This is a genomic window from Acinetobacter sp. M5A5_2a (assembly GCF_053345265.1).
Map to the genome: position 1 here is coordinate 115344 of NZ_JBKEZV010000002.1, position 57671 is coordinate 173014.

A 57671-nucleotide genomic window follows, 5' to 3' on the forward strand; every position below is an offset into this window, starting at 1 on the left:
TTTATTCTCCACATTAAATCCATATTAATCCTATTCCACCCCTCTATTCTAAAAAACCAAAAACACCACCTTATTAAATAACAAGACTAAACATAGGCTTAATCAAATATTTATAATAAATAAATATTAATAAAAATCCGATAAATGGTGAATTTACAAAACAACATTTGTTTCCATGATTGAAAATAAAAATTCATTTTTAAAAAAAATATATAGAATCCATCCTTTTTAATTTCCTACAGACCATAAAAAAGGCCCCAAATGGGACCTTTAGACTACGCTGGTGAAAGCATACAACGCTTAGCTCTGTACACCATCTTTCTTGTGATAAAAAATGAAGTAGCTCGCATAACATAAAAGAATAAAAACAATACAACAGATAAAGCCGACTTGCATCGAAGGATCAACCACCATACTAATGCAAGTAACAGCACAGAACAGACCACCCACAATTGGAGTCAAAGGAAATAAAGGAGCAGCAAAACGTAAATCTTTTGCAATTTTCCCAGACTTATACCACTGTCTACGAAAATTAAATTGAGATACGCAAATTGCAATCCACACAACCACCATGGTAAACGCTGCAACACCCAATAAATTTTTAAAGATCGTCTCAGGGGCAAACTGCTCTGAAAGCAACCCAGGTATTGCACCAAACATCGTCACAGTAATGGCAACAATCGGTGTTCCTGAAGGAGTAAGCTTTGAAAATATTTTTGGTAATTGGTTTTTTACTGAAAGTGACCACATCATACGTGAAGCAGCAAATAAACCAGAATTAGCAGCTGAGAGTAAAGCCGTAATGATTACAAAGCGGATAATATCTTCCGCATAAGGAATACCAATGTAATTAAACACAGTGACAAAAGGGCTATTACTTACTTCGTTTGCATTCAAACCTGCAAGCTCGAATGGCAATAGCGAAGTAATCACAACAATGGTACCAACAAAGAAAATTAGTAGACGCCAAATGGCTGCATTAATCGCTTTTGGGACTGTCTTCGCAGGATTTTCAGTCTCACCAGCCGCCACACCAATTAACTCTGTACCCGAAAATGCAAAATTAACGATCAGCATAGTTGCAAAAATTGGAAATAAACCGTGAGGGAACCAACCATGTGCTGTCAAATTACTAAATAATGGCGCTGTCTCATGCCCGTGGTAAGGGATAAAACCAAAAATTGCCAACAGCCCTAAACCAATAAAACAGATAATCGTAATCACTTTGACAAGTGCTAACCAAAATTCAGACTCGGCAAACAATCGAGTTGAACTCACATTCAGAATAAAAACTAGGGCACCAAAACACAGAGTCCAAGCCCAAACCGAAGTAGTTGGAAACCACTCCTGAACCAGTAAAGCCGCAGCGGTAAACTCAGTCCCCAAAGTGGCAGTCCAAGTTAACCAGTACAGCCAAGTAATCATATATCCTGTGCCTGGACCGATATAACGGCGGGCATATTCTCCAAAAGAACCCGATTCAGGTACATGAACTGCAAGCTCACCGAGGCAAAGCATTACGGTGTAGGCGATTAAACCACCCAAAAAATAAGAAATAATTGCGCCAATTGGGCCTGCTTGAGAAATTACGTCACCAGAACCTAAAAAAAGACCTGTACCTATGGCACCGCCAAGGGAGATCATCACCAAATGTCGAGTACTCATTGCTCGTTTCAAAGGTGCAGAACTTCCATGTTGCGATGCATCATTATTCCGATAATTTAATGATTGCATATAAAAAACTGTAACTACAATTTAGTAAAAAATCATTTTAGGATAAAAAAATAAATATGCAATTATCTTTGAATAGTGAACTTATTTTAAACAACTCCTCACCACATAAATAACATATAAATAAAAAACAAACACTTATTAAAATTTAAAGTTATAGTTGTATTTTAATTAGCCTCCAATCATTTATTTATTTTATACATATGCAAATATCATTTACTTTAAAGCATGATATTTTTTCACCTAATTTATAATGCTTGTATTTAATACGCCAGACATCCACAAAACAGACACATCATTTATTTAAATAATGACTTTGAATTTAATATATAAATAAATTAATGAAAAAATATTTTTTAAGCAAAAAATAAAGCCCAAATCTTTAGACTTGAGCTTTATTTAACCACTAGAAAGGTTTAATAGGCGATTGAGATCAGTTGTTCAGTAGGCTTGATTGAACCTTCTATAAATTCACACATCCCATGTTCATCACAAGATAAATTTAATTGTTTATAGCTAATTGCAAAAAAGTCGGAATATTTTTTGATTACAAACGGACTCATGTCAGATGTTAAAGGCTCTTTGCTCTTGAACAATTTAATGACTTTGCGATCATTCATCCCTAACAAATAAGTTTCATTATTTAATTCAATGTGCACTACACCAGTGTGTTCAGCCACAATTGGAATCAAATATGACTTATTTGCCAACAGAACATCTAGAGCATAACTCTCAAACTTTGAATTAATGAGGTTGAATACCAAAATTGAATTAAAGCTATTCTGTAATCCCTCTTTATAACTCACCTCTTGCTGAGTTTGTTGCACTTTAATACCCAGTTTTTGGAAGTCTAAGTCAGTTGCCTGCTTTGCTTTCATAAGGCTACGGGTAATAGCCTGTTTAAGTGGATTATCAAAATAACGTTCATCTAGCTGAAAATCATTTTGGCGTAATATCTTTAACAACATGTCGTCATGATGCGAAAGAACATGTGCAAGTACATTACGGAAATAAAATTTACTTTGCTTTTTAACCTTGCGAACCTGTTGATAGAAATAAATTTCGTCAAATTCATGCTCAATAAAATCATGCAATAGGCTTGAACTTGCTAATACTGACAATGCTTCATGACCAGTAAATGGCAAATGAATCGTATGTAAGCTTGGCAATAGCTCTTTTATTTTTAGGTAATGTTCGCGGTCAATCGAAAAATAAGGGTCATAAACAATGACATATTCACGCGCTGCATCCACATCTTGCAGCTGGATCTGCATGTCTTTGTTTGCTGCCGCATCAAAAAACTCAGCATAGCGTCGATCTTCAACATGGTCAGGATCAATTGAATATTGAGGCACAAATGCAATCACTCGGTTCATATTCAATAAATTAGAATATTTGATTGCTGCATAGCCGCCCATCGAACCGCCATAACCCACAATATTTTTAAAACCCTGAAGAACAGGCGAAATTGTTTTCGCCAGCTCAATCATGCTCGCTTGAGGAAACCATGATTTTTGTTTTGGCATTATCCCAATAACATTGTATTGGTATTTAATTAGGGACTTTTCAGCATTGATAGATAAGCCACTCGCTCGGGTAATCAAATCGCCAAAAGAGAGAACCAATGTATTAGAATCGCCTGGTAAAAAAATGGCTCTAATGTGTTCGTCTTCAAAAATAATTTGCTTATCCATGCTCACACCGAAAGAAAATTTGCTCCCACATACAACGTCAAAAATGAAACAAAATAGGTGTTTTGCCAATTTATGATTGCGGAGTATCTTATTTTATAGATGCCAGTCAGATTAAAAAGCGCAAAATATGACACAATCCTTACATCCTGCCGCTCAAAAAGGCTTCAGCTCAGCTGCTGAACTGTATCAGCAAGTTAGGCCTAATTATCCCGAAGAAATAGTGAGTTGGCTGCAAAATTGCCTCCAAATACAGGAAAACTCTACTGTTATCGATCTTGGATCGGGTACTGGCAAATTCTTACCCTACTTAAAACAAACACATGCAGATATTATTGCAGTTGAGCCAATTGGCGAGATGTTACAGCAGCTTCAACACGTTTATCCTGATATCAAAACATTACAGGCTTTTAGTCATTCAATTCCTGTAGCCGATCATAAAATTGATGCCATTATTTGTGCGCAATCTTTTCATTGGTTTGACAACATAGATACCCTAACAGAAATGTATAGGATATTAAAACCACAAGGACATTTAGGGCTGGTTTGGAATCAACGCGATGAGCGTACGGATTGGGTCAAAGCTTTAGCTGATTTTCTACTTCCACTTGAAGGAGATACACCCCGTTATCATAGTGAAAAGTGGAAAATCGTATTTGAACAACAAGATTTGTTTGTATTTGATAGCCTACAAACGTTTACACAGTCACAACGAGGTAGCGTCGAACAAGTGGTGAGCAAACGATTACTCTCAACAAGTTTTATTGCCGCAATGACTGAAAAAGATCAATTACAACTCAAAGCACAGTTTGAAAAAATTGTTTATGATTTTACGGGATTAGGTCCTCAAGATCAGATTGATTTTCCATATGTTACGTATGCATATCACTTTCAGAAAAGTACGTTACCCGTTAAATAATTAGTGAATAGGTTTGGTTGAAAGTTATGAAGAAGAAAACACCTCAGGTCATATTAATGTCTTTGCTTTGCTCTAGCCTATTTCTTACTGCTTGTAAAAAAGCGGATGAGCCAGCTAAGACGGAGCAACCTTCTGCCACCTCATCTACCGATCAGGTTTTAGAAAAACTGAATGAAAGACCTATTAAGACTTTTCCAGCAACTGCTGAGGATGCACACGATATTGCGCTACTAGAGGATTATGACCGCCGCTTTACAGAAATGAGTGACGAGATGGAAAGCGAATTAGCAAAAATGCATGAAGCTGGAACCCTCACTACAGAGTTTGAGCAACAACGTACTCTTGATAATGTGCGCTCTTCTCTGACCATGTTAAAAGATTTGGATTTAAAAACTGAACAAGGCCGTTATGTACAAGGCCTACTCTACCAATATTGGGAAAACCAAGAAAAACACTTGAGTGATAAGCAAGCCAATAAAGATGAGCAGATCAACGATCTTGCCGACTATTTACAAGCACAAAATCAATTAAAATATTGGAAAGCATCGCAACAGAAATAAGTGCAACATTCCTTAATAAAAAGCCTTCATATTTATGAAGGCTTTTTAAAATTATATATTTTGCTTTTCAACCCAATGAATAGATTGCACACGAAATAGTTCACAAGCACCATCACCTGTATCAGTTGGTGTAAGCGATGATTTCCATACTAGATCTTTATCTTTAATTTCGACAAGATCACCTTTGAGATAGACCAGATCTCCACGTTTTACCTGTTTAATCTGTTGGGCGATTTGCGGGTTCGCAGGAATGATGTGCATGTTAGACACCATTTGCATCGCCTGATCTGCTGGAACAGGTAATTTAGGAATTTTCCAGTTTAGATAACGGTCATATTGTTTAACTGAAATATGGCGTGCAATTTCAGGCTGTGCAAACAGTCCCCAGCTTACCGCATAGTCAATAGGTGAAAACTTAGCTTGTTCATCATTTTGATAAACTTTTGAACCCAAGATCCTGAAATTCCCTTGAAAAGGCTGTAATACAGAAATGGATTGGTCTTTTTCTATGGGACTCAGACCATTGGCAATATTATATTCACTTGAGGTCGATGCAAATGCTGAACTCATGCCAATAGCAGCCAGTAAGCCCATCATCAAACGTTGTTTTTTCATCGCTTTATACCTCGAATATTGCTAGATCAAATTAAATAGATCTTCAATTTATAGTAGTCGCAAGCCATGAAAAAAATATCGGAATTTAGTAACAATACAGATTAATTTCGTCTATTTTTGTGCACTCAAAATTAAAATTTAATCTTCAAAATCTACTCTTAAAGTTTCAAAACGGACGTTGCCTTGTTGCACAGCTTGTGCAATTGCTTGTTGGCCTTTGGTTAGCCTTGCCCCACCGCTTTTTACATCAAGTAAAATAATATTAATGTCTTCTGCCGTTCCATCACCATCTCGAAAATCGGTGTATCCATCAAAAATAATATAATCCACCGGATCGCCCATGAATTTTGCATCGCTTGGTAGATACTGAAATTCTGGCAAAATTGGAGCGAATTGTTCTGCCATTTTGCCTTTCAACACCGCACGACTTGTATTCACGCTTCGCTTTTGTGCTTGAGTCAGAGCTTGTTGGTGCTCCAATTCAAGTTCAGCAATATATTGCTCATATTCAGCCTTAATTCGGCCATTGCGAGTATTTGATAAAATAATAGTAGTGATAATAATACCAATACCCGCTCCAATTAGCATGGCAAGCCATACAGACATAAACTTTCCTTAACAAGCACAAATCAACATTGCAGATCTAATCATATCTAAAATAACGAAACAGCTTAAACTTTTGTCAAATGCGGTCATCTACTTCTCATAAAAAGATGCTAAGGTATAAAACATAAATAAAATGTGCTGCTGAAAATAATTGGATTTATGAAAACGATACTTATTGCAAATCAGAAGGGCGGATGCGGAAAAACCATGACGGCCATTACGTTGGCAACAGCATTGGCACAAAAAGGATATAAAGTAGCATTAGCAGATTCCGATAACCAAAAATCGGCTTTACAGTGGTTAAAACAACGCCCTGATACCGTCGCAACGATTCAGAGCCTCGACTGGCGTCATGAAAAATCAATTGGTGATGCGCCTAAACATCTGGACTATTTAATTATTGATGCACCTGGTGCACTTTCAGGTGAACACGCTGAACAACTCATCAGCGAAGCTCATGCCATTATTACTCCACTTCAGCCTTCATTTTTTGATATAGACAGTACTCGTCGCTTTTTAAAGCATTTACAAGATATTAAACGCATTCGTAAAGGCAAAGTACAGATTTTACTTCTTGCTAATCGTGTAAAACCGAACAGTGCAAGTTCAAAAGATATTCAACAGTTTTTTGAAAAAATTGAACAAGAACCTGTTGCATGGATTTCTGAACGCAGTGCTTATGGTAGCCTAGCTATGCAAGGTTTAAGTGTTTTTGATAAACCACAAAAAAACTTTATTAGTATTCAAGATCAATGGCAACCCGTTCTAAACAAGTTAGTTGAAGACAAAGCTGAGTGGTTTTAAGTGAATTTTAGCCTCTAAAAAGAGTTGTATAAGGTTCTTTACATTACAGCCTTAAAATTTGCCTCAGGTTATTTTTCAGTTAATATGACTTTATTCTACGTAGAAAATTAGAGAAATATTGTTCGTGCATCCATACGCTCCTACTTTACAGCGCGTTTTACTGTTTGGGCTGTTTTTTATTTTGATTTTTTTAGGATTTAATATCCTGAAATACTTTATTGTTCCTGTTCTTTGGGCTGCCATCATTGCTTATATGACTTGGCCTATTTATTTAAGAATTCAGCGTTTTTTTGGAGAAACCCGTAATACTTTAAATGCAACACTAATGATTAGTCTGGTCATTTTGGTTGTTGGCATACCTTTTACATGCGCTATTTTTATTTTGCAGCATGAAGGCCGCAACTTATATTTTGATTTACAACGTCAGGTTTTTTCGGGTCATTTAAGCGTTCCTGATTTTATTCGCGATCTGCCTTTTGTTGGAAAAGAAATTTCTCGCACACTCAATGAGTTAAATAACGATCCTAATAGTACCATTCAAAATATTGCAGCTTGGGTACAAAGCCATTTAAGCTATGGTCGTGTGCTGCTCGGTGAAATTAGTAAAAATATTGTCAAACTTGGCTTTGCCGTATTTAGCCTCTTTTTCTTCTACCGTGATGGGCAACTGATTTTGTCTCAGGTGAGCAAAGCTTTAGAAATGGTGATAGGCCTTCGTGTTCACCATTATCTTGATACGATTTCTGAAACAACTCGTGCCGTAGTCTACGGTGTTGGTTTAACTGCAATTGCTCAAGCCGTTTTAGCTGGATTAAGTTATTTCGTAGCGGGTGTACCAAACCCAATGGTACTCACCATTGCTACTTTCTTATTGGCTCTAATCCCATTTGGTACTCCAATCTCCTATTTAGGCGTCGGCTTATGGTTGTTCTCTCAGGGACAAACCATGGAAGCAATTGGTGTAATTGTATGGGGTGTGGTGATTGTTAGTAGCTCAGATAATGTGATTCGCCCGCTTGTTATTTCCGGTGCCACTAAAATTCCATTCCTATTAATTATGTTTGGTGTGTTAGGTGGTATTGCGAGTTTCGGTTTGGTGGGATTATTTATTGGACCTGTAATTTTAGCTATTTTACTGGCGATTTGGCGTGAATGGTTACATGAAACTATTGAACCTGAACCTATGCCCAAAACGACCATGATTTATGATTCTGATAATGAATCTTCAAATCATAAAGAGTGACATACTTATTTAATTTAAAAATGTTTCAAGATACAAAGTGACTATTTAAATTAACTTGTAGGCTAAGCCTTCCTTTGTTTGAATCTAATAATCAGACATATATATTTATAAGGGCATCCAACCATGCAAACTTTTAATAAAATTGGCGCAGTCTTTGCGCTTACAGCTTTTTTTGCAGTCGGCTGTAGTTCAGTCACAAAAACTGTATCCGACACGGCTCACTCATTAACCACAATGCATACGAAGAAAGTGGTTGATGTAAATGAAGTTACCGCAAATGGTATTGGTAAAAAAATAGGTACCATTAGCTTTCAAGATAGCGACAAAGGTTTAATTATTACCCCTGCTTTAGCTGACTTACCTAGCGGTACTCGTGGTTTCCATATTCACGAAAATGCCTCTTGTGCTCCTGCTGAGAAAGATGGAAAACCTGGTGCTGCTTTAGCTGCTGGTAGTCACTACAATCCTAACCAAGCTCCTCATCACGGTACGCCAACGACTGGCCATTTAGGCGATCTACCTGCTTTAGTGGTCGATAATACTGGTGTTGCAACCACGGCTGTGATCGCACCTCGATTGAAATTTGCAGATATTCAAGGCCGAGCGATCATGATTCATGCGGGTGGAGATAATTATTCAGACTCACCTCTGCCTCTCGGCGGTGGCGGAGCACGAATTGCATGTGGCGTGATTAAATAATTTATCTGTTTATTAAATTGTGGGTATCTAAAAAGATATCCACAATTTTGTTAATTTATTGACCACTATAACTTGGTTTAAGCCTAATAAAATCTTAAAAAGTGACTGACTTTTGTAGATAAAAAGAATAATATTTTTGAAGTAATAAAAATTTAAAGTTACATACTGCTTTCTCACGTATTCTTTAATTTAGAACAAAAGCCGTGAATTATTTGACCCAGATATTTAATAGTTTTAAGACAAACTCGATTTTAATTTATTGCCTGCAAATTTTGATTGTACTCACAGGCACAACTTTAGGTTTGCTTTCACTAGGCCATAACGAGCTGATTGTTCCTGTGACTTTAGGGGCAATTGCAGCAGCGTTAACCGACTTTGATGACCGTTTAAGTATTCGATTACGTAACTTAGTCTATGTCTGCCTGCTATTTTTTACAGTCAGTAGCATTCTTGGATTTCTCGCTCCCTACAAAATTTTCTTTATTCTCTATCTCTCAATTTCTAGCGCTTTTTTCATTTTATTAGGTGCCTTAGGGCAACGTTATGCCACAATTTCGTTTGGCACTATTTTACTTTCCATTTATAGCATGTTTGGTTTAGGAGAATATGCTCATTGGTATCAGCAGCCCACCTACTTTGTCTATGGAGCTTTGTGGTACGGTTTCACCTCTATTTTATTTTTTATTATTAAACCTACACTTCCCTTACAAGATAAACTCTCACAAATTTTTAAAGAAATTTCTGGATTACTTCAAGCCAAAGCACGTTTGTTTGATCCAGACAATAAAGAGAATGTAGAACAACTCTTATATGAGCTGTCCTTACAAAATACGCAAGTGGCTCAAAGTCTGAATCAAATACGCAGTTCCCTACTCACTCGCCTGAAGGCTTCACGGGTGAGTAATAAAAGTATTTATTGGCTAAATCTGTACTTTTTTGCGCGAGACATTCACGAGCAAGCAACCTCTAATTATTTACATTACGAACATATTCAACAGAACTTTAGCCGTAGTGATCTTATTTTCCGTTTCCAAAAAAATCTGCGCCTACAAGCACAAGCTTGTCAGGACTTAGCCCAATGTATTTTATATAATCGGCCATCTCAGCCTTCGCAAGAAAGCCAGACAGGATTAAATCACCTAGAGAGTTCTTTAAAGGACTGGATACAACAACATCCACAAAATTTTGAAGTTAAAAATTTAAAACTCATTTTTGATAATTTAAAAGGAATGCATGAACAGTTTGAACAACTGCAATATGCACAGCCCTTCCCTGAAAATAATACCCAAACAAGGCAAGAGCACTTAAATTTACTTGATGATGATATTCAAGGGTTTTCAGATCTGATCTTGAAACTTCGGCAACAGCTTACCCCTCAATCTGCATTGTTTAGACATGCGATACGAATTGCAGTCGTTTTCGCTGCGGGCTATGCCATTTCCTTATTACCTTTCGCTCAGCATGGCTACTGGATTTTACTTACCAGTTTATTTGTTTGTCAGATTACCTATTTTGCCACTAAAAGCCGCCTTAAGCTCCGAACAATTGGGACATTAATCGGTGTCTTATTAGGAATACCAATCTTATATTTTGTACCGAGTATTGAAGGCCAGCTCATCATTACGATTATTTGTGGAGTATGCTTTTTTTACTTACGGCAAAAGAAATATGCCTTGGCCACCCTTATGGCTACCCTCATGGTGCTATTAATTTTTAATTTAAAGGGTGCAGGCTACAGCATTATTTTACCTCGCCTGATAGATACGCTATTAGGCTGTTTTATCGCATGGCTCGCAGTAAGTTTTATATGGCCTGATTGGAATTTTCGCAATATTCCTAACAATATTAAGAAAAGCAGCAAAGCGACACTCGACTATTTCAATGTAATTGTTGAGCAATACCAATATGGCAAAAATCAAGATATAGAGTACCGTCGAATTCGTCGTGCTGCCCATAATGCTCAAATTGAGCTATCGAACATGATCTCAAGCTTAAGTGCCGAGCCCAATCCTAATCCAGAGCTCATTCACTATGCTTTCCGTTATTTGGTTTATAGCCACAGTCAACTCAGCTATGTGGCAGCGTTAGGTAGTCAACGACAAAAAATTGATGAAGAACAAGTTTTACAATTATTACTGCGTTGCCAGCAAATTCTTAGTCAAAGCGTACTTGGGCAGTCACTACCCGACAACACACATATTGAGCAAACATTACAAGAAATTCGAGGCCTAACCACTCATGAACAACTTTCCGAGAAATATACATTAGTCTTGAAACAAATCAGTTTATTATTAGAAACATTACCAGAATTGCTAATGCTTAAAGACAAACTTTTAGAGCAAGAAATTAAATAGCTATAACACTTTATTGAGGATAAAAATGTACTTTCCAAAGATATATAAATTTCTTTCTGCCACTTTTTTATTGCTGAGTAGCACATCATATGCATTTGAAATAAATGATTTAAAAAAGATCATAGAGTGTCAATCAGATCAAGAAACTTATACCAATTTTGCTTCTGAATATGATGAAAATTTATCAGCACTTGGTTTTAAAAAAGTTGATGATCCAGGACAGCCTTTCATCTATTTATATAAAACAGCTCAGCCCATTCAATTATTTGGTATTAAAACTCATGAAATTGCTTTAGCGGGTCAAGGCATAGTAGCCGTTTTCCGAAATGCAAATGTTAATCAACTTTCGAAAAAATTTGATATACTTCAACATCCAGACTTTAAAACATTACCTTTTTTTAGAGGTGTTCGCACCGTCAAGACAGAACCAGCAACAGCAGATTCTTTTACTATTTATCATAATCTCAACTTATCAGAAATGACCGGAAAAAGTCCGATGACATTATTAGGTTGTACCTATGAAACAGACCGCGAAGAAATGGAAAAAATGTTAAAAGAATAGTTAAAAAAATACCGGAATATAAATTCCGGTATTTTTAATTTAATCATTTCCTTGGAGCTTTCTTTCTTGCATTTCTTGCTTTAAAACATTTCGTGGTTGGGTAAACCAGAGCGCAATAAATGTAAAGGCAGATAATGCAAAGGCCCACAAATGAAATTGAGTATAGAGATAACGTACCAGCTCAATCATGGCAAAGAAACTCATCATAAGCAGCATCGAAACTGCTGCCGCAACAGTTCCTTTTGATACTTCAGATGACATCAGTGCAAAGCGGTACAAAACTGAGAAACTAATTCCTTCACCAAAGCAAATTAATGTCATGCCTGTGAGTAAACAAGGAATTAAATAGGTTTGCCACACTACACCTAATATTAAAATGAGTGTACCAATCAGCATGATAGGTAAACCGATCATGACCGTTTTACCTAAAGACAGGCGATCAATAATTTTAATTAAAACAATATTCCCGATAATTAGACCCAGAAATACCGGAAATTGAGCTAAACCATATTGCACACTCGTTAGCTTCAATTCATCTACCAAAATAATTGGAGATAAGGCAATCCAGAGCATTAAAGGCATACCCACCAAAGGCAAAGCAAGGCTTAAACCTAAAAAGCGGTGATTACTAAATACCTTTTTAAAATCATCGAAAAGATAGCTAAAAGGTTGCTTGGTAACACTGACCTGCTGATTTGGCATTTGTTTTTTTAAACCTACCCAACTGAGTAATGCCAATATAGCGATGGCTACAAAGCCCCAGTGCCAAGACACATAATCAATTAAGAAAGCACCGAGTACGGGTCCCAACAAAGGTGCAAGCAATGAAATATTTGCCATGAGTGCCATGACTTTAATTGCATCACGTTCAGCGAAACTCTCTTGAATAGCAGCATAACCCACTGCTGAAATTACACTTAAACCAATACCTTGTAAAAAGCGTAATGCCAGAAAGTGTTCCATTTGTCGGGTTAGTAAAATTAAAAAACAGCATAAGGCGAAAAATAAGACACCAGCCAAAAGTACTTTTTTACGCCCAAGACGATCTGACAAAGGCCCAAGTAACCATGCAACCGAGGCACCACCTAATAAGTAAAATGACATTGAAGACGGTGCCCAAGTTGCGCTTACACCAAAATCTTCAGTGATTGCCAACATTGCTGGCTGAATCAGGTCATTACCAATATAAACTGCAAATTCAAATAGCACTAAGGCCAAAGGAAACATCAACGTTGTACGGTTCAACGTTGTCGTTTGAATATTTTTCATGAGTTGTACACTTCAAAATAGCGGCCATATGTCTCTACAACTACATATAAAATAGGATGTAGTCATGATGATGACAGTATGGTCAATCAATCTTTAATTAAGTTTTTATATGCCGTGAGAGTGCATGTTTAGAATGTGAAACACCGTATTCACAGGGTGTCTAAGAATAGAAAAATTATATGGCGCGAGATTTGATAATTTTTACCAGTTGGCATAATTACCGAGCGCAACAATAGCATTTTTTGAATTGTTCAGCAATCGGACAATTATAAAGAAGTTTAAATGTTATTTTTACCCACAGCCATACTTTTTTTATTGTGAATAACCTTAAAGTTATCCACATCTATAATAAAAATTAATCATTAAGGACAAGGATTAACTTGGAAATCTGGGGTTTCCTGCCCTTTCGTACATTGATAGCTTTGCTTTTTATTCACAATTTTCCAGACTTGCTGGTCTCGCTTTAATAAATATTCCGTACGAACTTTTGTTATCGCATCTTCGCTAGGATCTGTCTGTAAAATAGTAACTTGAGCATTAGAGGGATCATCGGCAGCATTCATTTGCTGTGAAATGTCTAAATTACTTGCATCATTTAGAAGATCTGGTTGATCAAGTAATACTGCTTGAATCGGGCTATCAGCAAGTTGAGCAGAAGAATTTTTAGCAGGAGCACAAGCTGTTAGCACTGCCAAGCTAAAAACAATTAGCAAACTCATTTTTTTCATATGTAATCTCTTAGCTCTACTCAAACTTAATGCTAAAGCTCATAAACAGTTTTTTCCGTAGTACTTTGTAAAATAAGATTAAAGTTATTGATATTATTCATCTAAATTTATTTCACAATTCGAGTTCCTATTTAATTATTGATTTTTAATCAAGAATATTTTTCCAATTCATGCATTTTTCTATAAGAGTAAATTCCGTAGAGTAGATTTCAAATTTAGGAATTTAATTAGAGTAACTCCCATGAGTAAGATTTTAGTCATTAACGGCGCCAAACAATTTGCACATTCAAATGGTGAATTAAATGACACATTAACCACACTGGCAACCTCACATCTCACCGAACTCGGACATGAAGTTCAAGTGACACGTGCCGATAGCGATTACGATGCAGAAAATGAAGTTGAAAAATTCTTATGGGCTGACGTTGTGATCTATCAAATGCCAGGTTGGTGGATGGGTGCTCCTTGGACTGTAAAAAAATATATTGATGACGTATTTACTGTGGGTCACGGTTCACTCTATGCAAACGATGGTCGTAGCCGCTCGGATGCCGCAAAAAAATACGGTTCAGGCGGTTTAATTCATGACAAAAAATATATGTTGTCATTAACATGGAATGCCCCGATGGAAGCATTTGATGATGCAGATCAGTTTTTCCATGGCGTAGGTGTTGATGGTGTTTATTTACCTTTTCATAAAGCGAATCAGTTTTTAGGAATGAGCACACTTCCTACTTTTATTGTCAATGATGTGATTAAAATGCCTGACGTTGATAGTTATGTTGAAGAATATAAAACCCACTTAAATTCTGTATTTGCAGCAGCCTAATAAGGAAAAATACATGCTTACTATTATTGCGGAAATTCGTACTAAATCGGGTGGACAGCATCGCCAAAACGTATTGGATGCATTTCAAAAAATCATTCCAACTGTTTTAGCAGAAGATGGTTGCCATGGCTACGAGCCTTTGATTGATCACATATCAAATGCCAGTTTTCAAACTAAAGAACCTGACACGATTGTTATGTTAGAAAAATGGGCAAGCGTTGCCCATCTTGAAGCACATTTAGCTACACCTCATATGCAAGCCCATCATGCAGCAGTTAAAGATGATGTAATTGATGTCAAAATTAAAATTTTAGAAAGTGGCGTATAATTTACCCCATAAAAAAAGACGATATATTTATCGTCTTTTTTTTGCTTAAGAACAAAGCTGTGTCTGGAAACCTCTAGAGCCTTTCCCTCTAGCGCATTGATAACTCTTTTGCTTATTTTGCAATTGCCACTTTTCATCAACCAATTTAAATGCATACTCTGTTCGAATTGCAGAGACTGAGTCGTCCATTAAACCTGTTTGAATGACAGTAATACGAGAAACAGTTGGTGATTCCACACGGTTAAACACTTGCTGAACTGAGGTATTATTGTGCTCTTTTACAATCTCAGGTTGAGATTTAAGTACTTGTTGCATTGGGGTTTCTGAACCCACAAAAGGTATGAATTTACTAGTTGTCGCACACCCAGTGAAAAGTCCAGCACAGAGAGCTGAAATTAAAAATAAACGTTGCATTTTTATCACCAAAAACAAAAGCCATAGCTTTATGATGCTATGCCTTGCTCGGTTACTCTGTAGAAACTATGTAGTTCTAAAGATGACTAATCACTTAAAGATCAAATAATTTATCCTGTTCACCCAACCTTAGCGATTATGATTTGATAAGATTAATTTCTATTCCATCCAACAAATAGGATCATCCATGCAACTGACTTATGCAGGGCAAGTTTTCTTGGTAGTCGTTGCAATTTTAATGGTCTGGTCATTTGTGCTTACCAAATTTTGGGTCAAGCGTTTAGCAAAAAATCGTAAAAGTAGTAAGTTTGAATTTGCATATTTATTTGCAGTTGTTTTTAGTATTAGCGCTTTATTTTTCCCTTTTACTTATTGGGTTTCGCAAGCAATATACGGTTTAGCAACCAAGCCAAGTTACGATGCAACTGTAGTGAACTATACCTCTGAATGGGTCGATACTGAACGTACAGACTCCAATGGACGTAAATATAAAACTAAAACCCTCATGCACACGGCTCAGGTTCAGTTCAAAGATGATCAAAACAAAACTCTAACTTTAGATAATTCAGTTCGCTCTGGTGATGTGCCTATAGTTGGTGAACATATTACAGTTGTTTATGAAACTGGTGATCACACCGCGCAAGAAAAGAGTTGGCGCACTATTCTACTATTTACAGCAGCCTCATTTATGCTGTTTATTTTAGGTTATGTGTTGCTCATGATTATTGCCTACAGCCTCAATCGGAACATGGAACCCTACAAAACATTTGCTAGTACTTTAATTTTTAGAGTGACGCTTCCGTTAGGTACAACGGCGATGTTTGCAATGTTGTCTTATTCTATTTTTGCCTATTTTTTCTTAGGTAATCCGCGTAATTTACCAGTGTGGGCTATTGGGCTTTGTAGCTTCTTTGCTCTTTGTCTTTTACCACTGATTTACCATATTTTGACGGGTTGGAAAGCATATAAAAAATGATAGATTAAAAAAAAAGCGCATCTTTCGATACGCTTTTCACAAAGATTCTTTTATTTAATCAAGTATTAAAGATCAAATAATTTACCTGGGTTCATCAAACCATTCGGATCAAATACTTTCTTCAAAGCTTTCATATATTCAATTTCTTCAGGCGAACGTGAATATTCCAAATACGGTTTTTTCGTCATGCCTACGCCATGCTCAGCAGAGATTGAACCATCGTATTTTTTCACGGTATCGAACACATATTTATTAACAACCTGACACTTCGCAAAGAACTCATCTTTGGTTAAGTTTTCAGGTTTTAAAATATTCAAGTGCAAGTTACCGTCACCAATATGACCGAACCAGCAAATTTCAAAGTCAGGATAGTTCTCTTGAACAATTGCATCAATCTCATGAATAAATGCAGGTACGTGAGTAATTAATACTGAAATATCATTTTTATATGGAGTGAACGGCGCGATTGATTCAGAAATATCTTCGCGTAAACGCCACAAGCTTTCTACTTGATCAAGGCTCTGGCTCATTACACCATCAAGTACCCAACCCTGCTCCATACAATGCTCGAAAATTTCCATTGCTTTATCGAGAATCGGCTCATATGGTGCTTCAAACTCAAGCAATACATAGAACGGACATTGAGTTTCAAATGGACGTTGTACATGTCCATGATCTAAAACTTTTTGCATTGCAAGTTCACCAAAGAACTCAAATGCAGTTAAGTCGATATCTTTTTGGAAAGCATGTAAGACAGGCATTACTGCATCAAAATCAGGAACACCTAAAACTAAAACTTGTAAGTTTTGTGGTTGACGCTCAAGTTTAATTTCCGCTTCAGTCACTAAACCTAATGTACCTTCACCACCAATAAATAAGTGCTGCAATGCATAACCAGTTGCATTTTTAACCATGCCTTTGTTTAAACGTAAAATATCACCTTTACCAGTGACAACGGTTAAACCAAGCACCCAATTACGTGTCATGCCGTATTTAATGACTTTGATACCACCAGCGTTGGTTCCGATATTACCGCCAATCTGGCTAGAACCCGCTGACGCAAAGTCCACCGGATAATACATACCCTGTTCTTCAGCATAATTCTGCAATTGTTCAGTCACAACACCAGCTTGCACTCGAACCATACGATCTGCTGGAAAGAACTCAAGAATTTGGTTCATTTTGTCCATGCTAATGACAATTTCACCATTCGTTGCAACAGCACCAGCAGAGAGACCAGTACGGCCGCCTGAAGGGGTAATTGCGATATTAAACTGGTTCGCAAGCTTCACAACAGCTTGAACTTGCTCAGTGGTGGATGGAAAAACGATGACCGATGGGTTCGGATTAAAATGCTTAGTATGATCTTTACCCCAGTTTTCGAGACTATCAGCATCGGTTTTAATACGGTTTTCACCGACGATTGCCGTTAATTGGGTAAGTAACTCAGGTGTTAAAGCGACTGGAGCATTCATCGTTTGCAGACCTAGCAAGAAGTAAACTGTGGTGGGACTATGGCGTAATATTTCTCAGCGTTTTCACCTGAGCAAAGCCATAAGCTATATTCTACATGTAACCGCACAAGCGATAAAGTTCAGAATAGAGATACTGTCACTACAAAACATGTTTAACCTTCATAAATGACTTTTTATGAACCTTCAAAGCATCAATATTTTTTAAGTTAAAATGACAACCACATTTTGAAACTATCAACAAGCCATAAATAGAAGTGATTAGATATAGATAAAATTGCCATAAGACGATGGCGCAAACGAAATATCTATAGCACCGCCCATTATGTTATTATACCGCCACCAAATTTGGCCTTTGTAGCGGAGCCGTAATGAGCCAACATCTTTCACTACCTAAAGATAAAATCCGTTTCCTTTTGTTAGAAGGCGTTCACCAAAACGCAGTCGATACTTTAAACGCTGCGGGTTACACCAATATTGACTATCGTAAAACTGCTCTTGAAGGCGAAGCGCTAAAAGAAGCGGTTAAAGATGCTCACTTTATTGGTATTCGTTCGCGTACCCAATTGACTGAAGAAGTTTTCGAAGCTGCAAATAAATTGATCGCAGTGGGCTGTTTCTGTATCGGAACAAACCAAGTTGATCTTAAAGCAGCAATGGCACGTGGTATTCCTGTATTTAACGCACCGTATTCAAATACGCGTTCGGTTGCAGAACTTGTACTTGCTCAAACGATTCTTCTTCTTCGCCGTGTTCCTGAAAAGTCAGCGGCTTGTCATCGTGGTGGTTGGGATAAGTCTGCTGTCGGTTCTTTCGAAACTCGTGGCAAAACTTTAGGTATTGTAGGTTACGGTTCCATCGGTTCTCAGCTTTCTGTTCTTGCTGAAAGCTTAGGTATGCATGTGATTTATTACGATGCAGTAACTAAATTACCAATGGGTAATGCTCGCCAAGTTGGTTCGTTAGACGAACTCTTAGCGACTGCTGATGTAGTTACATTACATGTGCCTGATGTTCCATCTACACGTAACTTCTTCACTAAAGCACAATTTGCAAAAATGAAAGAAGGCGCAATCTTCCTAAATGCTGCACGTGGTACATGTGTAGTGATTGAAGATTTAGCAGATGCAATCAAGTCTGGTCATATTGCTGGTGCAGCGGTTGACGTATTCCCTAAAGAGCCAAAAGCAAATGGTGAAGAGTTTGTTTCTCCACTTCGTGGCTTAGACAATGTGATTTTAACTCCTCACGTTGGCGGTTCAACCATGGAAGCGCAAGCAAACATCGGTTTAGAAGTTGCAGAGAAATTTGTTGCTTACTCTGACAAGGGTATGACGCTTTCTGCGGTGAACTTCCCAGAAATCGCGTTACCACTTACTGCTGGCCAACACCGTTTATTGCACATCCACAAAAACGTACCGGGCGTATTGTCTAAAATCAACAACTTGTTTGCTGAGCAAGGCATCAACATTTCTGGTCAATCACTCATGACTAAAGGTGACATTGGTTACCTCGTAATGGACGTTGACGCTTCTGCTTCTCACGAAGCTTTAGATATGTTGCATGAAGTTGAAGGCACAATTCGCGTTCGCGTATTGTTCTAATACGAACTGTAAATTTAAAAGCCACAGCATTGTCTGTGGCTTTTTTATGGGCATTTACATTATCATGTGAAAAGTATACCAATCGATCAAATAATAAAATGTCCAGTTCGAACCAGAAATCTCAGCTACATGCTTTGGGCTTTCTCATTCTCGCCATGCTAAGCGTACAAAGCAGTGCATCTTTAGCTAAAATTCTGTTTCAGAACTTTCCCGTGCTCACTGTCTCCGCAATGCGCCTATGTTTAGGTGCAATGATTCTTGCCTTTATTTTCCAAATTTGGCGAATTAATTTTAGTCAGGTTCGTTGGAAAGCGATCTTGGCTTATGGATTTGCTCTTGCCGGAATGAATGCACTTTTTTATCTGTCAATTGAGCGATTACCCATTGGTATTGCCGTCGCTTTTGAATTTATTGGTCCCTTAAGTGTAGCCTTATATCACGCACGCCAAAAATATGATTTTGTCTGGGTCAGTTTCGCGATTATTGGCCTCGTTTTACTTTTCCCTTTCAATCAGGCTCATAGTCTGGATTGGATCGGAGTATTATTTGCGGTTAGTGCAGGTGCATGTTGGGCGCTTTATATTATTGCGGGTCAAAAACCTTCTGGCATTTCAGGTAACCACACTGTGTGTTTAGGAATGACTGTAGGCGCATGTGTATTGCTACCAATTACTTTTTTTTCAGGGTCAATCGGCCAAGTTATAGAGCTCCCCTATCTTTTTTATTTTATTGGCTTAGCAATTTTAGCCAGCGCATTACCATTCTCTTTAGAAATGCTAGCACTACGTAATTTAACACCGTTAAGTTTTGGAACATTGATGAGCCTAGAACCCGCAGTTGCTGCACTTTCTGGCTTTATCTTTTTAGGTGAATATTTGTTATGGAATCAATGGCTGGCTCTTGCAACAATTATTGCAGCTTCCGTCGGTTGTACCATAACCACCCAAAAAGCACGTCAGGAACGTGAAAAAACAGTCAGTTAAATCGACTCAACCTGCGAGTTGGAACATGGTATTCGCTATAATTAAACATTCTTATTTTAAGTAATATTAGATGAGGCCCTCGGGTATTTTCCATGCAGAAACTTCCCATTATTGCTGTGCTCTATATGATTCTGTCGATGGTCTCATATCAAATCAGTGCTTCATTTGCTAAGCAGCTCATTGCAATATTAGACCCTCTGACCGTTACAATTTTAAGGCTGAGCTTTGCAACGGTTATTGTCGCTATCATGTTCCGCTCATGGAAAATCTGGTCACGCTTACCCTATTTAAAATGGCATGATTTATTGATGTACTGCGCATCTTTAGGTCTCATGAATATTTTATTTTATACGTCGCTTGGAAAATTACCTCAAGGGATTGCAGTTGGCTTAGAATTTATTGGACCATTAGGTCTTGCTCTACTCTCTATTAAACAAAAGACTGACTACATTTGGGTAGCACTTGCCATGTTAGGTATTGCACTGATGGTACCTTGGCAAGACCCAACGCAACACCACTTTTCCTATGTAGGTGCTGCATGTGCGCTAGGTGCTGGATTTTGTTGGGCCTTCTATATTTATTTTGGTCAGAAAGTTGTGACCCAGAATATCGGTATGCATGCTTTAACCATTGGAATTGGATTATCTGCATTGACCTTACTACCCATTGGCATCTGGCATAATGCTCCGGCATTACTTGAGACGCAGTACTGGGGTAAAGCATTACTTATTGCTATTTTAGCGACCGCTATTCCATATGCTCTTGATTTAATGGCACTCAAACAACTTAATAAATTAACTTACGGTACCCTCACAAGTTTAGCGCCAGCATTGGCAGCATTAACGGGTTTCTTATTACTTCACGAAGAAATCAGCATGCTGCAATGGGTGGCTTTAGCTTGTGTAATGCTAGCGTCGATTGGAGTTACTTTAAGAAGTACTAAAAAGTAGAATAGTTAAATACTATTGCTGCTTTTTATACTTTTTATATTCCTTTAAATATTTATTACCAAGCGTTTCTTTTTCACTGTCTTTAAGAATTTTTCCCGCCTGTTGGAAAAATTTATGCTCTTCTTCTTTTAAATGATGATGGACTTTTTCACTCAACTGTTTGGCGGTCGCTAACCAGCTTGGACTACTCATATCCGTTTTTTCGAGCTGTTCAACTAACTCATCCATTTCATGGTGCTCAGATAAAGCATGTCTCGTAATATCTAAACCGACATCATCAAACATTAAAGGGATATATAAATAACGGTCTTCGGCAACAGAATGGGCATAAAGTTCATTTTTTAATGCATCAAATAATTCTTTTCTTTCTTCGGTTAAACCATGTGTCTGAACTAATTGTTCAGAGAGGTTTCGTTGATTTTCATGGCTTTCTCTTAATGCTTCGAAAATATTCATTCTCTTCCTCATTTTTAGCTAAAAAATCTTTTTTATTTCAAGGTTTATCATACGTTGAAATTTATAATGTTTAAGTAGCTTAAAATGAGACTATTTTTTACACAGTTTTCTTTCTAGTAAACTTCTGTAATTATTTTTATATTTATAATGTTAAATGCCTACACAAAAAGTATGAACTTCTTCTCCTGATCAGTTCATACTTTTCGAAATATTTAGCCTGTTACAAACAGTTGATAGCCTAAACGACAAATTAAAACACTGACTAAAATTAAAAAGATAATACGGACAAAACCACTACCGTATTTAAGTGCGGTACGCACCCCAATAATAGAACCCAATACATTCGCTACTGCCATCATTAAGCCAATGTGCAAAATAGCGTGTCCTGTCGGAATGAAGAAACTCAATGCAGCCAAATTGGTCATAAAATTACCAATTTTGGATAAGGCAGAAGCATGCAAGAAGTCGACTTGTAAAAAGCGGATAAAAAAGAAGATAAAGAAACTTCCCGTTCCCGGCCCAAAAATTCCGTCATAAAAACCGATCGCTAAACTGCCTATGCCAGCTAAAACCAGCATTTTATTAGTAATTTTTTGCTCAGTATGGACCTGTCCAAAGTTCTTTTTAACTAGCGTATAAATTGCTATCACAATCAACATTACGAATACGAAAGGACGCAATACAGATTGAGGAATTAAGGATAAACAAGCAGCGCCAGCAAAAGAGCTAATCAAAGCACAAATGGCAATAACTGCTAAAAGTTTCCATTGCAACTTCACTCTTTTCGCAAAAGTATAAGCAGCCGATGCTGTACCAAAAATTGAAGAAAGCTTATTAGTACCAATCACCGTTGCAGTCTGCATGGTCGGGAAAGTGCTCATAAGGCCTGGAATCTGAATAAGTCCGCCGCCCCCAACAGCAGCATCAATCGCTCCCGCAGTAAACGCAAAAAAGATCAAACTCAGGATAACATCCCATTCCATACCCATGCTCTATACTCAACATCTACTACAAATTTAAGATACGTTTAGGTACCAACCGTTTTTTATCGGTAATCTCGGCTAAACCTAGACAGCGCTCATCCGAAAAAACCAAAACCTCTGCTTCTGCAGAATGCTCAATATTGCTTTCTAAACCGTTGCAAAAATATTTTTCACGCCCTTCTGGAACCTGAATTTTTAAGAAATGGTCAACTGGAGCATAAACTGGAAGTAACAAAGCTTCTCTTTGCTCTTCTGTCAGACTTTCCAGATATTCAATGGTATAACTCGGAATAAGCTCAAAATGTCCGGTTTGAGTCCGGTTTAGCATCGTTAAATGCCCACCACAACCAAGTGCTTCGCCAATATCTTCACCTAATACACGAATGTATGTTCCTTTAGAACAAGTTACATCCAGAGTGATACTATTTTCGGTAAATTCAATGAGTTCTAAAGCATAAATCGTGATTGGACGTGCTTCACGCTCAATCTCGATACCTTTTCTAGCAAGCTCATATAACGGTCTGCCTTCTTTTTTCAAAGCAGAGTACATTGGCGGAACTTGCTGAATATCACCTCTAAATTTTTCTAGGGTTTGTTCAATAAGCTCTCGGCTCAGAACAGGAACAGGGCGTTCTTGTAGAATCTCCCCTTCCACATCACCTGTCGTTGTAGTTTGCCCCAACCGAACAGTGGTTTGGTAGCGCTTTGTTGAGTCCAGCAAATAATGTGAGAACTTAGTGGCCTCTCCTAAACAAATAGGAAGCAACCCTGTCGCCAAAGGATCTAAAGCCCCTGTATGACCTGCTTTTTGGGCGCGATATAACCAACGCACTTTTTGCAAAGCCGCATTTGAGCTGAGCCCTAATGGTTTATTTAATAGAAATACACCACTGATATGGCGACGAGAAATTTTTTGATTTTTTGTCGTCATTTTTACTGGAACACAAAGCTAGAAAAAAGTGCCGACATGTTAGCAAATTCGGCAAGATATTTTCACAATATTTAGGTGCCTTTTCACTTATTTTATGGCACATTAATAATCGAGTAAAAAAACAACAAATTAAAACTTAAGGAAGATATCTTTATGCAAGGGATGCAGAAGAAGGTATTGTGGTGTGTGCTCGGATTTTTTATTTTGGGCCTCATTGCATGTGTATATTGGTTAAGTCCAGACTCAAAAAACACACCAGCTCAGATGAGTGAAAATAAAGCTCAAAACTTAGCATCATCTCCTTATACAGATCATTCATCGCTAGACGAAGATGCGTACCATAGTAAAAGTCAGCAAGACACAGAAGTTAACTGCCAATTAAAAATTGATAGTTCCCAACATTTGGTCGTGAATAGTCAAACCCGTGACTGCTTTGAATATTTTATTACCCAATATGGGGAAAATGATTTAGAACAAATCAAAATTCACTTTGGGAAATTTATTCAAGGACAATATCTAGAACCAGCTCGCTCACAGATTATGGACTTATGGACGCGTTATTTAAAATATCGTGAACAGCTTGCTCAAATCCAAGCACCTTCAGCAAAACAACAAGATAAAAATTATTTTCAAAAGATTTTTAACTCGATCCAAGATATAAGAAAACGCTTTTTTTCGGCCTCTGAAATTGAAGGGCTTTTCTCGAGCGAAGATATCTATCAGAACTACACACTAGATCGAATGCAGATACTTGAGGACTCTTCTTTAAGCGAAATTGAAAAAGCACGAAAGCTTAAAGAGCGTTTTGAAGAACTTCCAGAAGACTGGCAACACAACCTACAAGAACTCTCCAAACTTGACGATTTACATACACTGACCAAACAAATTAAAGCACGCAATGGTTCAGCAGAAGAACTTCGGCAAATGCGTACAGCACTTGTTGGAGCCGAGGCGACTCAAAGATTAGAAACTTTAGATACACAGCGTAATGCTTGGCAACAAAGGGTCACCAGTTACCTCGATGGTCGAGATGAAATTATTAAAAGTAACCTGAGTGATAGCGCCAAAAACCAAGCGATTCAGCAGTTACGTCAACAACAATTCAATTCATCACAAGAACAACTAAGACTTCGAACTTTTGAAACGGTCCATGATCAGGGAGGTGAACTGCCATTTAATTACTAAGCCTTTCCTTTTTGGGAACTGGCTAACATTCACTAGCAGTAAGAAGCTGCTTTTCATACAAAATAAAAATAGTGAGTAAAAAATGAAAAGGAAGTTAATGTTTTTCTGCGCTGCAATGCTCTCAGGACTGAGTATTTCAGTGGCCCATGCAACAAATGCTGAACAAGTTAAAAGCTCGTTCGTATATTCATCTTACGCTCAAACAAAATACCCAATGGTTTTTAATCACGGTATGGCAGGCTTTAGCCGAGTTGGAACAGATACGCTTGGTCTCGATTATTGGTACCAAATTCTTCCTGATCTTGCCCGTAATGGAGGAAATGTCTGGGCAACAAGAGTCTCACCATTTAACTCAACAGAAGTGCGTGGAGAACAACTTGCACAGCAAGTAGAAGAAATTATTGCCATTACCGGTAAGCCCAAAGTCAATTTAATCGGTCATAGCCACGGGGGGCCAACAATTCGCTATGTGGCTGGTATCATGCCAGAAAAGGTGGCATCACTCACTACGATTGGCGCACCTCATAAGGGATCACCAATGGCAGATGTCATCCTGAATGTTGAGGGTACTCCTCTTTCAGGCGTGGCAACTTTAGTAAACTGGTTTTCAGCAGCAATTACTTGGGCAGGAGGTCTAGATCCGACAAGTTATCCGCACGACTCTTTAGCAGGTGCTCATAGCTTATCAACTAAAGGTTCAGCTCAGTTTAATGCTCAATTTCCTATGGGTATGCCAACTACTTCTTGTGGTGAGGGGGCATATCAAGACAAAGGCATTTATATGTATTCTTTCTCAGGAAATAAAGCTTTAACAAATCCATTAGATCCATTTGATATTGCCCTTACAGGCAGTAGTCTAGTAGTCGATCCATTTGGTGATAATGATGGGCTTGTTTCACGATGCAGCGCCAAATTTGGTAAAACCATTCGTGATGATTACAACTGGAATCATTTAGATGAGGTGAACCAAGTGCTTGGGATACGCTCTATTTTTGCTTCAGATCCTGTCTCGGTTTACCGTCAACATGCAAACCGATTAAAACTTCAAGGACTATAATTTTTAAACAAAAAAATGCGCCAAAAGGCGCATTTTTTTACTCGGTATAAGCTTACGCTTTACGAGCTGGTAATTTTTCACGAATACGTGCAGCTTTACCAGACAAGTCACGGAGGTAGTAAAGTTTAGCACGACGAACGTCACCACGACGTTTCACTTCGATTTTAGCAACGATTGGAGAGTGAGTTTGGAATACACGCTCAACACCAACACCGCTAGAAATTTTACGAACTGTAAATGCAGAGTTTAAACCACGGTTTTTCTTCGCGATTACAACACCTTCAAATGCCTGAAGACGCTCACGCTCACCTTCTTTTACTTTAACTTGGACAATAACAGTGTCACCAGGAGCAAAAGAAGGAATATCAGTTTTTAACTGTGCATTTTCAATAATTTGAACTAAAGGATGTTTACCACTCATTGTGGGAATCTCCAATATGTGCGGAGTCAGAAGAGGTCTGAGGTTCCGCTGGGGATAGAGGCTAAAACGCATATCAACCCGTTTATCTTTCCCTTTATGACAATATGTCTATAAAGAGCCTTAGAATATACATAAAACTATTCATTAAATAGAATCATGCTTTAACTCGAAGCATTGCTTCTCGTATTTTTGCAGAACTTTCGTTCCTGAGAATAGCGGTTAAGAATTACCACCACTCCCTTGCGCATCTTTTAGCCATTTTTTCTGCTGCTTATTCAACTCTACTTTTTCAGCCAACTCTGGTCGACGTTCTAAAGTTCGTTGATACCGCTGCAAAAAACGCCATTTTTCGATATTGCCATGATGTCCAGATTTTAAAACTTCTGGTACATCCAGCCCCTCAAAATGGTCTGGCTTTGTATATTGTGGACAATCTAAAAGACCATCAACAAAAGAATCTTGTACTGCTGACTGTTCATCTGACATTACATTCGGCAAACGGCGAATAATACTGTCAAGTAACACCATAGCGGGCAGTTCACCACCAGATAAAACATAATCACCAATTGACCATTCCTGATCAACATATTGCTGGATCAAACGTTCATCTACGCCTTCATAACGTCCACACAGCACAATTAAGCCGTCGTAATCAACAAACTGCTGTACTGCCTGTTCATTTAAGGTTTTGCCTTGTGGAGACATATACACTACAGGAACATGAACATGTCCTGCTTGTGAGGCAAGCTGTTTGGCATGGTTAATTGCTTTCGCCAAAGGCTCAGCCATCATCACCATCCCAGGGCCACCACCAAATGGACGTTCATCCACTCTTCTATAGTTTCCCTCAGCAAAATCACGAGGATTAATACAAGTGACTTGTACAATATCCCGTTTTGCCGCACGTCCGCTGATGCCGTAGGCTGTAATCGCTTCAAACATTTCAGGAAAAAGCGTAATGACTGCAAAAAACATCACAGACTCCTCTATTTTCCTGCTGTATTAATCCTAAAAGAATTAATAATCTACGCCCCAATTGACGTAAATACGACCAGCTTCAAGATCAACACGTTGTACTACATCTTTATGCCAAGGAATCATGCGTTCTTCTGAATCAATACTGTCTGGGGTAGCATGTACCACCATCACATCATTGGCTCCAGTTTCAAACAACTCATGGATTTTACCTAAGTTTACTTCCTGTTCTTCATCATCCAGACCAAACACTGTTAAGCCTTTTAAATCTGACCAGTAGTACTCATCTACATCTGCTTTTGGCAGTTGAGACTTAGCAATCCAGATATTAGCGCCAACCAAGTTTTCTGCTCCAGTGCGATCACTCACACCCTTCAAAGCAACAACTAGGCCTTTGCCATGTGGTTTCCAACGTTTTACATCTATTGTTTGCCAACCGGCCTTGGTCTCAATGTACCAAGGCAGGTAGTCAAACATATTGCTCATGGGTTCTGTATTTGAATACACCCAGAGCCACCCATTCAATCCATAAGCTGAACGTAACTGTCCAATCTGAATACGATCTTCGGGAACATTCTGTGTTGATGTCATGGGTTACCTACTACAAAAAAATTATGCAGTAGCTTTTTTAGCTTGAGCAGCTAAAGAAGCAACACGTTCAGAAGGTTGAGCACCTTGAGAAACCCAGTGAGCAAAACGGTCTGCATCTAAACGAAGTTTTTCTGCTTGACCTTGTGCAGTCGGGTTAAAGAAACCGATACGCTCGATGAAACGACCATCACGTGCATTGCGACTATCAGTCACAACGATTTGATAGAATGGACGTTTTTTTGCGCCGCCGCGTGCTAAACGAATAACAACCATGATAAAAGCCTTATAATTCTTACGGATTATCCCTGCGCCGACCATCGGCAGCACTTCAAACCCCTTTCATAGAGGGCAACATTCTACGTGATTTTCACCATGAAAGAAAGATTAAATTTTGAGTTATCCGCAGTTTTGAATTTAAAATTACTGTAGCCAATTTGATGCGGTAGATAACGCACAATTAGTTGCACCTTTTGCCCAAAATTTTTGTCCTTGATCATTAAGACAAATGATCCCATCATCAGCTTGAGAAGTAGTAGAAATAGGCGTAGCTGTTAATACCCAACTTGAATCAGTTATATTAGCAAAAGCCAAGTTATATAAGGCCTGGCCTTGTCGAGGACTTACACTAGAACCATAAATCGATGTAATAGTCGCATTCGATGGATAGCGATTGTGAACTATTTTTTCTGATTCTAATGTTTGGGCAATATTCATCATTTCAGATTGAACAGCTGTACGATGTCCTTTACTTAAATATCGCAGATATGAAGGTGTAGCTATAGCTGCTAAAATTGCAATTATTGCTACTACAATCATGATTTCTATCAGGGTAAAACCATTCTTCATTGCCAATTCTCACTATTTGTTTCACATACATTGCAAGTGACTGTTCCACCACAGTCATTATCAACAGCCGTGGCTGTTAAACTTTGGCAACGCAAACCTGAATTCTTAGCAATAAAATTAAAGTTTCTTGAATCTGTTGTTGTCGCTTTAATGACCCATGTCTGCCCATTTGCAGCACCATTCGTCAATAAATTTCCTGCTGTTGTGTCATCACTAATTTCAATCGTATAACCACCCTGTGGCAACGTTACAGATGTGGTGGTAAATCCTCTATAGGTAAAGTTCTTGGATTTATGCCGTTCCAATTGTTCTGCCAATTTTAGAATTTCACCTTTAGCAGCAGAGGCAGTCGCTCTGCGGCTATAACTTTGATATGAAGGGATAGCAATCGAAGCAAAAATAGCGACAATTACGATGACAACCATGAGTTCAATCAAGGTAACACCTTGATTAAACCGCTGGATATAGTATTTATTCATAAATAATCCCTTAGCGATAACGCTCATACCAACGCGTAGGAACTAAATGACTTGTACACTGCCACTCACCCGTTCCACTCTCGTTTCCAGACAGTTGTAATTTCCCACAACTATTAGTCACTGGAGGTTCATCTCTTTTTGGAACAAATGCTACGCCACGGATACCTGAGCCAATAACGTTTTTATTACATTCAGAAACTCCTGCTGGGCAGTTACTACCCGTTTGTGTTGGAAACCCACTAGGATCTTCTTTATTCTGATCAATGGATCCATCAGAATTAAGACAGGCTCCAAATGGTAAACAGTAAGTCTGCTGATCCGTTTCACCTACTACACGGGGTAAACATGGGTCTGCCGCCACAATGCCTGTTCCCTGCGGGTCATAAACAGGCACAATTAAAGTCCCCGTAATTGCCATTGGCTCTTCAAAAGCTTTTAGTCCACCTTTAATACGGAAACTATTATTGGCTTTCTCTGTACCACCGCTCGTACTAGAAAGTGAACGATACCAACCACCTTGGCCCGTCCCCGTATTTGGAAAGAAAATTTGTGCTACTCGTGTTTCTCCAGATCGTAAAATTTGTGGATTTTTTCTAAGAGCCGATCGAGTAATATCTTTTGTTTCAAGTTGGCTATCAGTTAAAGACATTAGATTCTTTTTAATAAAATCTTTGTCGATAATTCCATAGACATTATTTACAGGCCGTCCGCTTAATGCTGTGCTAGGTGACATACCTTCACGCCCTGTAAGCGGATAAACATCCAATGGGGTACTACGGTCACCTGAAGCAATACCTACAGTAATAAAAGTGCGGATGCCATAATCATGTATGGTAACTGTAGGAGGTTCATAAAAACGCGGCGCATTCCCAGCTGTATAATCGTTCGAGCTATCATAAGTGGAATCATTCGTTGCTAAATTGGCTAATCGAACAACTCGAATACCAAAACTACTATAAGTCGAATTCGTTTTTGTCTGGTTATTATTAAGATCGATACGGAAGACTTGTCCGCCTAAATCACCGAAATATAAATGGTCTACTAAACCATCAGCGTCTCGATCTAATGTACTAATACGACTAACAATACTATGCTTCATATTAGAGTTATCAATATTAGAGCCTGTGTCACTAGTCCACCATAAGCGCTCCCCAGTTTTGGCATCAATAATATAGACAGCATTTCCTTTTGCTTTTCCATTCGTAAAGCAAGAGTCGCTCAAGGTAATATTTGGTTTTTCATAACATTGGTCATAGCCACCACCAACGATCATCACTCGTTTGATAGACCCGTTATAACGAATATTTGCCAGTACAGGTTTAGACCAACTCTGCCCCATACGACTATAATCAGTTTGGTCTACTCCTACTCTAAAGAGAAGCTTAGGTGAAGCAGGATTTAAGACATTTAAGCCATAATAACTGCTGCCACCCATTCGCATGCCCCCATAAATATTCATTTGCTTTGCAGTCACTTTCGAAACTGCAGCACTACCACTTCCTGTGGTAGTAATACTATATGCAGGGTCAGATACCCAAGCCCCATCCATACCGTGAGCAGGAGCTGAGGCATCACTTTGGCCAACAACTAAAGCTTTTGATGCAACGGCATCATTTAATATATCGGCAGGAACGAAAGCCATTTGTTCCACACCAGTTGAAGCATCCACAATATGTAAACCGCCTTCCATAGTTCCATAGAGAATGGATTGCTCTCGAGCAGAAGTTAAATTCCCATTTTCATCTAATGTTCCATTATAGGTAAGCTGTACTGGTAAAGAGTGAATACTGCCGCCCATAGATAAATATGGTTCATTCGATGTAACCAAGGAGGAAGGTAAAGTGGCCGCACCAATATCAGTTGAATAACCTAGATAATTTAATATTTTCAATTTCAAGCTAATCGGGAAAGCTTTTAAAATATCTTGCCCAGTTGAGGCATCAAATTTTCCTAAAACATAACTTGCTGTATTAGCAACACTATCAAAAGGATTAGTTCCTTCTAGTGGAGCAGCGGGAATTTTTAGCAAATTAGTTCCAGAAGTCGATATTTTCGTTAAGCTACCATCCGCTGCAACGGCGGAAACATCAGTAAATAAGTTGCGGATTTTACTTTGTACTGCGTAATAATATTTTGTGATATTTCCTTCTTCATCACGTGTTTCATTTTGCCCCACAATTGGTACAGGAACTTTTGCATATGAACCACCTAAAAAGACTTTACCCCCATCGTTATAATTAGAACTATTCCAGTAATCCTTCGTACCCGTTCTAAATGCTCCACTTGCGTTGTAGACTAATCCCCCCGTATTAGCCTCAAAAGCCCCAGCATTTGTTCCCGATAAAACAACATGATATTTCTTTAGATTTCCTCTCCATGTTAAATACGTATTGGCGGGGTTAGGCTCAAAAGCACGTAAATAACCATATTCCTGTAAATTTTTTGGATTTAACGCATCATACGGAACAGAGATTGCACCTGTTGTTAAAGGCTCTAAAGGGACTTTATCTAAATTATTAATAAATGTAATAACACTACTCGTTACCCCTTGTGCACTTTGGGTAGGGAAAAAACCTCCATTTCCATAACCAGGTGCAGCGACCGCATTTGTGGTCTGATTCGGTGAACACGCATCATCTCCTTTTCGGTCAGATTGGGTTCTCGAACTTAAACGACAGGCATTTTTTACATCAGAAGAACTTAAGCTAGAAAAATCACTACCAAAACCAACAAATGCTGTTTGAATAGAAACTCCGGCAGGGTTTTTTGTTTTATCAAATAGTCGTTTCGCAAACTCCCCCATACAAGCCCAACCAGAATCTGATGAAGTATTAGAAAGTCCTCCAGAGCAACTAAAATTTGCTCCCAGAGTGCTACCTAGGGCCGTCGACATTACTGTTGCCGAGCGTGTATTTGTTGTATTGTTCGGCTCACCATCTGATAAAAAGTAAATGCCCTGCCCATCACAACTTTGACGATTGGCCACCGCCGGCAAAGGAGATTGGTAAATGGCATTTAAGTTAGAAGCATTTCTATCTAAAACAATATTCGGATTGCTTGTCGTATCATTTGTTTTTGATTTTAGAATACCGCTATCTGCGTTTGCTATAGCGTAATTAAAAGTGGTGTAGTAATAAGTATAAGAATAGCTTGAATCAGACGAAGTATCATACGCCGTGGCCGTGGCTACACCTGGATTAGAGGTTGACCAGTTACTCCAATAACTACTAGAGCGACAAGGTTGCCATAAACTTGCTGTATCAATTTGTGAATCACGATAATTCGTACAATATGAATATTCTGTTCTATTATCAGATTTTCGTACACGTTTTATATAACTATCTTTGCGAATAGGGTAATTCGCCTCTGAATAAGTCGATGTACCCATCAAATAAGCAGCAGCTTCCGCATAAGCATGTGCTGAAGGTGTTGACCCACCAGCAGATAAATTTGCAACTGCCTGTTTTAATTTATAGCGCTGAGACCCCACCGTATTTAAAGTACTTGCATCTCCTAAAGGAGCAGCAGCCACCAAAATTTGCCCACTTCGACTATCACCATTTGCAGAGAAATTACCTAAGCCCACACGAGTATCATTTAAAACAGGATTATTGCTGGCTAAAAAAGCATTCATACCATTTTTAAGCATAGCCAAGCGATTTTCGTTATAACTATTAGATGTCATACTCCCGGAGGTATCTAACATCATCACAATCGTTTTTTTACCTGCTGTAGGCGATGCATAAATTTGTAAATCACTCGCCTGCACAACGGAGCTTGTGATTAGCCATGTAAAAGCAACCGAACTCGAACAGATGGCATACCATAAATTATTTGGCTTAAAATTCTTCAATTTTAGTTTCACGATATTCCCCGTTATGAACCTGGTGCCGTAATTTGAGTGAGCTTATTGGTATAGTTAAATTCTTGAACTTGAGTACTAAAAGGCACGTTATGATTAGCCAAACACTCCGCCAATGTTTGCTTAGCCGTTAATGCAGTATCAAAATTGTCACTAATTTTCGCTGAACTCGTGCTTAAGCAATCAGTTTGTAGAGTTTCTATAGAGGTAGATGCGTAGGTTGGTAAAAAAGCAGTGGTAATAACTCGAATACGTTGTGTAGACAGCATACTTTTAGGTAGTTGTGTGCCTTCGGAGGTATTTGTTCCTCGTGGTAAATTTGAACCAGGAATATCACTTGCAGCATCTGTTGGAATACTTACGGCAACTTGTGTAACCACCGCTTGACGATTGCTTCCATAGTCACTTGTTAAATCACAAAAACCCGCTACCCCGCCATCTTCGACGACTGCATTATTAGCGCTTCCTGCTCGAAGTAAACTTGCGCCTCTGGTCTGAGCAAAATTTGTTGCTACAGAAATAGGCTTATAACAAAAGTTGTATTCTGCCCCAGGGTTACTTTCGTGCTCTTTAAGCGCGGCACCAATCACATTTGTAATATTAGTTAAGGTGGTAGGATTCATCTGCACAATGAGTTCTAAAGGTGTGTCAGATGATTGAAAATTTAATTGGCTAACTTGGCTATTAGTAGCAACTTTTAAAGAAACAATAGCTACTCTTATTGCTAAAACACCTACAGAAATAACAACCAATAAAATAATAAGCACAACAATAAGAGTTGCCCCTTTTTCCTTAGATCTACTTTTATGAATTAAATGGGTCATAGACTCTCCCCCATCGCATTGCGTAGAGCAATTGTTACGTTATAAGTACGGCGTAAGAATCGAGTTGTATTATCAGAAGCATGCACGGTTTGATCTAGCATAAGAAAAGACTGCGCGGGATCTATGGCTTTGTTTTGGGCATTATTAGTAGAGCGCGCTAATACAGATATTTGTATTGAAAGAATTCGTGGCGGCATCACAGATGGTGTAACATCTCGGGCAGCCTGTGCAGCAGCGCGATATTGGGGAATCGTATAATAAGCAAAATTGCCAGCCGCATTTTTTGCACCAAACAACACATGGAAATGGTCAATACGCGGCAATACAATTTGACCAGCGTCGCCCAACCCAGCAATAGTGGTCGGTTGAGCTGTGGCTACAGTAGAGGGAGTATTTGCATCACATGCAAGTGCATAATCTTGCTGGGAACTACCATTAATATCCAGACGTAAAAAATAACGCTCTACAATTAAATCCCCTGCAAGTACATTCACACCTTCGCAATTGGTCATATTAGTAGGAGCAATAAATTGAATAGTCAGCTGATCACTTTGCACAGCAGCGTTTGAACTATTCTGTATATTTGAAAGGCCTTTCCAGTGATTACTAACGGTACTTACCGTATCCCCTGCACCACGACTTAATAATGTGTCAGCAATATAAGTATTCGCTCCAACATTAGGGACAAAATTAACACTGTTATTGTTGGTTGCTGTTGAGCCAGTTAAAACAACACCACCCCAAGGTGTGGTATCCGTTAATATCGGGTTTATTACATTTCCATAATTTAGAAGGCGTATATCACGTGCGATATACTCCAAGCCAAAAATACCGCTATCTTGTATTTCAGCATTTGCTTTTTGTAGATGACTTGATAGAAGTCCACCAATAAATAATTGAGTCGCCGCGGCTACCAAAATTAGGCCTAAAGCTAATGCGACCATAAGCTCAATTAATGTAAAGCCTCGTTGCTTCCATGGTACAAATGAGTGAGCCATTAATATGCCTCCATCATTAAACAATTCGAATTATTGACATAAACGCCATTTGTACTCATACAGCTCGACACATCCGCGCTAGTGACTCCTTCATTTGTTGTAATTACTGGAGAGGTTTTTCCCCAAAAAACAAACAGACATTGCCTCTGCTGGGTCATTGTGCTTGTAACCCCAGGGCAATTTGTCATTGTGATTTTCATGCCAAGTTGATCAGCATTTCTCGCTGCTTGATACGCATCAAATTGAGCAAGTTGAGAAGGCGTACAAGCGGCATTGAAACACAACGTAGGAGCTGCGGTAGTAGATGAATAATTACTATAACTACGGACAAATAAAGGATATTGACTAGCTTGAGAACTATTCACGCGAATATTTTCTGCTAATCCTCTCATAATCATAATAGCTTGAGATTTACTTAATGCTTCTGAAGAAGCATCCATAGCCCGAACTTGCAAGGCAACATATCCTAAAACTCCTATTGCAAGTAAAATTAAAGCGACCAACACTTCTAATAAACCAACCCCAACTTGAGCTTCTTGCTTAGAGCTCCGCATTAACATGTCTCCTCAGCTTTAAAAATTAATGTGCCAAGCTTTGTTAAAATAAGAATTTTCTTTTTATTTATTTTTGAATTACAAATAGATAAAAGTGTATCTTGGGTAATATTACTTACCACTCCATTAGCATTAAAAGTTAAAGTCGTCGCTGTTAATGAACTTTGCGTACCATCAGCAGCTATATTTTTGAGCTCAAGAGTGTTATTGGAAGTAGTTTTCCAATTCAAAGAAGTTGGTGAATTTGAGGCTGTTGAATTCAGATTAATAGAAACGTCTTGTCGACCAAGTATGGCTTGACTCTTTGCTTCCGACAAAGTATTGATTAGATCTCGTTGATTTTCATCTAGTCGTTTGCTTTCTAATAAATTCGACATAGACGGCGCAGCCGTCATCGTAATAATAGCCATTACCACAATCGTCACCATAAGCTCAACCAAGGTGAACCCGTCTTGCGAAATAATTCCCCTCATCCCCAGAAACCCCAAATAAACTTAAAATTTTTATTTATTATTTAAATTTTACTTTTTAGATTTACAAAAAAAATACAAAACAGATAAAGGGTATAAAAAAACAGATAACTGTCATATTAACAATTATCTGTTTTACTATTTTAAAATCAGTATGTTAAATAAGTCACACTTTATGCTTGAGTCACATGAATGCGTAATTCTTTAGGAAGGCTAAAGGTTATGTTCTCTTCACGTCCATCTAATTCTTTAGGTGCTTGCGCACCCCAGTCTTGTAACCGTTGAATCACTTGCTTAATCAGAATTTCCGGCGCTGAAGCACCAGCTGTCACACCAATTTTGCAAGTATCATTGAACCATGACTGTTCTAACTGATCAGCATTATCTACAAGGTAAGCTGCTTTGCCCATACGCTCTGCAAGCTCGCGTAAACGATTTGAATTTGATGAATTAGGTGAACCAACAACCAATACCACATCACACTGTTCAGCCAAATCACGTACAGCATCTTGTCTATTTTGAGTTGCGTAGCAAATATCGTCTTTACGTGGCCCTTGAATATGAGGAAATTTTGCACGCAAAGCATCAATAACTTTAGCAGTATCATCAATAGATAAAGTTGTTTGAGTTACAAATGCAAGTTTTTCAGGATGTCTTACTGCAAGTGCCGCAACATCAGCTTCATCTTCAACCAGATAAATGTCACCACCTTTTAATTTGTCATATTGCCCCATTGTTCCTTCAACTTCTGGATGCCCTTCATGACCAATTAAAATTGCTTCAGTACCTTCACGTGCATATTTAGTCACTTCAATATGAACTTTGGTAACCAAAGGACAAGTTGCATCAAAAACTTTTAAACCTCGGCGCTCCGCTTCTTGCTGAACAGCTTTTGAAACACCGTGAGCACTAAAAATTACAATTGAGTCATCCGGAACCTGATCTAGTTCATCAACAAAAACTGCCCCTCTTTGACGTAAGTCATCTACCACAAATTTATTGTGTACAACTTCATGACGTACATAAATAGGAGGATTAAAACATTCTAAAGCCCGATTGACGATTGCTATGGCTCGATCAACACCGGCACAAAAACCACGCGGATTAGCTAACACAATTTCCATAACAGCCTCAAAATTAATAAAACAGGGGAATTTCTCTTGAATATTTGCAATTAAAACTATTCAGTTTAAACGCACGGTACACTACAATAGCGAAGATATTTTATCATATCAGGAAAAATATCATGTCGGGTCTATTGTTTGTCGTTTCTGCTGCATCAGGAACAGGCAAAACATCTTTGGTGAAAGCCCTGCTTGATCGTGTAAGCAATTTACATGTTTCAGTCTCGCATACTACCCGAGGTCAACGTCCTGGTGAGTTAGATGGTGTTCACTATCACTTCACTACAAAAGATGACTTTCTAGACCAAGTAAACCATGAAGGCTTTATCGAATACGCTGAAGTATTTGGTAATTACTATGGCACTTCTCAAGCAACTGTAAAACAACAGTTAGCTCAAGGACACGATGTTCTACTTGAAATTGATTGGCAAGGTGCAGAGCAAGTACGCAAACTTTTTCCTGAATCCAAGCAAATATTTATTTTACCGCCAACACAGTTTGACCTACGTCAGCGTTTATCTAATCGCGGTACTGACTCAGTTGACGTCATTGAACATCGTTTAAGCTGTGCAGTTGAAGACATGCAGCATTACACGAACTTTGATTACATCATTATTAATGATGATTTTAATAAAGCCTTACATGAGCTTGAAGCTGTGATTACAGCAAACCGTTTAGTGTTATCCCAGCAAGCAAAACGTCATCAAACATTAATTCAAGACTTGATTACTCCTCAACCAAAACAGGAATAACTTGAGTCTGGATCGAAAGCCTTTTATACTGTTTAGTCTGTTCAAATTCACCATTCCAAAACGAGAACTTTTATGGCACGCGTCACCGTTGAAGATTGTTTAGATCATGTAGACAACCGTTTTGAGCTTGTGCTCGTTGCAAGTAAACGTGCTCGTCAATTGGCACGTCAAGGCATGGAGCCAACTGTAGAATGGGATAACGACAAACCGACTGTAGTTTCTTTGCGCGAAATCGCGGCAGGACACGTTACGAAAGAAATTCTTAAACAACGTGAACAAGATTATCAAACTTCTAGTCTTGATCTTGCTCTTTCTACAAACAGCTTGAATTTAGAAGGTTTTTCTTTCTAATTAATTCTGTTTCATAAAAAAACCATCGTTTTTCTGCGGTGGTTTTTTATTTGGCTTTGTCTTGAATTTAAAGATATTGAAAAAATCAATTATTTTCATTGAAAAAAAATACACTTTTTCAAATGAAAAAATTGACAAGTTCCGCAATATGCTTTTCATTAAGAAGTAGATAGATTTAGTTTCTCAGCATTAGGAAAAAGGGTGATTTATGCCAGGCGAAGAGGTCAGCCAAGCCAAGCAACAGCTTAAATTGATTATCGACCCTTACTTATCGGTAAGTGAGGTCGAGAAAGTGCTTGCTGCCTGTGATTTTGCCGATCTAGCGCATACTGGCATTACACGTAAAAGTGGTGAACCCTACATTCTGCATCCAATTGCTGTCAGCTGCATTCTTGCGAACATGCGTTTAGATGCTGAAACTTTAATGGCAGCACTTTTGCATGATGTTATTGAAGACACTCAATATACAAAAGAAGATATTACTGAAAAGTTCGGTCTGACAGTTGCCGAGCTGGTTGACGGTGTAACCAAACTTAGCCAGTCAAGTGATAAAGAATATAACAAGGCCGCCTCATTCCGAAAAATCTTGCAAGCGACCCTACAGGACCCACGTGTCATTATTATTAAATTAGCCGATCGCTATCATAATATGACAACTCTAGGTGCTTTACGTCCAGATAAACGCGCCCGTATTGCTCAAGAAACTCTTGATATCTTTGTGCCAATGGCAAGATTAGTCGGCATGAATGAAATGGGCGATAATCTAGAAAATCTTTGTTATCAAAATCTTGATCTTGATATGTTTGATAACGTGCAAAATGCACTACGTCAAACCAAACCAGAGCGATGTAAGTATCAAAGTATCTGGGAACAAAACCTCGCTGAACTTCTCCACAACTATCATATTCAAGGCCGCATTAAAAAGAAAAATAACAATATCGAATTATTACGCCATTTCGTTAAAAATGAGATGGATTTACAAGAGCTTACCCATAGCCATGCTTTTGAAATTGTTTTACAAACAATTGCCGACTGTGACCGCCTAGTTGATGCTTTAAGAGAAAATTTTCAAGTCATCCAATACCAAGACCATATCCGTCGTCCATTACCTGGTGGCAACCAATCTTTATTGATTAAACTTAAAGGTGAAAAAACCACATTATCTCTTACCATTCAAACCGAGCTTATGCGTAAAGCTGCCCGTTTTGGTGTTGTATTAGGTGAAAATGCACCACAAACTTGTCGCTCAGCCATTCAAGCCTCTATGCAAAACCTGAATACGCTTATCGATGGAGAATGTGCAAAAACAACTTTCAATGATTTATTAGATTACTTACATCAAGAAAAAATTTGGGTTTACACACCACATGGTCAACTCCATGAGTTACCACAAGGTGCTACCGTAGTTGATTTTGCTTATTCAGCAAGTTTATTTTTAGGTAACCATGCAGTTGGTGCAAAAGTGGATGGTGAGATTAAACCATTATCTACACCATTAATTAGCGGTCAGGTTATCGAAGTTATTACGGATGTTTTAGCAACACCTAATCCAGACTGGTTAAGCTTTATTAATACGCAAAAAGCCCGTCGTGCTTTACAACATGTTCTTAAAGATCAAGAAATAGAAGAACAGCGTCTTGTCGGTGAGCAAGCACTTTCCCGCGCATTAAAACTTTTCAATCGTTCGATCAGTGATCTCTCTGATGCTGACTGGTTAGATTTACTACAGTGGCGTCACATCGATAACAAGAATACATTGTTTGAACAAATTGCGGTTGGTGACTTACTTCCTCAACTTGTGGCTAATCACCTATTTGCTCATGACAAACACCCTCAAGTAGAAAACTCAGATCGACTTATTCAGAGTACCGAAGGTATCGACGTTAAATATGCGCATTGCTGCAATCCAGTTTTAGGTGACCCAATTCAGGGGCACTTAACACGTCGTGGGTTAATTGTGCATCGCATCCGCTGCCATAACTTGCTACATGAACAACATCTACATCCTGAAAATATTATGCCGCTTCAATGGAAAGCAGATGATGTAGATGATGTACGTTTTACCGCCTACCTCGCTATAGATATGGCAATGAATGATGAACAGGTATCAGACCTGATCTATCAATGTCGTAAAAATAATGCTGGGGTAGAGATGGTTCATTCAAATGAGCAAAGAACTTTTGTTAATATTGTAGTCAACAACCGTAAACATATTGCAAAAGTCATCCGTGACTTACGTATGCATTATGGTTTCCCGCGTATTGAACGTTTGGATGCTGCTAATCCCCAAATGGAAGTTTCCAAAGTAAGCTAGTCTTTACAAGAGCTATTGGTCAGGTTTATGTTTCTTTAACAAAATCAAACTTTCCAAATCCACTTAATCAATTAAATCGATGATACTTTTGTCCAAACCTATCATCGATTATGATGGAAAGAGATTTAATCAAGGAGAACCAAATGTCCCGCCAAGTGATTCATACTGAAAATGCCCCTGCTGCTATCGGCACATACTCTCAAGCTATTTTAGTAGACAATACGCTATATCTATCAGGGCAGATTGGTTTAGACCCATACAGTATGGAACTTGTAGAAGGTATCGAAGCTCAAATTCGCCGTGTATTTGATAATTTAAAAGCGGTTTGTGAAGCTGCTGGTGGTTCACTTGCAGACATTGCCAAACTTAATATTTTCCTAACCGATTTATCAAATTTCCAACTTGTAAACCAAATTATGGGTGAATATTTTGCTCAACCGTACCCTGCCCGTGCAGCATTAGGTGTAGCTAGTCTACCTAAAGGTGCATTAGTAGAGATGGATGGTATTGTTATTATCAATCAATAAGATACAAAATATTAAACACTCGAAATTAAAAAATATTTAGCTCTAAATTAGGTACCACCCTTGCGTAAAATCTGAACACCACTCAGATTTCCGCTCAGGTGGTATTTTTTTATCCAAAATCCCAATAATAATAAATGAGATTTTAAATGAATTTCATTGACAAACGATAATAATTATCAATAATATCAATTATCGCATTTATATTTGGGGATCACTCCCATGTACGTTTGCTTGTGTCGTGGCATTACCGATCAAGATATTAAAGACGCTGTTGAAAATGGCGCTGAAAGCTATCGCGAAATTCGTGACTTGCTTGATCTCGGTACTTGCTGTGGACGCTGTGCACCAGAAGCACGTGCTATTATTAGTGAAGAATTATCAGAAATCGCTGCTCGTATTTCCGTAGCTGCGTAAAAGAATTATAAACATTTAACCGTATTTATTAGCTCCTCCACCGCTTTTTGCGGAACATTAATAGTTCCTCATTCAAGCGGTTTTTTTTGGCAGGAAACTCTCCTTTACTAATATTGTGTTGTTTTTGATTGCGATTTTCATTTGCTGTTCCATAAACTACTCGCCATATCCCTGATTGTTCACTAAAATGGCTTTATAGATTGCCTTAATTGGATTAAGGCAGAAATTGTTTTGGAGTAGCTACAATGAAAGGCAATCGTGATGTCATTAATCAGCTTAACCAAGTGCTGTATCATCATTTAACTGCAATTAATCAATACTTTTTACATTCACGCATGTTTAATGATTGGGGAATTGAACAGCTAGGTTCTGCCGAATATAAAGAATCAATTCGTCAAATGAAGCATGCAGACAAAATTATTGAACGTATTTTGTTTTTAGAAGGCCTACCTAATCTTCAGCATTTAGGCAAACTTTACATTGGTCAACACACAGAAGAAGTTCTACACTGTGACATTCGTAAAGTGAAAGAAAATATAGAGGCAATTCAAAAAACAGTTGCACTCGCTGAAACAGAACAAGACTATGTAACTCGTGATCTCGTTCAAGAAATTTTAGAAAAAGAAGAAGAATATTGGGACTGGTTAGATACTCAGATTGACCTTATCGGCAACGTTGGCATTGAAAATTACATCCAGAGTCAGATGTAATTTCTCATAAAAAAATCCCCTTGAGTACAAGGGGATTTTTTTATTACTTTTCTTTTAATAAATCTGGTAGCGTTATTTTTTGCTTATAGAGATGTTTTAAAATTAATATTTGGTGCTGCGCCTGCTCTATTTTTCCATTATAAGCCAGCAATTTTGCATATTTACGTAAATTATAGGGAGTCGCTTTATTCTTTACTGAATTTCCCCACTCAACTAAATCAGCTTCAGATAATTTAGTTTCTGGATTAAGTTCAATCCATTTTAAACGCTCTTCAAACTGCGTTAAAACAAAAATTTTACTGCTTCCCATGAACTCTGCATTTGGCTTTTTATTCTTATAAAGTAAATTACTATTCAGAACATAGACATTATAATCACGTAAAATCGCAATAATAAGCAGTAAACTAACTATCCATATTAAGCGAAAAAGTTTCTTATTAAGTACAACTCCTTTGAGTACTGGAGTCTGCGCCTGAACAATACCAAGTAAAAAACCACAGGTAAGCAAGAAATAAGCATAGCGCTGTGGGAACTCGAACATGGCATGAATAAACACCGCACACACCATCATAATCGCTATAATTGAGATGGTTTCTTTAGCCTGTTGATTTAACCAAAGGAACCAACATGCAAAGTAAGCAATGATTACAGTCGCTAATGGAATACCATTCCAGATAATTAAATCAAGCAGTACATTATGGGCGCTATTAAACCATACATGTACAGTTCCATATTGAATACTATCGACTACAGCAACACTAGTTTGGCTCCACCCATACCCAGCCCATGGTTGCTGAGCTATAGCATGCAATATTTGTATCCACATACCTACACGCTCATGCCCCGAACCTGCCCGAGCAACAAACGTACTCGTTTCAGTAATCTCTGTATTTGTAGAGAATTCGATGAATTGAGTGATATAAGGTAAGATTAAGCCAGCAATTAAAAAAAATGTTAAGCACCACAAAAAGCCTTGAGCAAGTCCAAATCTTTTTTGCTTTTTAAACTGCTTAATCATCCAATAGATGAGTAAAAATGGAAAAACTATCCATGAAGTTCGTGACTGACTCAATGCAACCGTAAATAAAATAATGAGCGCTGAAGGTAATAACAACCAGATAGTTACTTTGTTCTTTTCATATAAATACAAACACCCTAATAATCCAATAATTAAAAAGGTCGCCATATTATTGGGTTGACCAAAATTACCGTAAGGACGATTACCCAGCAACTTAAGCACATACGGAATATGAGACTCGATATTCAACCATTGGCAAATTGCAATGAAGCTAGTGGCAAGGGATACAATAATTACGAGTAAGCTAAAACCCGAAAAGATTTGATCTCGCTTTTGTTGATCTAAAGACAGGTTGTAACCAGCTAAGACCATAAACCAAAAACCTAGCAAGTAAAATGAACTCAATAAAGCTGTGCTCAAATCAAAAACTAAACCAAACCCCCACTGCACTATTGGAATTAAAGTAAATGGCAGCAATAATAGTTGTGCTCTAGGAATTTTAATATTTTGCTGAATTAGGGCGGCTAATACACATAATCCAGCCCCAAAAGTACTCACTTCACTCGAGAACATGACCCAAGGGCTATAGTGAAATGGAGACAACCATGCAAAACCCAACAGGATTGCAGCGAGGAATAGGAAGAATACTTGCATAGTGGCGAGTGAAAAGACTTAGAACTTGCAGGGAATTATACAGATAACTTAGTCAACTGAATCTACAGTTCCAATTAATTATTGTTGATCACAATTGCTTTATACATAAAAAACGCATCCCTAAAGATGCGTTTTTTAAAATAACTATCAGTTATTTTAAAATATTTAGATTGTTATTTAAAAGACTGCGGTAAATAATCAGCTAGAGTAGTATCAGTTACTGTAACAGTTGATGGCTTAATTACACCATTTTCAGTTACAGACATACCAATTACTTTGCTTGTTAATTTATCTGATACATTAGTAGCCTTAAATGTATAACTAACACCACAACCACTGCCACCCACAGTTGCATCTGCTGTAATAGTTGCAGTTCCATACTTTCCAGCGATTGAATCAGCAGCGGCGGCGGCGGCGGCGCCAGCAGCAAAACAAGTGCCTGATTGTAAATTTGTTGCTATACTAGTTTTCAAGCCATCGGCCAGTGTAAATGCTTCAGATGCTTGAGACTTAGCTATATAACTTTGATAAGCAGGAATCGCAATTGCCGCCAAAATACCGATAATCGCAACCACGATCATAAGTTCAATTAATGTAAAACCTTTTTGTGCATTCATAGCCTTTTTCCCCAAAGATTGTATGTATGTTTTTATATAAGCTTTTTCAGCTATCAGTTATATTGCAGCAACCATGCCAACTTTTATTTTATTTATAAAACAAAAACTTATATTAATTTTTCAATTTACTACATATAAAATCACTGTAAGTAACTGACAAAAATTGTCATCTATCTTTTTACTACAACACATCACACATCAAAAAAAGTAAACCAAACTTATCAAATTTTATATTTGTTTTTGTGAACAAATTCTCTTTAAAAATAAATAAATAGGTGACATTTTTTGTCAGTCACCTTTTAAAAATAAAAAATTAGAAAAATATGAGATATAAGAATTTTAGAAAATAATTTAATTAATGATAATCGGGGCATTTCCCAATTCATTGGATTGATCTTGCATGTTTTCATCATAAAAACGTGACATTACCTCTCCAATTTGATGAACACCAATCACTACAGCTTGCTGATATTGTTTTTGTTTAAGTTGTTGCACGATAGAATCACAAATCTGATGCCAGACTTGATCATTGGTCGCATTTCTAATACCGCGGTCAAATATAATTTCTACTTTACGTTCACATAAATTTAGGTATAACAATACGCCACTGTTTAATGCGGTATCCCAGACCCCTAATTCTGCAAATAACTGCTGTGCCCTTAAACGTGTATTTTGTCTATAGGCCTGTGAACATGGAATATGGCCTTCAATTACAACCTGTATTTCGCCAATATGTCCATGTTCTGCTTGTTGTACCGCATCAGCAATCGTCTGCTTATCTTGTTTTGAAAAATAACGGCTACTGGCAGGAAAATAGCATAGATGTTTAAACCAACGTTTTAGGCTTGGCTCTACAGATTCCTCAATTTTTGGCTGAGTAATAATTTGTGTTGTTTCTGATGTTGTTACCATGAGCCTGATGCACCTCCACCGCCAAAACGACCTCCACCACCTCCATAGCCTCCGCCTCCACCGCCGAAGCCACCACCACGCCCTCCTCCGCCTGCACCACTCAGAATAACCTGTAAAATAAGCTGGGCAATTGAGGTAATGAGTAAAAAGAAGATTCCAAAACCAAGTAGTAAGCTAGTTACTAGTCCGGCCCCATTTACAAAGCCTGCCACTGCCGCAGCAACACCCGCAGTAGATGCACTAAGAGGTCGTCCTACAATAAATGACCCTACAATTCCGGCAACAAGAATAAATAAAGCCATTGTGAGCGTTGTTTGTTTGGCTTGTTGCTCTTCTGCGGCTTGGTGTTGTCGTTCTTTTAAATCTTGAGCAGCTTGCTGAGCAACTTCTGGATCAAGATTAAGAATTCTTCCGATTTCATCAACGCCTGCATTTAAACCTTGCGCATATTGGGCTTGTTTAAAATAGGGTGTGATTTGGTTTCTAATAATTCGGCTTGAGACAATATCTGGTAATACACCCTCTAAGCCATATCCAGTTAAAATTTGTATACGGCGGTCATTTACTGCAACCGCAATGAGCAATCCATTATCGCGCTTCGCTGAACCAAGTTGCCATTTTTCACCTACACGTAATGCATAATCAAAGATATCTTCTTGGCCAGTAGTTGGAACAATAACAATACCGATTTGTGCTTTGCCTTGTTGATATAAACTTAGAATTTTTTGGTCGAGCTGCTGCTTCTCTGCCTCGCTTAATATATTTGCTTGATCAATAACAGGCTGATTTAAGGTTGGCAAACCACGAATCGATTCACCATCTGTCATATCGTTGGCGACTTGAGCTTGGGGAGCTACGCCAGAAGCAGACTGATCACTTTTAGAAGTGGAAGCTTGAGCCTGCTGCTTCTGAATAATTTTGCCCGCTACAATGGTGTCAGTTTCATCAGTAGCAGTTGCAATATTAGTCTCACTCCATGCTGCATTCTGAAAAAGAACACCGCAACAGAGCAAAATTAAGGTAATAACAAATACCTTAATTTGCTTAAGCTGAAGCAATATATTATTTCTCATGCAGCACTCCTTTGATTCTTAAAATTAATCAAAAGAAACTTTTGGTGCCTGCTGTGCAGATGCTTCGGCAGAGAAATTGGCTTTTGGATGCATACCAATTACTTTTGCAGTCACTGCTTGCGGGAACTGGCGTACATATCCGTTGTAGTCTTGCACTGTTGTAATATAACGATTACGAGCTACAGCAATACGGTTTTCTGTTCCTTCAAGTTGAACTTGAAGTTCTTGGAATTGGGTATTGGCTTTTAAATCTGGATAATTTTCAGAAACAGCAATCAGACGAGATAAAGCCCCCGTTAATTGACTTTGAGCCTGTTGGTATTTTTCAAGTAAAGCCGGGTCTTCTAGAACTTCTTTATCAACCTTCAAACCAGCAACATTCGAACGTGCCTGTGTAACCTCGGTTAATACTTGTTCTTCATGCTTAGCATAGCCTTTTACAACATTCACAAGGTTTGGTACTAAATCTGATCGACGTTGATATTGGTTTTGAACTTCAGACCAAGCTGCCGTTACTGCTTCATCTTTGACTTGTAAAGTGTTATAGCCACACCCTGAAAACAATAAGGTACTGGCAAGTGTCGTCGCGATCGCGAGTTGTTTCAATGTTTTCATCGTCACATTATCCTCAAGTTTTTCTTTATATTTTTAACATCTTTCCTCGATTGTATGATGATTTTGGCATTATTGTGTTGCTTTTATTTTATTGATTTAAAAACCGGATTTTTCAATCCGGTTATTTATTAACTTAATAATTGGTCTTTTTCTTGTTGAAAACTTGCCATTCGATATTCATCTGCCAAAGAACTTTTCCAGTAATCGACCATACGGCCATAATCCTTTTGACTTGGATGGAAATCTTTTTTGTAATATGCGAAATATTCCGGCATGAGCTGAACAAGCATTTTAACCAGCAAATATAAACCAAATAAATTACCTCCAATTTTAGGTAAGCTATTCCATTTATCTTGCCAAAATAAGCGGGTTGTTCCATAAAAAGCAATACTGGCAAATCCTGTAGTAACACTACGCATGAGTAAGCGACGAATACGATCATCCCCATACACATGCTGATAGACATCGAACGCCACTGAACGGTGCTCAATTTCTTCAATCGCATGCCATACCCAAAGTTTTAGTGCATCTTGATCTAACGTTTTTAATAACTCTGGGTGCTGTAAAACATATCCTCCAAGTAGAGCAGTAAAATGTTCAAAAGCACAGGTAAGGGCCAATTGCAGTTTAGGAGGAATCGTTCTTAAATATTTATCACGCTGATTTAGCCAGTTTTGAAAGCTGTCCAGATTATAATCATCACGCCGCCAAGCTTCATTAAACTCATCGTGAGCTTTAGAATGCATTGCCTCTTGTCCAATAAAAGCGGCAATTTGAGCCTGTAATTGTGGATCGGAAACCTTATCACGTACATTGCGCACGCTATTTACGAAAAACTGCTCTCCTACAGGAAACGTTGAAGATAGTGCAGTTAAAAAGTGAGACATAAGAGGAGAATTGGCAAAATAGTGCCGCTTGATCGCCTTAGGATTAAATTCAAGGCGACGCACAGTAATACCCAACGCTTTTCGACGATTTAAATATGATTTTTCTGCCGTCATACCTGCGATGCTCATATTCAACACCTATTGTATTGAAGAAGGAAGCTTTGAGTATGTCGTGATGGTTAAAGGCTAAAAAGGGCAAAAAAGCTTATTATATTTGCCAAAAACGTCAAAGTGACTAGCGGTAAAAATAAAGCCTGCATCAAGCAGGCTTTATTAAAAACTTTAAAAATAATTTTTTAGATTAAACACCGAGGTAATCTAAGATTCCTTCAGCAGCTTGGCGGCCTTCCCAAATTGCAGTCACGACAAGGTCTGAACCACGGACCATATCGCCACCAGCAAAGATTTTCGGGTTCGATGTCTGGAATTTGAACTCTTGCTTTTCAGCTGCCACAACACGGCCTGAACCATCAAGATTAATATTCGCGTTACCAAACCAGTCAGCTGGGCTTGGGCGGAAACCGAATGCAAGTAAAACCGCATCAGCTGGTAATACTTCTTCAGAACCTGGAACTGGTTCAGGGCTACGACGGCCACGACTATCTGGTTCACCCATTTGAGTCGTCACCACTTTAACGCCTGTCACTTTGCCATTTTCGCCTACGATTTCGATCGGTTGACGATTGAACAAGAATTTCACACCTTCTTCATAGGCATTTTTTACTTCACGCGCAGATCCTGGCATGTTGCTTTCATCACGACGGTATGCACACGTGACATCATGAGCACCTTGACGTAATGAAGTACGGTTACAGTCCATCGCAGTGTCGCCACCACCAAGTACAATCACTTTTTTACCATCTAAGCTAATGTACTCGCTTGGGTCTTTTTCCCAACCTTGGCAACGATTTACGTTAGAGATCAAGAAATCAAGTGCATCATAAACACCTGCAAGATCTTCACCTGGGAAGCCACCCTTCATGTAGGTATAAGTTCCCATACCCATGAATACAGCATCATATTCTGTAAGTAATTCATCAATGGTGACATCTGTACCAATTTCAGTATTTAAGCGGAATTCGATGCCCATACCTGTGAAAATTTCACGACGGCGCTTCATTACATCTTTTTCCATTTTAAATTCTGGAATACCGAATGTAAGTAAGCCACCAATTTCAGGACGCTTATCGAATACAACTGGCTTAACACCACCACGAGCTAAAATATCCGCGCAACCTAGGCCTGCCGGACCGGCACCAATGATTGCAACTTTTTTGTCAGTCCATTTCACGCCTGACATATCTGGACGCCAACCTAAAGCGAAGGCTGTGTCGTTAATATATTTTTCAGCATTACCAATAGTCACTGCACCAAAACCATCATTTAAGGTACAAGCACCTTCACATAAGCGGTCTTGTGGACATACACGACCACATACCTCAGGTAATGTGTTGGTTTGATGGCAAAGCTCAGCAGCTTGGAAAATTTGGCCTTCAGCGATTAATTTTAACCAGTTTGGAATATAGTTATGTACAGGACATTTCCATTCGCAATATGGGTTACCACAACCTAAACAACGGTGAGTCTGATTAGCGACAGTTTCCGATGTAAAAGGTTTATAAATTTCCACAAATTCTGCTTTGCGGACAGTAATATCTTTTTTCTCTGGATCTTGGCGTGCTACATCCAGAAATTGAAAGTCATTATTTAGGCGTTCTGCCATGTCTCTCTCCGTGGGTAGGCGCGGATTTCACTGTTGCCCGCACCTGCCTATGTCGTTGCAGTCGTGGAATTATTGTGGATCAGCTTGTGTTGTTTTCAAAAGCGTTTGCAAATTAGCAGCCTTTGGTTTCACAAGCCAGAATTTACGGCTGTAGAAATCGAACTCATTGCGGATTTTATAAGCCCAAGCACTACCTGTTTCTTTGATATGCTCATCGATAATACGCAACAAGAACTCTTTATGATCTTCCATAGATTCTGTTGAAATACGATTTAAATCAATCAATTCGTGGTTGTAGTAATCTACAAAGTCATTATCAAGGTCAAGTACATAAGCAAAACCACCAGTCATGCCCGCACCAAAGTTATGACCTACTTTACCAAGTACAGTCACCACACCACCTGTCATATATTCACAGCAGTGATCACCAGCGCCTTCAATTACTGCAAATGCACCAGAGTTACGAACTGCAAAACGCTCACCCGCTGTACCCGCTGCAAAAAGCTTACCGCCAGTTGCACCATACAAACAGGTATTACCAATAATTGCTGTGTTTTGTGTTTGGAAAGGCGAACCTTGTGGTGGGAAGATTGAGATACGACCACCTGCCATACCTTTACCCACATAGTCGTTTGCATCACCTTCAAGACGGATGTGCAAACCACCAGCGTTCCATACACCAAGCGACTGACCAGCAGTACCAGTTAAGTTCATGACTACAGGATGCACTTCCATGCCTAAGTTGCCGTAGCGACGAGCAATTTCACCTGACACACGAGCACCAATCGAACGGTCACAGTTCACAACTTTGAAGTTGAACTGACCGCCTGCACTTGATTCAATTGCAGGAAGCATTTCTTCAACCATTTTCTCAGCCAATACACCTTTATCAAATGGTGCATTACCTTGTACTTCACAGTACTGTGCTTTACCGTCGGCAGATGGATGAGACGTTAACAATGCACTTAAATCAAGGTGGGCATGTTTTTCAGTTTCACCCGGTAATACTTCAAGTAAATCAACACGACCAATTAAGTCTTTCAATGAAGAAACACCTAAAGCTGCCAACCATTCACGAGTCTCTTCCGCAATAAAGTGGAAGAAATTGATGAGCATTTCTGGCTCGCCAATATAGTGCTCTTGACGTAAGTGGTCTTGTTGAGTTGCAACACCGGTTGCACAGTTGTTCAAGTGGCAAATACGTAAATATTTACAACCTAAAGCAATCATTGGTGTTGAACCGAAACCAAAGCTCTCAGCGCCTAAAATGGCTGCCTTGATCACATCAAGACCAGTTTTTAAACCACCATCAGTTTGTACGCGTACTTTGCCACGTAAGTCATTCACGCGAAGTGCTTGATGCGCCTCACTGAGACCTAATTCCCATGGAGAACCCGCATGGTGAATTGATGAAAGTGGAGATGCTGCTGTACCACCGTCATAACCAGAAATGGTAATGAAGTCAGCATATGCCTTAGCAACACCTGCGGCAATTGTACCCACACCTGGTTCAGATACCAGCTTTACTGACACCATTGCTTTCGGGTTAACTTGTTTCAAGTCAAAAATTAACTGAGACAAATCTTCAATTGAGTAAATATCGTGATGTGGTGGAGGTGAAATCAGCGTTACACCCGGTACAGAGTAACGTAAACGTGCAATTAAGCCATTTACTTTACCGCCCGGTAACTGACCGCCTTCACCGGGTTTTGCACCTTGAGCAACTTTAATTTGCAATACTTCGGCAGAAGTTAGGTACGCAGGTGTTACACCAAAACGACCAGATGCAATCTGTTTGATTTTCGAGTTACGAATTGTGCCGTAGCGAACAGGATCTTCACCACCCTCACCAGAGTTTGAACGACCACCAATTGTATTCATCGCAATTGCAATTGCTTCATGTGCTTCTGGAGAAAGAGCACCTAAAGACATACCTGCCGAGTCAAAACGAGGCAAGATATCTGCAACTGACTCTACTTGGTCAACTGGAATCGAATTCGTTGTTTTTAACTTGAATAAGTCACGAATGGTTGCAACCGGACGGTTGTTAACTAACTCAGCATATACTTTAAAGTCTTCATACTTACCAGAGCGAACAGCCGTATGTAATGAGTTAATCACATCTGGATTGAACGCGTGGTACTCTTTATCAAACACGAATTTGAGCAAACCACCCTGATCAATCGGTTTGCGATTTGACCATGCTGTAGCTGCTAATTTTTTCTGGTCTTTTTCAAGGTCAGCAAATGTTGCGCCCTGAATACGACTTGGAACACCCAAGAAACACTGGTCTACAACTTCAGACGACAAACCAACTGCTTCAAAAAGCTGACCACCACGATACGATGCAACTGTAGAGATACCCATTTTTGAAAGAACTTTTAATAAGCCTTTCTCAATCCCTTTACGGAAGTTCGCTTGCGCATGGATTGGATCACCTAAAAGCTCACCTTTAGCAATCAAATCATTGATCACGTCATATGCTAGGTATGGGTAAACTGCGGTTGCACCGAAACCAAGTAATACCGCAAATTGGTGCGGATCACGTGCAAAACCAGTTTCAACCATGATGTTAGCATCAGTACGTAAACCAGTTTTAATGAGGTAATGGTGTACCGCACCTGTTGCAAGTGCTGCATTTGCAGGCAAGAAACCTTGGCGAATATTTTTATCAGTTAAAACAATTAAAGTTTTACCATCACGAACTGCTTGTGCCGCTTCTTCACAAATACGTGTAATCGCAGCTTGCAAACCTTCTTCTTCAGCATAGTTCAAATTGATGTCAACAGACTCATAGCCTGCACGATCAATACTACGGATTTGCTGCATTTTTGAGTTAGACAGAACAGGGCTCGAAATAATGATTCGATCTGCGTGCTCTGGACCTTGCTCAAATACATTTTGCTCACGACCTAGACACGTCTCAAGGGACATTACAATCGATTCACGTAATGGATCGATTGGAGGGTTAGTCACCTGTGCAAATTGTTGACGGAAATAATCAGTCACATGACGTACTTGACGAGACAATACAGCCATTGGCGTATCATCACCCATAGAACCTACTGCTTCCTGACCACTTTCAGCAATTGGACGCAATAACTGGTCACGCTCTTCAAATGTCACCATAAACATTTTTTGAGCTGCTTTTAAGGCATCGCCAGTTAAACCTTGATCAACTAATTGTTCTTCAAGTTCAGGATTAGCCTTTAAGCGAATTGCATGATCACGCAACCATTCACGGTACGGACGCATGTTTTTAAGATGAGTGTTTACATCTTTTGTATCAAGCACTTTGCCTGTTAAGGTATCAACTACCAAAATTTGGCCTGGTCCAACACGACCTTTAGAAACCACATCTTCAGGTTCATAACCCCAAACACCAATTTCTGATGCTAAGGTAATGTAATCATTTTTAGTAATTACCCAACGTGCAGGACGTAAACCATTACGGTCAAGCATACAGATTGCATGACGACCATCTTGAATTACCAAGCCCGCAGGACCATCCCAAGCTTCCATGTGCTTAGAGTTGAACTCATAGAATGCGCGTAAGTCCGCATCTAAAGTCTCTACGTTTTGCCAAGCTGGTGGTACGAGCATACGTAACGCACGGAATAAATCCATACCGCCGCCGACCAATATCTCAAGCATATTATCTAAGCTTGATGAGTCGGAACCAGTACGGTTCACCATCGGGTTAAGTTCCGTTAAGCCCGGCAACAATGGATTTTCAAATTTAGGAGTACGTGCTAATGACCAGTTACGGTTTGCTGTAATGGTGTTAATTTCACCATTATGAGCAAGATAACGGAAAGGCTGAGCCAACGGCCAACGTGGTAAAGTGTTGGTCGAGAAACGTTGATGGAACACGACGATGTGTGATTTTAAACGTTCGTCTGCCAAGTCTGTATAGAACTCAGCAATCGCAGCAGGCATCATCAAGCCTTTATACGTGATCACTGTAGAGCAAAGCGTAGTCACATAGAATAACGGATCTTTTTGTAATTGTTGTTCCGCACGGCGACGCGCCAAAAATAGCTTACGGTTGAACTCAACTTCGGTTACACCCATTGGACAGTTCACAATGACCTGTTCAAAAGCAGGTAAAGATTGAAGTGCAATTTCACCTAGTGCATCGTTATTTGTAGGCACAACACGCCAAGCCAGTACGCGTAAGCCTTCTGCTTCAATTTCTTTATTTAAAATATTTTTAGAATGTTGCGCTAATGCCGGATCAATATTTAGAAATACCGTACCCACAGCAAAAACTTCGCTCAGTGTAATATCACTCAGTTTTTTTGCTTCATCACGAAAAAATTGCTTTGGCATCGCCAATAATAAGCCGCACCCATCTCCCGTCTTGCCATCTGCGGCAATACCACCACGGTGCGTCATGCAACTTAAACTGTGAATCGCGGTTTCTACAAGATGATGACTTGATTCACCCTTCATATGGGCAATCAGTCCAAAACCACAGTTATCCTTAAACTCATCAGGCTGATATAAACCTTGAGCGGGAGCTACAGTATTAGGCGATGGCATGTGCATAGCGTACCCTTCTTTCAATAAGGCTCTTTCGAGCGTCAAACAAACAACTTATTTCTGCGATATTGCCTACGGACGATAGTTAGCTCAATGTTTCGCAAAAAAAAATTTTGGGCTGATAAGCCAATATACGCTGTTCCATAAATGCGTACACTGGTTTTTGCTAGAAAAATGTTTTGACTTATTTCGCACTCTTTTAAAGCAGTTTGACCCCACGACTCTGCATAGACTTCACTCTTTAGAGCGCCAAAATAGTTAGCAGTACATTAATAAGCACAAGAATAAAGCAAAAACTATGCCAATATGGTTATTACAACTTAAGTGTTTATATTTATTAAAAATAGATCAGTTTTATTCAGGCTATCATTTTAATAAATGACCAAATATGCACCACACTTGGTCAAAGAGTATATGTGTTTCTTATTATTGCACTATATTTGTGCAAATTATTCTTACCATTAGTTCCCTCTTGCGCCCTCATTTGTTGCATTTTTTGGAGGAGCTTCAGTTGCACGATTTTGTTGAGCCTTTTTAGCAGTATCAACAGCAGAATTAGACTGGTGTACATCTACAACATTCCCCTCGGCATCTCGACGAATAATGGTTGTCCGAGTTGTAGAGTTCGTTGCTGGAGCAGCCACTTTAGGTTGCGTATTTATAGCCCCATTTACACCTGTGCCCATCAGCAAAGACTCATCAATTTTAGGCAACGCAGCTGGGCGTAACCGCACTTCATAAGTTTGGCTAATCCCACCTTTCATTTCATCCGCACTCAAATCATTGACGAGTGGCACATAAGTCGAAAATTGTTGAGGTTGCGGCTTAATTGATTCAGGCAAATTAAGATTCAGTTGTGTTAACTGCTGAATTGCATCTTCAGAACGTTTAAATACGCCATATGTCAAAACATATTGTTCAGATTGCTTTTCTCCACTTAATCGGAAGTAGATAAATTTATTTCGGTCTGAACGATTCTTTAAAAAGTTTTTAATAATATCTTCATCAGATGCACGGAACAGCTCAAGCGTCCATTGTTTCTTGTTTTCGTTAATAAACTTTGTACCGCGGAACTCTGCCTCATGTTGACCAGATACAACAGTCCGAGTCGTTAAATCAAGAGGCCTAACTTCATCAGCTAAAGCCCCCAAGTTAGCCGTTGTTGCCACTTTTTCTGGCTGAATTTGCACTGGTGTGTCTGAATCGGCTGCTTTTTCAACTTCGACAAGCTTCTTACTATCAGTCATTACCCAGAAAATAAAAGCCAGAAACAAGCAGACGATACCACCCACCAACCAGATATATTGTTGAACATTCTGCCAAAGTGTACGTGATACAGTCATGTGTTACCTTAATTTATTATCCGTGTTGATTTGCCAAAATAGCTTGTTTCATGAGTTCAACATCAAAGTCTTTAGTAATTACCGCTTGTCCAAGTTGCTTTAACAACACTAAACGTAATTGACCATTGAGGACTTTTTTATCATGTGCCATATATCCAAGGAATTCATCCAATGGAATTTTTGGACATGATATCGGCAAATTAGCGCGTTGAATAATTTTTTTTGTACGCTCTACATCATCGCTCGAAATCCATCCTAAACGCTGTGATAAATCAGCTGCCATTACCATGCCGGTAGCAACTGCCTCACCATGTAACCAAGTACCATAACCAAGGTAAGATTCTATAGCATGACCAAACGTATGACCTAGGTTGAGTAAAGCTCTCTCGCCTTGCTCTTTTTCATCATTTGCAACAATACGGGCTTTATGGGCACATGAACGATAAACAGCTTCTGCTAAAAGATTGGCATCTCGACCAACCAAGCCATCCATATTTTGTTCTAACCAAACTAGAAAATCGGCATCACCTAACAAGGCATACTTAATGACTTCTGACAATCCAGCAGACAACTCTCGATCTGGTAAAGTGTTGAGTTGAGCCATATCAGCTAAAACAACTTGAGGCTGCTGAAATGCACCAAGCATGTTCTTACCCAGTGGATGATTAATGCCAGTTTTACCACCTACACTTGAATCTACCTGTGAAAGAAGTGTGGTCGGAACCTGAACAAAATATACACCACGCTGGAAACATGCTGAGGCGAAGCCAGCCATATCACCAATAACACCACCACCTAAAGCTAAAACTGTACAGTCTCGGTTAAACCCAGCTTCGAGTAATGCATCAAAAATTAAATTTAAATGTTGAATATCTTTATATTTTTCACCATCAGGCAAAATACAAGTAGCTATAGTTTTACCCAAACTTTTTAACGCTTCTTGATAATGAGACAAATATAAAGGAGCGACCGTTTCGTTACTCACGATCATGACCTGTTGACCATGAATATAAGGCTCAAGCAACTGTTTAGGATCAAGTTGACTGCCAATAAAAATAGGGTAACGGCGTTCGCCTAATTCAACATGTAAAGTTTGCATGAGTTTATAAAACCACGAGTAAGTTTGGCTATATTAGCGTGTTAGACAAAATAAGTTGCAAAATCTTTTGAGCAAGATCACGAGCAGCACCCTGATTGGTTTCAATCGTATAATGAGCAACTTCACGATATAAAGGATCACGTGTTTTTAACAAATCACGCAATTTTTGTTCAGGGTTTTCGACTTGTAATAGAGGTCTGTTTTTATCGCGATACGTTCGTTGTAATTGAAGTTCCACAGGAGTGTAAAGATAAACAACAATACCGCGCTGCTTTAGAAACTCACGATTTGGCGCTTGAGTGATGGCACCGCCCCCAGTTGCTAATACCAAGGCATTACGGGAAGTCAACTCATTCAAAACAATGGTTTCACGAGTACGAAATCCAATTTCCCCTTCTTTTTCGAAAATCCAAGGAATAGTAGCACCCGTTTTGCGCTCAATTTCATGATCACTATCTAAAAATTCACGCCCCAATAGTTCGGCTAAATGACGTCCAACGGTTGTTTTTCCTGCCCCCATGGGCCCTACCAAATAAATATTTGGCAGGGTTTCAAACGCTTTGCTTGGCAAGGCGCCACCTATTTCAATTGCTTTCATTGAAAAATATATTAATGATTTCTCACCAAAGTGTCATTAACAATTCGTGGCGTAACGAAAATCAGTAACTCTTGTTTATCATCAGATTTCACATCTTTTCTAAATAAACGGCCAACTACAGGGAGGTCTCCAAAGAAAGGAACTTTGGTTTGTGAATTAGAAGTTGCCTGCTCAAATACTCCACCCAAAATAACGGTTTCCCCATTATTCACCAATACATTGGTATTAATCTGATTTTTATTCAAAATTAACTCACCATTAGGCGCACTATCGGCAACCGAGTCTTTTGAAATATCCAATTTCATTTGAATTTTACCGTCAGGTGTAATACTTGGCGTAACATCCAAACTTAACAGCGCATCTTTAAAAGAAGTTGTGGCAGTTGAACCAGAAGCAGAATTAGTTGTAGTTTGATATGGAACTTGC

General features: G+C 38.7%; 56 protein-coding genes (1 of these 56 only partly in view). 21 read left to right on the plus strand and 35 right to left on the minus strand.

The window, feature by feature from the left end:
- Positions 1 to 300: 300 nt before the first annotated feature.
- Positions 301 to 1734, minus strand: coding sequence for an amino acid permease (locus tag ACLBWE_RS02890; RefSeq protein WP_447601081.1), 1434 nt, complete (start codon positions 1732 to 1734; stop codon positions 301 to 303).
- Between the two features lie 413 nt (positions 1735 to 2147).
- Positions 2148 to 3425, minus strand: a complete 1278-nt coding sequence (locus ACLBWE_RS02895; RefSeq protein WP_198497007.1) for a hypothetical protein — start codon at positions 3423 to 3425, stop codon at positions 2148 to 2150.
- 127 nt (positions 3426 to 3552) lie between these two features.
- Here ACLBWE_RS02895 and ACLBWE_RS02900 point away from each other — a divergent pair, with 127 nt between their 5' ends.
- Positions 3553 to 4341, plus strand: coding sequence for a class I SAM-dependent methyltransferase (locus tag ACLBWE_RS02900; protein ID WP_198497008.1), 789 nt, complete (start codon positions 3553 to 3555; stop codon positions 4339 to 4341).
- A gap of 26 nt (positions 4342 to 4367) precedes the next feature.
- Positions 4368 to 4901, plus strand: a complete 534-nt coding sequence (locus tag ACLBWE_RS02905; RefSeq protein WP_133747440.1) for a hypothetical protein — start codon at positions 4368 to 4370, stop codon at positions 4899 to 4901.
- 51 nt (positions 4902 to 4952) lie between these two features.
- Here ACLBWE_RS02905 and ACLBWE_RS02910 read toward each other — a convergent pair whose 3' ends face one another.
- On the minus strand, positions 4953 to 5516 hold the full coding sequence (locus ACLBWE_RS02910) for a hypothetical protein (RefSeq protein WP_004639639.1): 564 nt from the start codon (positions 5514 to 5516) through the stop codon (positions 4953 to 4955).
- A gap of 138 nt (positions 5517 to 5654) precedes the next feature.
- Positions 5655 to 6122, minus strand: a complete 468-nt coding sequence (locus tag ACLBWE_RS02915) for a Holliday junction resolvase-like protein (RefSeq protein ID WP_004639641.1) — start codon at positions 6120 to 6122, stop codon at positions 5655 to 5657.
- A gap of 159 nt (positions 6123 to 6281) precedes the next feature.
- Between ACLBWE_RS02915 and ACLBWE_RS02920 the strand changes: the two genes are divergently transcribed.
- The 5 genes from ACLBWE_RS02920 (at position 6282) to ACLBWE_RS02940 (ending at position 11784) form a co-directional block, all read left to right on the plus strand.
- Positions 6282 to 6926 (plus strand): ParA family protein, encoded by a 645-nt coding sequence (locus tag ACLBWE_RS02920; RefSeq protein ID WP_017390979.1) that lies wholly within the window; start codon positions 6282 to 6284, stop codon positions 6924 to 6926.
- A 124-nt stretch (positions 6927 to 7050) separates the two neighbouring features.
- Positions 7051 to 8169, plus strand: coding sequence for an AI-2E family transporter (locus tag ACLBWE_RS02925; protein ID WP_045433287.1), 1119 nt, complete (start codon positions 7051 to 7053; stop codon positions 8167 to 8169).
- A gap of 123 nt (positions 8170 to 8292) precedes the next feature.
- Positions 8293 to 8868 (plus strand): superoxide dismutase family protein, encoded by a 576-nt coding sequence (gene sodC, locus ACLBWE_RS02930; RefSeq protein ID WP_045433290.1) that lies wholly within the window; start codon positions 8293 to 8295, stop codon positions 8866 to 8868.
- A gap of 203 nt (positions 8869 to 9071) precedes the next feature.
- Positions 9072 to 11222, plus strand: coding sequence for a YccS family putative transporter (gene yccS, locus ACLBWE_RS02935; RefSeq protein ID WP_231764509.1), 2151 nt, complete (start codon positions 9072 to 9074; stop codon positions 11220 to 11222).
- A 25-nt stretch (positions 11223 to 11247) separates the two neighbouring features.
- A complete protein-coding gene (locus ACLBWE_RS02940) occupies positions 11248 to 11784 on the plus strand; it encodes a hypothetical protein (protein WP_447601086.1) in 537 nt (178 codons plus the stop codon).
- A gap of 39 nt (positions 11785 to 11823) precedes the next feature.
- On the opposite strand, the gene craA is transcribed toward ACLBWE_RS02940, so the two are convergent.
- Together craA and ACLBWE_RS02950 are read right to left on the minus strand one after the other, a co-directional pair.
- Positions 11824 to 13053: a chloramphenicol efflux MFS transporter CraA gene (gene craA / locus ACLBWE_RS02945; RefSeq protein ID WP_424613141.1), complete on the minus strand. Its 1230-nt coding sequence runs from the start codon at positions 13051 to 13053 to the stop codon at positions 11824 to 11826.
- A 362-nt stretch (positions 13054 to 13415) separates the two neighbouring features.
- Positions 13416 to 13781, minus strand: a complete 366-nt coding sequence (locus tag ACLBWE_RS02950) for a hypothetical protein (protein ID WP_151745437.1) — start codon at positions 13779 to 13781, stop codon at positions 13416 to 13418.
- Between the two features lie 241 nt (positions 13782 to 14022).
- On the opposite strand from ACLBWE_RS02950, the gene ACLBWE_RS02955 reads away from it, so the two are divergent.
- Positions 14023 to 14610 (plus strand): NAD(P)H-dependent oxidoreductase, encoded by a 588-nt coding sequence (locus tag ACLBWE_RS02955; RefSeq protein ID WP_004639654.1) that lies wholly within the window; start codon positions 14023 to 14025, stop codon positions 14608 to 14610.
- A gap of 13 nt (positions 14611 to 14623) precedes the next feature.
- Positions 14624 to 14938: a putative quinol monooxygenase gene (locus ACLBWE_RS02960; protein WP_004639655.1), complete on the plus strand. Its 315-nt coding sequence runs from the start codon at positions 14624 to 14626 to the stop codon at positions 14936 to 14938.
- A gap of 45 nt (positions 14939 to 14983) precedes the next feature.
- Here the strand turns inward: ACLBWE_RS02960 and ACLBWE_RS02965 are convergent, their stop codons facing one another.
- A complete protein-coding gene (locus ACLBWE_RS02965) occupies positions 14984 to 15352 on the minus strand; it encodes a hypothetical protein (RefSeq protein ID WP_004639658.1) in 369 nt (122 codons plus the stop codon).
- A gap of 187 nt (positions 15353 to 15539) precedes the next feature.
- On the opposite strand from ACLBWE_RS02965, the gene ACLBWE_RS02970 reads away from it, so the two are divergent.
- Positions 15540 to 16328, plus strand: coding sequence for a xanthine permease (locus ACLBWE_RS02970; RefSeq protein ID WP_447601090.1), 789 nt, complete (start codon positions 15540 to 15542; stop codon positions 16326 to 16328).
- A gap of 65 nt (positions 16329 to 16393) precedes the next feature.
- Here ACLBWE_RS02970 and ACLBWE_RS02975 read toward each other — a convergent pair whose 3' ends face one another.
- Positions 16394 to 17803 carry an FAD-binding oxidoreductase gene (locus ACLBWE_RS02975; protein ID WP_045433320.1) on the minus strand — a complete coding sequence of 470 codons (1410 nt, stop codon included), beginning with the start codon at positions 17801 to 17803 and terminating at the stop codon, positions 16394 to 16396.
- Between the two features lie 368 nt (positions 17804 to 18171).
- Between ACLBWE_RS02975 and serA the strand changes: the two genes are divergently transcribed.
- The 3 genes from serA to ACLBWE_RS02990 all read left to right on the plus strand — a co-directional run bounded on the left by serA (position 18172) and on the right by ACLBWE_RS02990 (position 21337).
- On the plus strand, positions 18172 to 19404 hold the full coding sequence (gene serA, locus ACLBWE_RS02980) for a phosphoglycerate dehydrogenase (protein ID WP_003653762.1): 1233 nt from the start codon (positions 18172 to 18174) through the stop codon (positions 19402 to 19404).
- A gap of 98 nt (positions 19405 to 19502) precedes the next feature.
- Positions 19503 to 20387: an EamA family transporter gene (locus ACLBWE_RS02985; protein ID WP_447601093.1), complete on the plus strand. Its 885-nt coding sequence runs from the start codon at positions 19503 to 19505 to the stop codon at positions 20385 to 20387.
- Between the two features lie 92 nt (positions 20388 to 20479).
- Entirely contained in the window at positions 20480 to 21337 is an 858-nt protein-coding gene (locus ACLBWE_RS02990; protein WP_447601095.1) for an EamA family transporter, read from the plus strand.
- 12 nt (positions 21338 to 21349) lie between these two features.
- Here ACLBWE_RS02990 and ACLBWE_RS02995 read toward each other — a convergent pair whose 3' ends face one another.
- The 3 genes from ACLBWE_RS02995 to truB form a co-directional block, all read right to left on the minus strand.
- Positions 21350 to 21793, minus strand: a complete 444-nt coding sequence (locus ACLBWE_RS02995) for a hemerythrin domain-containing protein (RefSeq protein WP_003653765.1) — start codon at positions 21791 to 21793, stop codon at positions 21350 to 21352.
- A 212-nt stretch (positions 21794 to 22005) separates the two neighbouring features.
- The gene (locus ACLBWE_RS03000) at positions 22006 to 22782 is read right to left on the minus strand and encodes a sulfite exporter TauE/SafE family protein (protein WP_198078153.1); all 777 of its coding nucleotides are present in this window, start codon (positions 22780 to 22782) and stop codon (positions 22006 to 22008) included.
- Between the two features lie 19 nt (positions 22783 to 22801).
- Positions 22802 to 23707: a tRNA pseudouridine(55) synthase TruB gene (gene truB / locus ACLBWE_RS03005; RefSeq protein ID WP_447601098.1), complete on the minus strand. Its 906-nt coding sequence runs from the start codon at positions 23705 to 23707 to the stop codon at positions 22802 to 22804.
- Between the two features lie 153 nt (positions 23708 to 23860).
- On the opposite strand from truB, the gene ACLBWE_RS03010 reads away from it, so the two are divergent.
- Complete coding sequence (locus tag ACLBWE_RS03010; protein WP_447601100.1) at positions 23861 to 24892, plus strand: lipase secretion chaperone; 1032 nt, start codon at positions 23861 to 23863, stop codon at positions 24890 to 24892.
- Between the two features lie 115 nt (positions 24893 to 25007).
- Positions 25008 to 25949: a lipase family alpha/beta hydrolase gene (locus ACLBWE_RS03015; protein WP_080758485.1), complete on the plus strand. Its 942-nt coding sequence runs from the start codon at positions 25008 to 25010 to the stop codon at positions 25947 to 25949.
- Between the two features lie 52 nt (positions 25950 to 26001).
- On the opposite strand, the gene rplS is transcribed toward ACLBWE_RS03015, so the two are convergent.
- From rplS to ispH, 12 genes are all read right to left on the minus strand, one after another.
- Positions 26002 to 26370, minus strand: a complete 369-nt coding sequence (gene rplS / locus ACLBWE_RS03020; protein ID WP_447601102.1) for a 50S ribosomal protein L19 — start codon at positions 26368 to 26370, stop codon at positions 26002 to 26004.
- A gap of 219 nt (positions 26371 to 26589) precedes the next feature.
- Positions 26590 to 27345: a tRNA (guanosine(37)-N1)-methyltransferase TrmD gene (gene trmD, locus ACLBWE_RS03025; protein ID WP_005038328.1), complete on the minus strand. Its 756-nt coding sequence runs from the start codon at positions 27343 to 27345 to the stop codon at positions 26590 to 26592.
- 42 nt (positions 27346 to 27387) lie between these two features.
- Positions 27388 to 27936 (minus strand): ribosome maturation factor RimM, encoded by a 549-nt coding sequence (gene rimM, locus ACLBWE_RS03030; protein WP_009392005.1) that lies wholly within the window; start codon positions 27934 to 27936, stop codon positions 27388 to 27390.
- 21 nt (positions 27937 to 27957) lie between these two features.
- The gene (gene rpsP, locus ACLBWE_RS03035) at positions 27958 to 28209 is read right to left on the minus strand and encodes a 30S ribosomal protein S16 (protein WP_000260334.1); all 252 of its coding nucleotides are present in this window, start codon (positions 28207 to 28209) and stop codon (positions 27958 to 27960) included.
- Between the two features lie 147 nt (positions 28210 to 28356).
- Positions 28357 to 28782 carry a type IV pilin protein gene (locus ACLBWE_RS03040; RefSeq protein WP_045433343.1) on the minus strand — a complete coding sequence of 142 codons (426 nt, stop codon included), beginning with the start codon at positions 28780 to 28782 and terminating at the stop codon, positions 28357 to 28359.
- Positions 28779 to 29261, minus strand: a complete 483-nt coding sequence (locus ACLBWE_RS03045) for a type IV pilin protein (RefSeq protein ID WP_447601106.1) — start codon at positions 29259 to 29261, stop codon at positions 28779 to 28781. The genes ACLBWE_RS03040 and ACLBWE_RS03045 overlap by 4 nt, the downstream gene beginning before the upstream one ends.
- Positions 29262 to 29271: 10 nt before the next feature.
- On the minus strand, positions 29272 to 33126 hold the full coding sequence (locus ACLBWE_RS03050) for a PilC/PilY family type IV pilus protein (RefSeq protein WP_447601108.1): 3855 nt from the start codon (positions 33124 to 33126) through the stop codon (positions 29272 to 29274).
- 11 nt (positions 33127 to 33137) lie between these two features.
- Positions 33138 to 33947, minus strand: a complete 810-nt coding sequence (locus ACLBWE_RS03055; protein WP_447601110.1) for a PilX N-terminal domain-containing pilus assembly protein — start codon at positions 33945 to 33947, stop codon at positions 33138 to 33140.
- Positions 33944 to 34945, minus strand: a complete 1002-nt coding sequence (locus tag ACLBWE_RS03060; RefSeq protein WP_427962864.1) for a PilW family protein — start codon at positions 34943 to 34945, stop codon at positions 33944 to 33946. The genes ACLBWE_RS03055 and ACLBWE_RS03060 overlap by 4 nt, the downstream gene beginning before the upstream one ends.
- The gene (gene pilV, locus ACLBWE_RS03065) at positions 34945 to 35505 is read right to left on the minus strand and encodes a type IV pilus modification protein PilV (protein WP_427962865.1); all 561 of its coding nucleotides are present in this window, start codon (positions 35503 to 35505) and stop codon (positions 34945 to 34947) included. Before pilV ends, ACLBWE_RS03060 begins: the two co-directional genes overlap by 1 nt.
- On the minus strand, positions 35499 to 35972 hold the full coding sequence (locus ACLBWE_RS03070) for a pilus assembly FimT family protein (protein ID WP_447601113.1): 474 nt from the start codon (positions 35970 to 35972) through the stop codon (positions 35499 to 35501). Before ACLBWE_RS03070 ends, pilV begins: the two co-directional genes overlap by 7 nt.
- 170 nt (positions 35973 to 36142) lie before the next feature.
- Complete coding sequence (ispH, locus tag ACLBWE_RS03075; protein ID WP_003653781.1) at positions 36143 to 37093, minus strand: 4-hydroxy-3-methylbut-2-enyl diphosphate reductase; 951 nt, start codon at positions 37091 to 37093, stop codon at positions 36143 to 36145.
- A 122-nt stretch (positions 37094 to 37215) separates the two neighbouring features.
- On the opposite strand from ispH, the gene gmk reads away from it, so the two are divergent.
- The 6 genes from gmk (at position 37216) to bfr (ending at position 42161) form a co-directional block, all read left to right on the plus strand.
- A complete protein-coding gene (gene gmk / locus ACLBWE_RS03080) occupies positions 37216 to 37845 on the plus strand; it encodes a guanylate kinase (RefSeq protein WP_003653783.1) in 630 nt (209 codons plus the stop codon).
- 72 nt (positions 37846 to 37917) lie between these two features.
- A complete protein-coding gene (gene rpoZ, locus ACLBWE_RS03085; protein ID WP_002116990.1) occupies positions 37918 to 38196 on the plus strand; it encodes a DNA-directed RNA polymerase subunit omega in 279 nt (92 codons plus the stop codon).
- Positions 38197 to 38404: 208 nt separating this feature from the next.
- The gene (locus ACLBWE_RS03090) at positions 38405 to 40510 is read left to right on the plus strand and encodes a RelA/SpoT family protein (RefSeq protein WP_005038306.1); all 2106 of its coding nucleotides are present in this window, start codon (positions 38405 to 38407) and stop codon (positions 40508 to 40510) included.
- Positions 40511 to 40653: 143 nt separating this feature from the next.
- A complete protein-coding gene (locus tag ACLBWE_RS03095; protein ID WP_002116996.1) occupies positions 40654 to 41037 on the plus strand; it encodes a RidA family protein in 384 nt (127 codons plus the stop codon).
- Positions 41038 to 41256: 219 nt separating this feature from the next.
- Positions 41257 to 41451 carry a bacterioferritin-associated ferredoxin gene (locus ACLBWE_RS03100; protein ID WP_004639703.1) on the plus strand — a complete coding sequence of 65 codons (195 nt, stop codon included), beginning with the start codon at positions 41257 to 41259 and terminating at the stop codon, positions 41449 to 41451.
- Positions 41452 to 41696: 245 nt separating this feature from the next.
- Entirely contained in the window at positions 41697 to 42161 is a 465-nt protein-coding gene (bfr, locus tag ACLBWE_RS03105) for a heteropolymeric bacterioferritin subunit Bfr (RefSeq protein WP_003653790.1), read from the plus strand.
- A gap of 43 nt (positions 42162 to 42204) precedes the next feature.
- On the opposite strand, the gene ACLBWE_RS03110 is transcribed toward bfr, so the two are convergent.
- The 12 genes from ACLBWE_RS03110 to pilQ all read right to left on the minus strand — a co-directional run.
- Positions 42205 to 43833, minus strand: a complete 1629-nt coding sequence (locus ACLBWE_RS03110; RefSeq protein WP_447601119.1) for a pilin glycosylation ligase domain-containing protein — start codon at positions 43831 to 43833, stop codon at positions 42205 to 42207.
- Between the two features lie 173 nt (positions 43834 to 44006).
- Positions 44007 to 44450: a pilin gene (locus tag ACLBWE_RS03115; protein ID WP_447601121.1), complete on the minus strand. Its 444-nt coding sequence runs from the start codon at positions 44448 to 44450 to the stop codon at positions 44007 to 44009.
- Positions 44451 to 44801: 351 nt separating this feature from the next.
- Entirely contained in the window at positions 44802 to 45362 is a 561-nt protein-coding gene (locus ACLBWE_RS03120; protein WP_447601123.1) for a TPM domain-containing protein, read from the minus strand.
- Entirely contained in the window at positions 45356 to 46435 is a 1080-nt protein-coding gene (locus tag ACLBWE_RS03125) for a TPM domain-containing protein (protein ID WP_447601125.1), read from the minus strand. The genes ACLBWE_RS03120 and ACLBWE_RS03125 overlap by 7 nt, the downstream gene beginning before the upstream one ends.
- 24 nt (positions 46436 to 46459) lie before the next feature.
- A complete protein-coding gene (locus ACLBWE_RS03130; RefSeq protein WP_003653797.1) occupies positions 46460 to 47050 on the minus strand; it encodes a LemA family protein in 591 nt (196 codons plus the stop codon).
- A gap of 128 nt (positions 47051 to 47178) precedes the next feature.
- Complete coding sequence (locus tag ACLBWE_RS03135; protein ID WP_056482453.1) at positions 47179 to 48066, minus strand: metal-dependent hydrolase; 888 nt, start codon at positions 48064 to 48066, stop codon at positions 47179 to 47181.
- A 172-nt stretch (positions 48067 to 48238) separates the two neighbouring features.
- Complete coding sequence (locus tag ACLBWE_RS03140; protein WP_447601128.1) at positions 48239 to 49660, minus strand: FAD-dependent oxidoreductase; 1422 nt, start codon at positions 49658 to 49660, stop codon at positions 48239 to 48241.
- Positions 49661 to 49729: 69 nt separating this feature from the next.
- The gene (gene gltB / locus ACLBWE_RS03145; protein WP_171058514.1) at positions 49730 to 54205 is read right to left on the minus strand and encodes a glutamate synthase large subunit; all 4476 of its coding nucleotides are present in this window, start codon (positions 54203 to 54205) and stop codon (positions 49730 to 49732) included.
- Between the two features lie 461 nt (positions 54206 to 54666).
- Positions 54667 to 55548, minus strand: a complete 882-nt coding sequence (locus ACLBWE_RS03150; protein WP_447601130.1) for a hypothetical protein — start codon at positions 55546 to 55548, stop codon at positions 54667 to 54669.
- A gap of 16 nt (positions 55549 to 55564) precedes the next feature.
- Entirely contained in the window at positions 55565 to 56647 is a 1083-nt protein-coding gene (gene aroB, locus ACLBWE_RS03155; protein ID WP_003653806.1) for a 3-dehydroquinate synthase, read from the minus strand.
- Between the two features lie 28 nt (positions 56648 to 56675).
- On the minus strand, positions 56676 to 57245 hold the full coding sequence (aroK, locus tag ACLBWE_RS03160; protein ID WP_003653807.1) for a shikimate kinase AroK: 570 nt from the start codon (positions 57243 to 57245) through the stop codon (positions 56676 to 56678).
- An 11-nt stretch (positions 57246 to 57256) separates the two neighbouring features.
- A protein-coding gene (pilQ, locus tag ACLBWE_RS03165) for a type IV pilus secretin PilQ (RefSeq protein WP_447601133.1) crosses the window boundary here: on the minus strand, positions 57257 to 57671 show its final stretch. 1739 nt of this gene lie beyond the right edge of the window; 415 of the gene's 2154 nt are visible here — the last part of the coding sequence; the start codon falls outside the window, past its right edge — the gene reads right to left on this strand; the stop codon is at positions 57257 to 57259.

Excerpts from the sequence above, each read along its gene's own strand:
- ACLBWE_RS02900 (WP_198497008.1), top strand. The coding sequence starts at position 3,553 with ATGACACAATCCTTACATCCTGCCGCTCAAAAAGGCTTCAGCTCAGCT.
- pilV (WP_427962865.1), bottom strand. The coding sequence starts at position 35,505 with ATGTTAATGCGGAGCTCTAAGCAAGAAGCTCAAGTTGGGGTTGGTTTA.
- ACLBWE_RS03095 (WP_002116996.1), top strand. The coding sequence starts at position 40,654 with ATGTCCCGCCAAGTGATTCATACTGAAAATGCCCCTGCTGCTATCGGC.
- ACLBWE_RS02950 (WP_151745437.1), bottom strand. The coding sequence starts at position 13,781 with ATGAAAAAAATGAGTTTGCTAATTGTTTTTAGCTTGGCAGTGCTAACA.
- ACLBWE_RS03150 (WP_447601130.1), bottom strand. The coding sequence starts at position 55,548 with ATGACTGTATCACGTACACTTTGGCAGAATGTTCAACAATATATCTGG.
- ACLBWE_RS02965 (WP_004639658.1), bottom strand. The coding sequence starts at position 15,352 with ATGCAACGTTTATTTTTAATTTCAGCTCTCTGTGCTGGACTTTTCACT.
- rimM (WP_009392005.1), bottom strand. The coding sequence starts at position 27,936 with ATGACATCAACACAGAATGTTCCCGAAGATCGTATTCAGATTGGACAG.
- craA (WP_424613141.1), bottom strand. The coding sequence starts at position 13,053 with ATGAAAAATATTCAAACGACAACGTTGAACCGTACAACGTTGATGTTT.
- serA (WP_003653762.1), top strand. The coding sequence starts at position 18,172 with ATGAGCCAACATCTTTCACTACCTAAAGATAAAATCCGTTTCCTTTTG.
- ACLBWE_RS02895 (WP_198497007.1), bottom strand. The coding sequence starts at position 3,425 with ATGGATAAGCAAATTATTTTTGAAGACGAACACATTAGAGCCATTTTT.
- gmk (WP_003653783.1), top strand. The coding sequence starts at position 37,216 with ATGTCGGGTCTATTGTTTGTCGTTTCTGCTGCATCAGGAACAGGCAAA.
- ACLBWE_RS02905 (WP_133747440.1), top strand. The coding sequence starts at position 4,368 with ATGAAGAAGAAAACACCTCAGGTCATATTAATGTCTTTGCTTTGCTCT.
- ACLBWE_RS03130 (WP_003653797.1), bottom strand. The coding sequence starts at position 47,050 with ATGAAAACATTGAAACAACTCGCGATCGCGACGACACTTGCCAGTACC.
- ACLBWE_RS03125 (WP_447601125.1), bottom strand. The coding sequence starts at position 46,435 with ATGAGAAATAATATATTGCTTCAGCTTAAGCAAATTAAGGTATTTGTT.
- aroK (WP_003653807.1), bottom strand. The coding sequence starts at position 57,245 with ATGAAAGCAATTGAAATAGGTGGCGCCTTGCCAAGCAAAGCGTTTGAA.
- ACLBWE_RS03010 (WP_447601100.1), top strand. The coding sequence starts at position 23,861 with ATGCAAGGGATGCAGAAGAAGGTATTGTGGTGTGTGCTCGGATTTTTT.
- ACLBWE_RS03070 (WP_447601113.1), bottom strand. The coding sequence starts at position 35,972 with ATGAGGGGAATTATTTCGCAAGACGGGTTCACCTTGGTTGAGCTTATG.
- ACLBWE_RS02995 (WP_003653765.1), bottom strand. The coding sequence starts at position 21,793 with ATGAATATTTTCGAAGCATTAAGAGAAAGCCATGAAAATCAACGAAAC.
- ACLBWE_RS02920 (WP_017390979.1), top strand. The coding sequence starts at position 6,282 with ATGAAAACGATACTTATTGCAAATCAGAAGGGCGGATGCGGAAAAACC.
- ACLBWE_RS03110 (WP_447601119.1), bottom strand. The coding sequence starts at position 43,833 with ATGCAAGTATTCTTCCTATTCCTCGCTGCAATCCTGTTGGGTTTTGCA.
- ACLBWE_RS02985 (WP_447601093.1), top strand. The coding sequence starts at position 19,503 with ATGTCCAGTTCGAACCAGAAATCTCAGCTACATGCTTTGGGCTTTCTC.
- ACLBWE_RS02960 (WP_004639655.1), top strand. The coding sequence starts at position 14,624 with ATGCTTACTATTATTGCGGAAATTCGTACTAAATCGGGTGGACAGCAT.
- ACLBWE_RS03015 (WP_080758485.1), top strand. The coding sequence starts at position 25,008 with ATGCTCTCAGGACTGAGTATTTCAGTGGCCCATGCAACAAATGCTGAA.
- ACLBWE_RS03000 (WP_198078153.1), bottom strand. The coding sequence starts at position 22,782 with ATGGGTATGGAATGGGATGTTATCCTGAGTTTGATCTTTTTTGCGTTT.
- ACLBWE_RS02990 (WP_447601095.1), top strand. The coding sequence starts at position 20,480 with ATGCAGAAACTTCCCATTATTGCTGTGCTCTATATGATTCTGTCGATG.
- ispH (WP_003653781.1), bottom strand. The coding sequence starts at position 37,093 with ATGGAAATTGTGTTAGCTAATCCGCGTGGTTTTTGTGCCGGTGTTGAT.
- ACLBWE_RS03140 (WP_447601128.1), bottom strand. The coding sequence starts at position 49,660 with ATGGCAGAACGCCTAAATAATGACTTTCAATTTCTGGATGTAGCACGC.
- bfr (WP_003653790.1), top strand. The coding sequence starts at position 41,697 with ATGAAAGGCAATCGTGATGTCATTAATCAGCTTAACCAAGTGCTGTAT.
- ACLBWE_RS03100 (WP_004639703.1), top strand. The coding sequence starts at position 41,257 with ATGTACGTTTGCTTGTGTCGTGGCATTACCGATCAAGATATTAAAGAC.
- ACLBWE_RS03090 (WP_005038306.1), top strand. The coding sequence starts at position 38,405 with ATGCCAGGCGAAGAGGTCAGCCAAGCCAAGCAACAGCTTAAATTGATT.
- gltB (WP_171058514.1), bottom strand. The coding sequence starts at position 54,205 with ATGCCATCGCCTAATACTGTAGCTCCCGCTCAAGGTTTATATCAGCCT.
- ACLBWE_RS03120 (WP_447601123.1), bottom strand. The coding sequence starts at position 45,362 with ATGGTAACAACATCAGAAACAACACAAATTATTACTCAGCCAAAAATT.
- rpsP (WP_000260334.1), bottom strand. The coding sequence starts at position 28,209 with ATGGTTGTTATTCGTTTAGCACGCGGCGGCGCAAAAAAACGTCCATTC.
- ACLBWE_RS03045 (WP_447601106.1), bottom strand. The coding sequence starts at position 29,261 with ATGAATAAATACTATATCCAGCGGTTTAATCAAGGTGTTACCTTGATT.
- ACLBWE_RS02940 (WP_447601086.1), top strand. The coding sequence starts at position 11,248 with ATGTACTTTCCAAAGATATATAAATTTCTTTCTGCCACTTTTTTATTG.
- ACLBWE_RS02890 (WP_447601081.1), bottom strand. The coding sequence starts at position 1,734 with ATGCAATCATTAAATTATCGGAATAATGATGCATCGCAACATGGAAGT.
- ACLBWE_RS02910 (WP_004639639.1), bottom strand. The coding sequence starts at position 5,516 with ATGAAAAAACAACGTTTGATGATGGGCTTACTGGCTGCTATTGGCATG.
- ACLBWE_RS03115 (WP_447601121.1), bottom strand. The coding sequence starts at position 44,450 with ATGAATGCACAAAAAGGTTTTACATTAATTGAACTTATGATCGTGGTT.
- ACLBWE_RS03060 (WP_427962864.1), bottom strand. The coding sequence starts at position 34,945 with ATGGCTCACTCATTTGTACCATGGAAGCAACGAGGCTTTACATTAATT.
- ACLBWE_RS02915 (WP_004639641.1), bottom strand. The coding sequence starts at position 6,122 with ATGTCTGTATGGCTTGCCATGCTAATTGGAGCGGGTATTGGTATTATT.
- ACLBWE_RS02955 (WP_004639654.1), top strand. The coding sequence starts at position 14,023 with ATGAGTAAGATTTTAGTCATTAACGGCGCCAAACAATTTGCACATTCA.
- ACLBWE_RS02975 (WP_045433320.1), bottom strand. The coding sequence starts at position 17,803 with ATGAATGCTCCAGTCGCTTTAACACCTGAGTTACTTACCCAATTAACG.
- ACLBWE_RS03135 (WP_056482453.1), bottom strand. The coding sequence starts at position 48,066 with ATGAGCATCGCAGGTATGACGGCAGAAAAATCATATTTAAATCGTCGA.
- aroB (WP_003653806.1), bottom strand. The coding sequence starts at position 56,647 with ATGCAAACTTTACATGTTGAATTAGGCGAACGCCGTTACCCTATTTTT.
- sodC (WP_045433290.1), top strand. The coding sequence starts at position 8,293 with ATGCAAACTTTTAATAAAATTGGCGCAGTCTTTGCGCTTACAGCTTTT.
- rplS (WP_447601102.1), bottom strand. The coding sequence starts at position 26,370 with ATGAGTGGTAAACATCCTTTAGTTCAAATTATTGAAAATGCACAGTTA.
- ACLBWE_RS03040 (WP_045433343.1), bottom strand. The coding sequence starts at position 28,782 with ATGAAGAATGGTTTTACCCTGATAGAAATCATGATTGTAGTAGCAATA.
- ACLBWE_RS02970 (WP_447601090.1), top strand. The coding sequence starts at position 15,540 with ATGCAACTGACTTATGCAGGGCAAGTTTTCTTGGTAGTCGTTGCAATT.
- rpoZ (WP_002116990.1), top strand. The coding sequence starts at position 37,918 with ATGGCACGCGTCACCGTTGAAGATTGTTTAGATCATGTAGACAACCGT.
- truB (WP_447601098.1), bottom strand. The coding sequence starts at position 23,707 with ATGACGACAAAAAATCAAAAAATTTCTCGTCGCCATATCAGTGGTGTA.
- trmD (WP_005038328.1), bottom strand. The coding sequence starts at position 27,345 with ATGTTTTTTGCAGTCATTACGCTTTTTCCTGAAATGTTTGAAGCGATT.
- ACLBWE_RS03055 (WP_447601110.1), bottom strand. The coding sequence starts at position 33,947 with ATGACCCATTTAATTCATAAAAGTAGATCTAAGGAAAAAGGGGCAACT.